This window comes from Sulfitobacter dubius, assembly GCF_027214245.1.
Lineage (GTDB): Bacteria > Pseudomonadota > Alphaproteobacteria > Rhodobacterales > Rhodobacteraceae > Sulfitobacter > Sulfitobacter dubius_A.
On sequence record NZ_JAPWHM010000003.1, the window covers coordinates 337,531 to 393,535 of the forward strand.

Consider the following 56,005-nt stretch of genomic DNA (forward strand, 5'->3'; position numbering starts at 1 on the left):
GCTGTTTTAATCTGATGTATGGAGCGCCGAACGGCAGAGCTGTCGAACCGGGCATTTCTTGCCCCGCAAAAGGCCAATGGCAGTGCCTGTCGCTTGTCTATCATATCGTCTCTCCCTCCGTTCACACGCGCCCCGCTGGCTGAAATCCAGATCGGGCGACACGCATCCTTGCGCCAACGAAGGGGACGAGCCTGAACAAGGCCCACACCCGAGAAAAACCCCTCCCCGGTATGTTGTGTTTACGGTCGCAAATTTTGCGGCGTACCCACATTTCCCGCATCCTTGATGCGCTTAATGCGGCCGCCCCCGTGACCTACAGACTTCTATGCCCCCCAGTTGGGCACCTATAGGAATAGCCCTCCTATACGAATGGACAAAGAGAAAAATGTTTGAAAATTGCCGGAACCAAATGAAGTTTTGCCGCAATTCAGGTGGTTTAGCCGATCTCACGGCGACGATTGTTTCCCCGGCATTCCGCGGCGAAATTGAAATTCGGCATATGATTAAGGAAAATTAACGCCAAAACGCGACCGCGCCCCTTGAACCCCGGTCAAGACTGTTTCGCGGTGAGAGACAATGGCGCCGCAAATGCGCCGCATCTGTGCCGCCTTGTTTTCGTCATTCTTTTTGATTTCTTGTTCTCAAGCTGGAACCAATGGCCCAAAACCTGCGGAACTGGTGACAAAGCCACTGGTAGAGCGCCTTATTCCCGCCGAATCAATCTTGCCCCAGCAGGGGTCGTCAGCGGGCTCATGCGAGGCGTTTCGCCGAAAGCACATCGAAACCGCAACCGGCGCGGCGAGGTGGGCCTACACGGAGCGGCCTGCCGCCTGTTTGCGGCAGACTTCATGGCCCAAAGGCGACTGCTAGTCGCGAACGTATATCTCACCAGCCTCTCACATTCCCACGAATATCCGAGCCAAAATGCGCCAAATCCGACCCTCAAAACGACATTTCAAAGCCCACAAACGACACCGCGCCGACAAGGCGCAAACCCCAGCCATAGTGCACTCTGCGCGCCGCCCCTGCGGCAGGGTGTCGCACCCCCATTTCGCCCTATTGCAATGGCCGCTCGGGTAGACCAAATGCGCCGCATGTTGATGTATGCCGTTCATAAGAGGCGCCCGCGCAAACCGGGCACGCTGCTGAACCGCCGGTAACCCCGGTCGGACAGGCCGATCCGCCTGTTCGGACCATTGGGGTTCCAACTGACTTTCCGGATCACACTCGGGATGAGACCCACACAACCGACCCGGCCCGGCCTTTTGGCACTGACCGTCGTCTTTTGCGGATCCTTCCTTTTACGACCTTTCTGATATGGAGCATGCCATGCATTTCCGCCTGCTGAAGAACACCAACCAGATCGCCGGGATGCCCGGAACCGCCTTTAACGGCACCATCGGTCAAGTCGCCAACGCCGAGGGTCTGGCCCTTGTCGCCATGCTGCGGCGTGCCCTGCGCGACACCGCGCGCCGTTGGGAGCGCAACCGCACGCTGTCGACGCTGAACGCGATGGATGACCGTCTGCTGCAGGATATTGGCCTGAACCGCAAAGACATCCCCCAGCATATCCGCGACATGGAAAAATTTTCCCGCCGCTGAACAGCTCCACCCGCGCCCCGCTTGAAGGGTCGCGGCGGCCCTTAATTATATGGCGTCCAGCATGGGGGCGCCGATCATAACCACACCGCGCCAAACCCGGCGCGGTGCCCGAACTTGCGTCATCCTCTCGGCAATCGTGTTGCACAGGGGCGCGCGATTTGTTTTCTTATCTCCAGCAAACCCGACCATCGAAAGCTGCCGCGCCCTATCGCGCGACCGGCTTCTTCTTGATGCAAAGGGACAAAGATCAGCGGTGCGCGCCTGCGCGGAACTGCGGATACACTAGAGGAGATATCACTATGAAACGCTATTTGCTTGGCACGGCCTTTGCCGTTGCAACCCCGATGGCCGCCGCCGCTCAGGACTGCGGCGAAGTCTCGATCGCGGAAATGAACTGGGCGTCGGCACAGATCGTCACCGCCGTGACCGAATTCCTGCTGGTTCAGGGCTATTCCTGCGACGTGACCGTGGTCCCGTCGGACACCACCCCCGCCGTGACATCGCTGTCGGAAAACAACGAGCCGGACATCGTGCCCGAACTGTGGCCGAACTCCGCCGGCGACGCTTACAAAAAGCTGAAAGCGGACGGCAAGATTGTTGAGCTGACTTCCGTGCTTGATCCCGGTGGTGTCGAAGGCTGGTGGGTGCCGACCTATCTTGTGGAAGAGCATCCCGAGCTTGCTACCATCGAAGGCATTCTGGAAAACCCCGAACTGGTCGGCGGCATGTTCAACAACTGTCCCGATGGCTGGGGCTGCCGCATCGTGAGCGACAACCTCGCCCGCGCCTATGACCTCGAAGGCAACGGCATCGAAGTCTTTGACCACGGCTCGGGTGAGACGATGGTGACCTCGATGGCGTCGGCCTATGAAAGCAAAGAGCCATGGTTTGGCTACTATTGGGCCCCAACCACGCCGCTGGGCAAATACGACATGACCAGCGTCGATCTGGGCGAATTTGACGAGGCCGCGCACAGCGCCAACCAGAACGCCGACAACCCAGAGCCCAAGCCTTCGGCATTCCCGACGGCACCGGTTCTGACCGTGATGACCAAGGATTTCCACGACAACAATCCTGAAATCGCGGAATTCATCGGCAACGTCTCCTTCAAGACCGAAGAGATGAGCAAGCTGCTGGCATGGCAGGGCGAAAGCAACGCTTCGAATGAAGAAGCGGCTGTTTACTACCTGCAGAACAACAAGGACGTCTGGGCCGAATGGCTGAGCGACGACGCCCGTGGTAACCTGTCGAAGCTGCTCGACCAGTAAGACAGACTGACAAAACGGCGGGCGGGGAACTCATCTGGGTTTCCCGCCCGTTTGTTTCAGGATCGGCGGCAAGACTTACGTCTTTTCACACCGACTGCGCCGCGGCCCCCGGCCTATTGCGCAGTTTCTTTGCAAGGACATAGGTTTGATTTGCCGCCTCTGTATGGGGCAGCCGACACCGCGCAGACCGTGCGGCGCACCGGCCCCCTCCCCAAAAGTAGACGGTCTGATGCAGACCGGGAAAGCGACAGATGGCGACTTACGATAACTTCTTTGACCAGCTCGGCCTGCGCGGCTGGTGCGGCGATGACCAAGGCGGTGGGCTTAGCTCCATGGCCGATCTCATGGGGCAAGCGGGCGGTGATACCGACACGACGCTCTGGGACACGCCCTTCCCTTCGCTGGATGCGCTGCACGACAGTTGCGATGCCATCCCGCAGTCGCGCGACCTGACCCAAGGGTTGGAGCAAGGCTTCCTCGCCATCAAGGACAATCTTAAAGTTGTTGTCGACCCATTGACCCAACCGCTAAGTTGGGCACTGGAAAATGCGCTTTGGCTTATGCAGTCGGTGCCGTGGTTCGTGATGATCCCGCTTTTGATGGCGATCACCTATGCCGTGGGCCGCTCGCTGAAATTGGTCGGTCTGGTCGCGCTGGTCTTTGGCTTCCTCGCCTTTATCGACTTTTACGAACACACCATGCAGACGCTGGCGATCATCTTTGTCTGTGCCTTTATATGTGTGCTTTTGGGCGTGCCCATTGGCATCGCCATGTCGCGCAGTGACCGGGTGCAGCGCACGATGATCCCGATCTTGGACATGCTGCAAACCCTGCCGCCCTTCGTCTACCTGATCCCGCTGATCTTCCTCTTCTCAGTCACAGAGCCCAAGCTCTACGGCATCGCGATCATCCTTTACGCCATCGTGCCGGTGGTGCGTCTGACCGACCTTGGCATCCGTCTGGTCGATCAGGACGTGATCGAGGCCGCAGACGCCTTTGGCATGACCAACCGCCAAAAGCTTTACAAGGTGCAGATCCCGCTGGCGCTGCCCAACATTATGGCCGGTGTGAACCAAACCATTATGATGAGCCTTGCGATGGTCGTTATCGCCTCGCTCGTTTCGGCCCCCGGACTGGGTGTGCTGGTGCTGCGCGGTATCCGAAGCCTTGAGTTGGGTGTCGGTCTTCTGTCGGGTCTGGGGATCGTCCTTTTGGCGATCATCCTTGACCGGGTCACCAAAGCCGCGCTTGCGCGGATCAATGCATCGCAGAAGTGAGCCCAGCCATGACAGACGATATCAAAATCTGCGTTCGCAACCTCTACAAAATCTTTGGCGATGACCCACAGGGCGCGCTGGAGAAGGTGCGCGGCGGCATGAGCAAGGCCGATCTTCAGGCCGAGACCGGCCATGTGCTGGGCCTTAACAATATCAACGTGGACATGCCTGCGGGCAAGACCACGGTGATCATGGGGCTTTCAGGCTCGGGCAAATCGACCCTGATCCGGCACCTCAACCGCCTCATTGACCCCACCTCGGGCGAGGTGATCATGAACGGGGAGAACATCCTCGACTACAACGAGCGGCGCCTGCGTGAGATGCGCAAGCACGAGATGTCGATGGTGTTTCAGAAGTTCGCGCTGCTGCCGCATCGCACCGTGTTGGAGAACGCCGGGCTCAGCTGGGAGATCGAAGGCAAGAACCGTAGCAAATACGCGGCTGAGGCCACCAAATGGCTGAACCGCGTCGGGCTGGAAGGTCAAGGAGAGCAGTACCCCGCGCAGCTATCAGGCGGGATGCAGCAGCGTGTCGGCATCGCCCGTGCGCTCACGTCGAACTCTGACGTGATGCTGATGGACGAGGCGTTCTCCGCGCTCGACCCGCTGATCCGCACCGACATGCAGGATCTGCTGATCGAGTTGCAAGAAGAGCTGCATAAGACCGTGATCTTCATCACCCACGATCTGGACGAGGCGCTGAAACTGGCGGACCATCTGGTGATCCTCAAAGACGGGTTCATCGTCCAACAGGGCGAGCCGCAGCATATCCTGCTGAACCCCAATGATCCCTATATCGAAGCCTTCGTCAGCGATATCAACCGCGCGCGGGTGCTGCGGGTACGGTCGGTCATGGAGAAGACTGACGTACCGCCCGCGGATGTGGCCGGTGAGGTTGATTTCGACGACACGCTGGAAAGCATCATCGCGGTTTCCGGTGGGGATACGACCAACAACTACCGCGTCATGCGCGAAGGCAAACAGGTCGGCGTGCTTCATATGCGTGATCTGGTTCGGGCGCTGGTCCCGCGGCATCCCGGCGAGGCGGCGTAAGCCGCCTCCCCCGACTAAGAGACAGTCATCGCCTGCCTGCGGGTGGGCGATGCGACGGGGGCTTTCCCTTTAGGGTTGAGCCCTAGGGCCTATTCACGCGGGTCTTAGCCCTCCAATCCCCCCCTTTCAAACTCATAGGCGATAACCCAAGGTCGATGGCCTGCCCCACCCCCGCCGCGGCAGGCAAAAAGCGGTCATAGTCAATCACATGACGCGCACCCGATGGCGCATTGCCGCCGATCAAAATCCCTGCGTCCTATTGACACTTGGCCCCACGATTGGCCTATGGGAGATGAAATAAACACTGGGGTTCAAGATGCCGCAATCTGCTACGGCCAATATTCTGACTGTTCTCGACACCGATTTCAAAGGTATCATTGAGGAGTGGCTGGGAACGCAGGTCAAAGAAGGCGTAAAGCGTTCTGACCTGTTCTCTGATGCGGAGAGCCGGAACCAGAACCGCGAATTGCTTAAAGCCTTTTCCAAAGGTGTGCGCGATGGCGTCACCGGCGAAGATTTTGACTTTGACGACAACCAATGGGACGACCTGCGCGCCGTTCTGGCCGATGTGAGCCGTGAGCGGGTCAACCGCGGCGTGACCCCAACCGAGATGGCAACCTTTGTGCTGGCGTTGAAAGCGCCGCTGTTCAAACGGCTCGAAGCGATGCAAGACAGCGAACACGGCGTCTTGATCCGCGACGTGATGCTGGTCACCCGTCTGGTCGATGCCTTTGCCATCTACACCAACGAGATTTTCATTCTTGAGCGTGAGCAGATCATCGATCGTCAACGCCAAGAAATGCTGGAACTGTCGACCCCCGTGGTCGAGCTTTGGGACCGCGTCCTAACCCTGCCGCTGATCGGCACGCTGGATTCCGCCCGCGCCCAAGAGGTTATGGAGAATCTGCTTCAGACCATTCTGGAGCGTCAGGCCGAAGTGGTCATCATGGACATCACCGGCGTTGGCACCGTCGATACGCAGGTGGCGCAGCACTTGCTACGCGCCGCCGCTGCCGTGCGTCTGATGGGGGCCGAGTGCATCATCAGCGGCATCAGCCCGATGATCGCGCAGACAATGGTGCAGCTTGGCATTGATGTCGGCACCGTTTCCACCCGGTCGAGCATCCGCACCGCCCTGTCGGACGCGCTGCTGACCGTGGGCTATGTGATCAAGAAGACCGAGGGCCAATAAGGTGGCCGGTGTCACGTCGATTAATCTGGTCGAACATGCGCTCCTCGTTTCGATACAGGATGACATCACGGACACCGAGATCTTGGAGCTTCAAGACCGGTTGTCGACCAAAATATCCGAGAACCGCGTCGATGGCGTGATCCTTGATATCTCAGCGCTTGAGATCGTGGATACCTTCGTGGGCCGTGTGATCGCCCAGTTGGCGGGGATATCCCGCCTGCTGGCGGCGGATACCTATGTTGTCGGCATGCGCCCCACGGTGGCGGTCACGCTGGTCGAGCTTGGCATGTACCTGCCAGAAATCCGCACCGCATTAAGCCTGACCCATGCCCTTGCCCAGCTACGCCGCGTTTGACGAAAAGGACCTAGGGGCGCAGGTTCTTCTCTCTCAGTTCAAGCTAAATACCAGCGGTGACGCGGTGACGGTGCGCCAAGCCGTGGCGCGCTACATGAAAGAACACGGCGCCTCGGCGCTGAATGTCACACGGTTCGCCACCGCCGTCAGCGAAATCGCCCGCAATGCGATCGTTCACGCTGGCGGAGGTGAATTTTCCATCTATGTCGATCCGAAGGCCAAGCAGCTTAGCGTGGTTTGTTGGGACAAGGGACCGGGGATCGAGGACGTGGAACTGGCCCTGACGGACGGCTATACTTCGGGCGGCGGCCTTGGCCGTGGTTTGGGCGGTGCACAGCGGCTGGCCAAGAAATTTGAAATCCGCACCGCCGTCGGCGGGGGCACCAGCGTGATGATGAGTGTGAACCTATGAAACAGTGGGTCGAAGTTCAGGACCAAAGCGCCATCGCCGTGGTCCGCCGCGCCGCACGGCGTCTGGCCGCCCAGCACGATTGGCCGAAACACCGGACTGACGAATTGGCCATCGTCGCCACCGAAGCCACGACCAACATTCTGCGCTACGCCGAGAAAGGCCGCGCCCTGATCAATGCCCCGGCCGAAGGCAAGGGCGACAAGATCGTCATGATCTTTACCGACCGGGGCCCCGGCATCAGCGATATGGATCACATGTTCCAAGACGGCATGAGCAGTGGCGATTCCGCCGGGCTGGGCCTTGGCGCGATCCGCCGTCTGTCGGATGAATTCGACATCTTCAGCGGGTCCGAGGTGGGCACCACCATCGTTTGCAGCTTTGCCAAAGACAGCCCCCCCTGCGCGACCCATGGGGTCGAGGCCGTGGGCCTGCGGGTCTGTCACCCGAACGAAGAGGAATGCGGCGACGACTATCTGCTGCGGCAAACGCCGAAAGCCACTGATATTCTGGTTTGCGATGGCCTGGGCCATGGCCCCGAGGCCGCAGCCGCATCGCTGGAGGTGACAGAGGCCGTCACCGCCACCCGTAGCTTCAACAGCGAGCCGGGTGCCGTGATGCGTGAGGTGACCGAGCAATTGATCGGCAAGCGCGGCGCGGTGGCGGCCCTTGTGCATATCGCACAGCCACAGATGGTGCTGCGCTATGCGGCCTTGGGCAACATCGCCACGCTGCGGGTGCGCGACGGCGATATCAAACGCCTGCCCGTCCGCGACGGCCGGATTGGCGCACGCGCCACGCGGGGCTATGAAGAGACCTTTGACCTTGAACCAGGGGATCTGATGATCCTGCACAGTGACGGGTTGAAAACCCTGCGCGACAGCTATCTTCCACAGGGTCTATTGTGGAGATCCCCGCTCTTGATCGCTGGCTTCCTACTCGACCGGGCATTTCGCGGGCGGGATGATGCCTCCATCGTGGTCATACGCATTGCACGGGGCGCGGACTGATGAAAGCTACGAACCTCACCTCGGTGAACCTTGAAAAGGGCGGCGATATCGCAGCCCTGCGCCAGATCGCCCTGACCCTGACCGAGGCGATGCACTTCACCGCATTCGAGCGGACGCGCACCGTCACTGCCGCTGTGGAACTGGGCCGCAATGCGATCGAGCATGGCCAGAAAGGCCGCGCGCGGTTTTCGCTGACGGATGTGAACGGCAAGCCAGCCTTAGGCCTGACGGTGATCGATCAGGGGCGCGGCATCGAGAAAGAGAAGCTGGACCCCGCGCGCGACATCGTATCCGAGACCGGCATGGGGCTGGGCCTGCGCGGCGTGCAACGTATCGCGGCCCGCTTTGATGTGGACACTGGCCAAGAGGGCACGCGGGTCCATGCGGAGTTTCTGCTGCCCGAACCGCAATGCGCTGTTGAACAGATCAAGGCTGACGCCCTCGCGGCGCTGGAGGCCTATAACGCCAAAGACCCGACCGCTGCGCTGACCGAACAGAACCGCGAGTTGAGCGAAGGCATCGCCGACCGTGACCTCTTGATGCAGGAATTGCACCACCGCACGGGCAACAACCTTGCCCTGATCGTGGCGCTGATCCGGATGAGCAAGACCCAAGCCAAAGAGGACGAGACCCGCCAAGTGTTGCGCGAGTTGGAAACCCGCGTGGGTTCGCTCTCCAAGGCGCATGAGTTGATGCAACGCTCAACCGACAGCACCGACCTTGATCTGGCGGATATGCTGGATGAAGTCGCGAAAAACGCCGAACGCGCCTTTACCGGGGATCGTCAAAGCATCGCGATCAAGCTGATTTGCCCCAGCCTCAAGATGGACAACAAACTGGCTGTCGACATCGGGCTGATCGTGGGCGAGTTGATCACCAACGCCTATAAACACGCTTTCAAAGGGCGCGACAAAGGGGTGATCACCATTGAGGTCACCCAAGAGGACGACGAAGGTCTGACGCTCAAGGTCTATGACGACGGGGTTGGCCTGCCTGAGGACGCCAAACGGCCCGAGCGGTCGGATTCACTCGGCTGGCGAATGATCCGCACGCTGACGTTCCAGCATGAAGCGACGCTGAAGGTCGAAGGACAAGACGGGCTTTGCGTCGAGATCCGTTTCCCGGCGCAGGATTAATCTCCCCCCGCCCCCCGTGGTTTTCCGCCGCCGCACCAGTCTTTTTGATCAAAAATCACCTCTGAACTTTTCCGCCCCGTAAATTTGTCCTAGGCATATCGGGAGCCGGCGATTCCCGGACACTTCTAAGCGGCAGCCAAGACGCCCGCTTGGCCAATAACGGAGACAGAGCATGATCGAAAAACGTGATTTCTATATCGACGGTAAATGGGTCGCCCCGCTTGAGGGCAGTGAACATAAAGTCATCAACCCGTCGACCGAAGAACCCTGCACCGTGATCTCGCTCGGCGGGCCGAAGGATGTGGATGCTGCCGTTGCTGCCGCCAAGGCAGCCCTGCCCGGCTGGATGGCAACCGCCCCCGAAGAGCGTATCGCGCTGATGGAGAAACTGGCCGAGGTCTATAAGTCCCGGACCGAGGACATGGCCCAAGCGATCAGCACCGAGATGGGCGCGCCCATCGAAATGGCGCGCAGCTCGCAATGGGGGGCGGGTTATAGCCACCTGAAGAACTTCATCAAAGCGGCGAAAGACTTCAAATTCGTGAAGCCCTTGGGCGATCACGCGCCGAACGACCGGATCATCCATGAGGCGGTTGGCGTTGTGGCGATGATCACGCCGTGGAACTGGCCGATGAACCAAGTGATGCTGAAAGTGGGCGCCGCGGTCGCCGCGGGCTGCACCATGGTGCTGAAACCCTCCGAGGAAAGCCCGCTGAGCGCGGTGATCTTTGCCGAGATGATGGATGAGGCAGGCTTTCCCGCCGGTGTCTTTAACCTTGTGAACGGCGACGGCGCGACCGTGGGCACCGCCCTGACCGGCCATGAGGACGTGGATATGGTCAGCTTCACCGGCTCCACCCGCGCCGGTATCGCGATTTCCAAGAACGCGGCGGATACGCTGAAAAAGGTCCATCTGGAGCTTGGCGGCAAAGGCGCGAACCTTGTTTTCGCCGATGCCGACGACAAGGCCGTGAAACGCGGCGTGTTGCATATGATGAACAACACCGGCCAAAGCTGTAACGCACCAAGCCGGATGATCGTCGAAGCCAGCGCCTATGACCAAGCGGTCGAGACGGCCGCCGAAGTCGCCAATAAGGTCGAAGTCGGCCCCGCCAGCGAAGAGGGTCGCCACATCGGCCCTGTCGTGAACGAGGCGCAATGGGGCAAGATCCAAGACCTGATCCAGAAAGGCATCGACGAAGGCGCACGGTTGGTTGCCGGTGGCACCGGACGGCCAGAGCATCTGAACCGCGGTTTCTACGTCAAACCCACGGTTTTTGCTGATGTGACGTCCGACATGACCATCGCCCGCGAGGAAATCTTTGGCCCCGTCTTGGCGATCATGAAGTTCGAGGATGAAGATCAAGCCGTCGAGATGGCCAATGACACGGTCTACGGCCTCACCAACTATGTCCAGTCCAGCGATGGCGCGCGGCGCAACCGTCTGGCGGCCAAGCTGCGGTCGGGCATGGTTGAGATGAACGGCGAAAGCCGTGGTGCCGGATCGCCCTTTGGCGGCATGAAACGCTCGGGCAACGGGCGCGAAGGCGGCGTTTGGGGGATCGAGGACTTCTGCGAAGTCAAAGCCGTTTCGGGCTGGTCCAACGACTGATCGCTTTTCAGCGTAGCAAGATGCGGCAGGGCCAAGATTGGCCCTGCCGTTTGCGTTTTGGCGGTCAGATCGCCTTTTGGTTCACCCGTTTGGAAAGCTCCGCAGCGCTTTCTTTTCGTTCGCTATAGCGGTCGAGCAGATAGTCCTTGTTATCGCGGGTCAGCAGGGTGAACTTCACCAGTTCCTCCATCACATCGACTACCCGGTCATAGAAGGGCGAGGGTTTCATCCGCTCATCCTCGTCAAACTCCAAAAAGGCTTTGGGGGTTGAGGATTGGTTGGGAATGGTCAGCAACCGCATCCAACGGCCCAAGATGCGCAACTGGTTCACCGCGTTGAAACTCTGCGAGCCGCCGCTGACCTGCATCACGGCCAAAGTCTTGCCTTGGGTCGGGCGCACCCCGCCGAGCGACAGGGGGATCCAGTCAACTTGGGTTTTCATAACGCCCGTCATCGCCCCGTGACGTTCGGGCGAACACCAGACCATACCTTCGGACCATTGCACCAGATCGCGCAGTTCCTGCACCTTGGGGTGCTCCGGTGCGGCATCGTCGGGCAGCGGCAGCCCCGTGGGGTTAAATGTCCGCGTCTCGGCCCCGAGGCGGATAAGAATGCGGGCGGCTTCTTCGGTCATCAGGCGGCTGAAGGACCGCGGGCGGAGCGAGCCGTAGAGCAGCAGAATGCGCGGGCCGTGGGTGGCGCGCTCGGGCGACAGCAGGCGGGCATCGTCGACGGGGTTGAAGTGGTCTTCTTCGATGTTCGGCGTATCGGTCACGGGAATTTCCTTAGGCGGCAGTGGGTTATCGGGTGAGGTTCACTTAGAGGCGGGAAACCAATGCTGCGTGCGGTTGGCAAAGGCCACGAGCGACAGCATAACCGGCACTTCGACCAAGACGCCCACAACGGTGGCCAAGGCAGCACCCGACCCCAGCCCAAAAAGGCTGATCGCCACGGCGACGGCCAGTTCAAAGAAATTCGAGGTGCCGATCAACGCGCAGGGTGCGGCGACATTATAGGGAATACCCCAAGCCCGCGCCGCGCCATAGGCGATGAAGAAGATGCCGTAGGATTGCAGCAACAGTGGCACGGCGATCAGCGCGATGACGAGCGGACGGTCAAGGATCACCTCGCCCTGAAAGCCAAAGAGCAGCACCACGGTCAGTAAAAGACCCATGATCGCAAAGGGTTGCACGCGGTCCTTAAAGGCGTCGACCGCCGCTTCGCCGCCTTTGGCCACCAACCGCTCACGGGTGAAATAGCCCACCAACAGTGGCAGCATGACATAGAGCCCGACCGAGATCAGCAGCGTGTCCCAAGGCACGGTGATGTCGGTAACACCTAAAAGGAATGCTACGATCGGCGCGAAGGCGAAGACCATGATCACATCATTCACGCTGACCTGCACCAGCGTATAGGTCGCATCACCACGGGTGAGGTTGGACCAGACAAAAACCATCGCGGTACAGGGCGCGGCCCCCAACAGGATCACCCCCGCCAGATAGGCCTGCGCATCATCCGGTGGGATCAACCCGGCGAAGACGTAGTTGAAGAACAGCACCCCAAGGGCGGCCATGGTGAAGGGCTTGATCAGCCAATTGACCACCAGCGTCACCACCAGCCCTTTGGGCTTGTCCCCCACCTGCCGCAGCGCCCCGAAATCGACGCCAACCATCATCGGAAAGACCATGGCCCAGATCAGCACCGCCACCGGCAGGTTGACCGAGGCGACCTCAAGCGCGGCCAGTGCGCCAAAGGGGTTGGGAAAGAGATTGCCCAGCAGCAGCCCCGCGCCGATGGCCAGTGCCACCCAAAGCGAGAGCCAGCGTTCAAAGGTTCCAAGGCCAGCGGCGGCAGGTTGTGCAGTATCGGTCATGGCAGTCTTTCGTTCGTGGTTTTCGGGGGTTAGCAGCAGGTCAGTTCGTCCAGCAGCGGTTGGCAAAGTTCTGGCTGCCCGCCGCAGCAGTCCTCCAAAAGGAACCCCAGCAGAGCGCGCAACCCGTTCATATCGGCGAAATATCGGATGCTGCGCCCTTCTCGGTTGCTGCGGATCAAGCCCGCACGGGCAAGCACCGACAGATTGGCAGACATTGTGTTTTGCCGCACGTTCAGCACGGTGCCGATCTCTCCGGCGGACATCCCCTCGCCCCCCGCTTTGATCAGCAGGCGAAAGACATCCAGTCGGGTCGGTTGGCCCAAGGCCGCAAAGGCTAGGAGAGCGTTTTCATTATCCATATATCGTGAATTATTGATATAACGGCGGCAGGTCAAGCGCCGCGTCAATCCCTGTGCAACGAAGCGCCGCCCCGCGCGTTGGTCTGGCGACCCCGGCAGCACTCGTAAGGAAGACAAAGGATGCTTGATTGGATTGCAGAGAATTCCGGCACGTTGCAAGTGGCGGTCAGCCTTTTTACGGCGGTAGTCTGGCTGGCCTATCTGCATATCCTATGGCTGAATTTTCGGCGGCAGAGACAGGCGGTGATCCTGATCAACCGCTCTATCGCGCGAGACGAAAACGCCCATTGTTTCGTGACCAATATGGGGGCCGAGCCGATTTACTTGCTCGAAGTTATGGCGCGGGTGGTGACGGAGGATAAGACCTATCACGTCAAGGTCACCGAACGCGAAGAAGTGGCGCTGAACGATGTGGAAAACCCCCTGACCCGCACCAATCAAGGGCCGATCAAAAGCGGTGAATTCATCGACATCGGCAGTTTTCTCGATCTGTTGCGCCGCGCCGAGGCGCGCATCGGGACCGAGGGCCTGTTCGATAAGGTCCGTCAGATGGACCTCACTGTCGCGGCTGCGGATGGCCATACCACCAGACTGATCGCCGCGCGGCATGAATTTCGAGCGGAATGGAAGGACGGCAAGCCCTATTTCGTACCGGAACGGATCATGGCGCATCAGATCCGCAATATCTTTCAACGGCGCAAGATCACCGCCATGTTGGAAGAACAGATCGAATAGCGCCGCCCCAGATTACAGCCGTTCCAGCCCTTCCGCGATTTCGCGAGCGATGGCATGGGCGTCGATACCCTCCCGCTCGGCCGAGACGCGCAGGCCCAGCAGATCGCTTTGATAGCGCCGGGCCAGTGACTTTGGATCATGTTCCGCCGCAATCTCTCCGTCCCGCTGCATCTGGGCAAAAAGTGCTGCGAACTGTTCCTCCATCCCCATGAGATGCGCGCTGGCCCGTTTCGCCAACGGGTGCCCATGCGCCTGTAGCTCCAACAAAGTCTTGGACAGCATACAGGCTTTTGCCGGGGCCTCCTGACGGCAAATCGCCAATTCGGGATAGCGTTTCAGGGCTGCCATCGGGCCGTGGGCTTCGACCAATTCGGCCAAGCGCCCGGCCCCATCCTCAGCGTATTTGTCCAAGGCGAGCTCAAACAGCGCCTCTTTCGACCCGAAGGCCGCGTAGAAACTGCCGGGCTTCATTTTCAGGACCGCTTCAAGATCTTTCAGCGATGTGCCCGCCCAGCCCTGCCGCCAGAACAGATCGCGGGCGCGGTCGATCAGCTCGGCTCGGTCGTGGTTCGGTTTGCGGGGCATGAGATCACCATATGTTGAACGATCACTCAAATATATACTTGAGTGATCGCTCAAGAAAGCCTAAATGACGGATATCGACGATTTACAAAGGTAGAAATCATGACATTCCCGTCCCACGACCAAGACTCCGCCCCCGAAGCCTCCAAGCCACTGCTGGCGGAATCGCAAAAGGCCTTTGGCCGCCTGCCGGGTCTGCACAAGGTGCTGGCCGAAAGCCCGCAAGCATATGAAGGCTATCAGGTCCTGCACAAACTTTTCACCGAGACGGATTTCGACGCCGAAGAGCTGACTGTGGTTTGGCAGTCGATCAACGTCGAGAACGAGTGCCACTACTGCGTGCCCGCCCATACCGGCATCGCCAAGATGATGAAGGTCTCGGACGAGATCAGCGACGCGCTGCGCAGTGAAACCGCACTGCCGACGCCGAAGCTGGAAGCGTTGCGGACCTTCACCGTTCAGATGGTGCGCAACCGGGGCTTTGTCTCCGACGCGCAGATGCAGACGTTCTTTGACGCAGGTTACAGCCACCGTGCGGTGCTGGACGTGATCCTTGGCATGGCGCAGAAGACCATTTCGAACTACGTCAACCACGTGGCCGAAACCCCGGTCGACGAAGTTTTCCAGCCGCTGGCATGGAAGCGCGGCGACAACAAGCTCGACGTTTAAATTGAAAGGCGCGCCCATAGTGGCGCGCCTTTTTCTATCCGCTTTGGCCCCTCGGTCCGGCGCTTTCCCCTACCTCCACTGACAAAGCATAGCGCCCGCGCCATCCGGCTGCGGCCGCGCCGATGTGCTGTCCTTTTGCAAGAGACTTTGCTTATGCCCCTCAAACAAACCGTCCCCACGCTCCTGCTGGCCGGGCTCGCGGGCGAGATCGCCTTCGAGCTTTATGCTTGGTTGGTCTCTCCCCTCCTCTTTGGCGTCGCACTCGCCCCGGCGAACCTTGTGGTTGCGCTTGGCAAGATCGCCCTTGGGATCACCCTGCCCTATTGGCTTGGCTTCGCGCTGCATATCGCGCTTGGAATCGTCGGCTTCTCGGTCTTTGTTTGGCTGGTGCACTGCCTGACGCGGCTTGGGCTGGCCCTGTCGGGGGCGCTGTCGGGGCTTGTGCTGTGGTTCGTCGCCCAAGGGCTGCTGGCCCCGGTGGTGGGGCGCAGCTTTATGATGGATTTCGGGGCCTACACGCAGTCGTCTTTTGTGGGGCACGTCGGCATGGCCATGGTGATCGGCTATACAATTGCCCTGCTGCAACGCCGCGCAGCCTGAAGAAGCGGTGGCAGCTGGATTGCCCCGCTGCCGCCTTTTATCCGGCGGTTTTCCATCGGTCGAGCGTGAGCGTCACCAGCGCCTCGTCAAGGTTCACCGTCACCTCGCCGTCTTGGATCATCACCTGAAGCTTCATCGCGCGGCTGGCCATCTCCGCCAGCGCCTTGGTGTCACTCTCGGCCAGGTTCACTACGTCGAGGGTGTCAAATCGGGTGGTGCCGTTCTTGACCTTGTCCCACCAGATCTCAGCCGATTTGCCGCCATAGGGATAGACCACGACCTTGGCAGCCTTGTTGCAGGACTGGCGCAGGACTTTCTCACTGGGCAGCCCCAGCGTGATCCAAACGTCCAACTCTCCGCTCAGGCTTTTTTGCCAGATGTCCGGCTCATCATCCGTCGATAGCCCCTTGGTCATTTCCAGATGCTCATGCGCGTTGAGGGCAAAGGCGACGAGCCGCACCATCAACCGCTCATCGGTTTCCGAAGGGTGTTTGGCGATGGTCAGCTTGTGGGTCTCATAATAGTGGCGGTCCATGTCGGAGACCGAAAGCTCGACTTTGTAGATGGTGGCATTCTGCGCCATGATATGTCTCGTTTTCCAAGGTAGGGGCTGCCTACGCGGTTGAGCCGACCGGGGAAAGGGAATAGTCCTTGGACGCTGCGCGCGTTGGTATGCGCGACTGCAATCGTTCAGCGGTTTCGCGAGATTGCTTTTGGTCGGCGCCTGCCACCATCAGAATTACAGGCCCGAATTGCAGGTCCCCGAATAAAGCCCCCGAAATACAGCCCCCCGAAGGCCCCGCCTGTCACCTACGATGCCGTTGTGCGGCGGGGGAAGTCATCCTACCTTGCCCCTATGATTAAGCGTCGCACGTTTCTTTGGGCCCTCGGCTCTACCGCGCTCACCGCGACGGGAGCGTTTCCCCAAAGCAGCAGGGACGAGGTTCTGCGCGGGTTCAACCTTATCGAGACAACGAGTGCCCCCTTCGGAAGCCAAGCCGCTGCGCTAAGCATCGCTCAACTGCGAAAGACGGGCGCGACGGCGGCAACGGTGATCCCGTTTCTATGGCAACCCGCGCCCACCTCCAGCGCCATCGTCATGGGGGACGCGCTGCCCCATGACAGGATCGCCGCCGGGATCGCGCAGTTGCACGCAGCCGGGCTGGCCGCCATCGTCAAACCGCATGTCTGGGTGCCCGAAAGCTGGGCGGGCGCCATCGCCCCCGCGGCGGGCACCGAAAACGATTGGCACGCGGCCTATGAACATTCCCTGCGCGCCATCGCGGTCACCGCAGAGCAAAGCCGCGCCGAGGTGCTGGTCCTCGGCACCGAATTGCGCGGCGTATCGGGGGCAGCGACTTGGACGCGCACCATCGCCCGGCTGCGCGAAGTGTTCAGCGGTAAAATCACTTATGTCGCCCATGGCGCTGACGAGGCCGAGAAGGTTACGTTCTGGCCGCTACTGGATGCCGTGGCGGTGTCGCTCTACCCCGTCTTGGGCGCAGCCGGAGCGACCGCCGACTGGGATCGCGCCATCGCCAAAGAATTGGACCGGGTCGAGGCCGTCGCGCGGAAACATGCCAAGCCGATTTGGATCGCCGAAATCGGCATCCGCTCTGCCGAAGGGGCGACCGAGCGCCCGTGGGAAAGCGCCGAAGAACGCGCAGCCCCCGCCGACATGGCACTTCAGGTCGACGTCTTGCGCCGCTGGCTCCGCGCCCTTGAGGCACGGGGCATCCCGGACCTATGGGTCTGGCGCTGGTTCACCGACCCTGAGAGCGGCGGCGCGGAAGACACTGATTTCACCGTACAAAACAAGCTGGCGGAGGAGGTTATCGCGGATTTCTGGGGCAAGGGGTGAGCCAAAAGTCCCGGCGATGCTCTCAGGCTCCACGGGGCAGGCTCGGCCCACCTAAATGCCGAACAAAAGCACAAAGGCGAGGGCCGCGCCGAGCAGGAAAACGGTTTCGACCACCAGAATGATGCTGTAGCTGGGTTTGACCTTCACGACCTTCGCCAGACTGGTTTTCACCCCCAAGGCCGCGATGGCGTTGACCAGGCACCACCGGGATAGCTCGTTCAGCAGAACGAGGACTGCTAAGCGCGGCGCGGCGTCAGGCTGTCTGCTGTTTCAACCGAAGCTCGGCAGAACGGGCATGGCCTTCCATCCCCTCCATCCGGCTGATCCGCGCGGTGCGCAAGGCCAGCTCATGCGAGGCATCGGCATCGCAGCGTTGCCATGTCACGGTCTTGGTAAACTTGTGCACGGAGAGCCCCCCGGTATAGCGCGCAGCCCCACTGGTGGGCAGCACATGGTTCGGCCCCGAGGTTTTGTCGCCGAAAGCGACCGTGGTCTCCTCTCCCAAAAACAGCGAGCCATAGGCAGAGAGGCGGTTGAGCCACCACTCGAGGTCTTCGGCCTGCACCTGAAGATGCTCCGGCGCGTAGCGGTCGGCCACTTGGGCGGCCTCCTCGCGGGTGTCGCACAAGACCACCTCGGCCCGTTCGGCCCAAGCCACCCGCGCGGCGCTGGCGTTCGGTTCGGGCAGACTGTCGATCATTTCGGGCGCGCGCTGCAACACGGTTTCCGCCAGTCTGCGGTCGGTCGCGACCAGCCAAACCGGGCTGTCGGCCCCGTGCTCCGCCTGACTGACCAGATCCCATGCCACCGTTTCAGGGTCCGCGCTGTGATCGGCGATCACCAGTGAATCGGTGGGTCCGGCGAACATGTCGATCCCCACCGCGCCAAACAGCATGCGCTTGGCCTCTGCCACATAGCTGTTGCCGGGACCGACGAGGATATCGGCAGGCACACCGCCAAACAGCCCCATCGACATGGCAGCGACCCCCTGCACCCCCCCGAGGTTCAGGATCAGGTCCGCGCCGCAAAGGTCCATCGCAAAGATGATCGGATCGGGAATGCCGATGCCGGGGCGCGTGGGCGAGCAAGCGGTGATATGCGGCACGCCCGCAACCTTGGCGGTGGTGATCGTCATCAGAGCGCTGGCGATATGGCTGTAGCGTCCGCCGGGCACATAGCAGCCCGCGCTTGAGACGGGGATTTGCTTTTGGCCTGCAATTAGCCCCGGCATGATCTCGATTTCGCAATCACCCATCGTCGCCTTTTGCGCTTCGGCGAAGCGGCGGATGTTGGCATGGGCAAAGCGGATATCGTCCTTGAGCTCTTGCGGCACCCGCGCAGAGGCAGCGGCCCGTTCCGCGGCAGAGACCACGATATCCCCGTCCCAGCCGTCAAGGTCGCGCGCATAGTCCCGCACGGCAGCCTCACCGCCCTCTTCGATCTTAGCGAGCATCTGAGCAACCACACCGCGGATGTCTTTGCCCTCAACCGCCGGGCGGGTCTCGACTTGCTTCAGATACGTGATCGCCATGGGCTTACCTCAGTTAGAATTGGGAATGTCGATAGATCGCCTCGGCCAGCACGTCGATCGTGTCGAGGATCGGCACGGGGGCGGTCAAAGCGGGGGCCAGCAACGAAAACTCTGAGCAGGCGATGAACAAAAGTTCGGCCCCCTGCGCGGTCAATTCGGTCGCCGCCTCTGTAAGCGTCTGCTGCGCCTGTGGGATGATCCCCTGCGCCTTGATCAGCCGGATCGCGGCCAACATGCCCTCGGCATCGGCGGGCCAGAGCGCCGTCAGCCCGGTCCGGTCCAGGGCTGCGTCAAACACCCCGACCATGCGCACGGCAGGAGAGGCGAGAATCCCGACGGAGGCGCCTGAGGGAAGCTGCCCCGCCGCGCGGTCGACCGATAGGGTCACCATGTTCAGGAAGGGGATCGAAACCGCCGCCTCAATCGCCGGGGCGTAGTAATGTGCCGTGTTGCAGGGCATGGCGAGGGCCGTGGCCCCTGCCCGTTCCAGCCGCTGTGCCATCGCGGCCAGCACCGGGGCGGGGTCCTTCCCTGTTCCCTCGATCAGATGGGCGATGCGGGAGGGCACTTGGGGGTTCATGTCGATCAGCAGCGGCAGGTGATCGGCGTCGTCTTGGGCATTGATGGTGCCAAGCACACGCTGCTGCAGCAGGATCGTCGCTTCGGGCCCCATGCCGCCCAATACGCCGACGACCGGGCGGCTCATGATGCCACCTCATCCACCGCGTCGCAGATCAATTCAGCGATCAGCGCGCAGTCGTCTTGGGAAAAACTCAGCGGCAAGCGCATGTCGAAGAGCGTCGCCATGATGCGGTCTGTCTTGGGCATGTCCTGCGCTGGAACATAGCGCCAAGATGGATGCGCCGAGGTGAAGCCAGCAGGCTCTTTCGCGCCGAACCATTTGAGTTCCACGCCCCGTGTGGCTGCGGCATCGAGCAAGGCGCGGCACTGTGCGGCGGTGAAATCCGGCAGGCGGAACTGGATTGAGGAACCCACATGCGTTTCGGCGAAGGGTAGCTTGATGGTTGTAACGCCGTCCTGCGCTTTCAGCCTCTCCTCAACCTGCGCATAGCGGGCGTTCCAGCGGGCGATATTGCTGTCGAGGTCGGCAAGCTGCGGACGCAGGATCGCGGCGCGCAGCGCGTCCATCCGGGCCGAGCAATTGGGCATGTCGTAGCGGGCATCGGCATAAGCCTCAGGATCCGGCCCGGCCCCGTGGCGTTCATAGAGCATGTAGCTGCCCGACAGGATCGTGGCGCGGGCGGCGATTGCGGCGTCGTCGGTGGTCAGAAACCCGCCTTCGCCGGAGTTCATGTGTTTGTAAGTCTGGGTCGAGAAACAGGCCACTTTGCCGAAATTGCCGGACCGAATGCCGTTCCACTGCGCGCCCATCGTGTGCGCGCAATCCTCGATCACCGTAACCTCTGCCGCGTCACAGATCGCCATCAGACGGTCCATGTCACACAGATGCCCGCGCATATGCGACAACAGCAGCACCCGCGCGCCCGAACTTGCGATTTTGGCGCCTAGGTCATCAAGGTCGAGCCTCAGGTTCTCGTCGATCTCGACCAGCACAGCATCAGCGCCCACCGCCCGGATCGCGCCGGGCACCGGGGCCAGCGTATAGGCGTTGGTCAGCACCTTGTCCCCCGATGCCACGTCGCAGGCGCGCAGGGCGATTTGTAACGCCTGCCCGCCCGAGGTGACGGCAAGGCAGTAGCCGCTGCCCTGCCAATCACGGTATTCGGCCTCAAGCTGGGCCACTTCCCCAGCCTCCCCCGGCGCGAGGTTATACCGGTGCAAGCGGCCTGACTGTAGCACCGCGACCGCCGCCGCGATGGCCTCTTGGGAAAGCCCCTCTTGCTGGGTGAAACTGCCAGTAAACTTGCGCGCCACTTAAGCTGCCTTTCTTACAGGTTGACCCAGCGGTTGGCGGTGTCAAAGGCGAAGTCATAGCCGCTCAGAGCCGCCGCGCCGCCGGTGTGGAGGAAGACCACACGTTCGTCCTTAAACGTGCCTTTGCGGGCGAGATCAATGAGACCCGCCGCCCCTTTGGCAGAGTAGCATGGATCAAGCAGGATGCCTTCAAGCTCGGCAAACATCTGGATCGCCTCAATGCCGCTGTCGGTTGGGATGCCGTAGCCTTCGCCGACGTAATCGGTGTTAGCCATCACATCCTCGCGCTTAACCACGCCCGCGCAACCCAGCTTTTCAGCGGTTCTGCAGGCGAGGTCATAGACCATCTGCTCTTGCTTAGGCTGTGGCGCGCGGGTGCCGATGCCAAGCACAGGGATCTGGGCATTCATCGCGCACATCCCGGTGACCAGCCCCGCCTGCGTGCCGGATGAGCCGGTGCCGTGCACAAGCCGGTCGATCTTCATGCCGGAGGTATTCACTTGGCTCAGCAGTTCAAACGCGCAGTTCACATAGCCCAAAGCCCCCGTGGGGTTCGAGCCGCCGCCGGGGATGATATAGACCTTGTGGCCCTCAGCGCGCTTCTTTTCAGCCGCCTTTTCCATCTCGCCAGGCATATCGTGGCCCCCGGGGAATTTCTCGGTTGTGGCACCATGCAGGTGGTCCAGCAGCACATTGCCGTTGGTGTTGTAGTTGGTATCGTCATAGCCGGTGCGGTCTTCCAGCAGAATATGGCAGGCAAGGCCTAGCTTGGCGGCAGCCGCGGCGGTCTGGCGGCCATGGTTGGTCTGGGTCGCACCTTGGGTCATCACCATGTCCGCGCCCTGTTCGATGGCCTCGGCCATCAGGAATTCCAGCTTGCGGGTCTTGTTGCCGCCCGTGGAAAGGCCGGTGCAATCGTCACGTTTGATCCAGATTTCCGTGCCAAGCTCTTTTGACAGGCGTTTCATATGCTCAAGCGGGGTTGGCAGATGAGCAAGGTGGACGCGGGGAAAACGAGAGAGGTGCATGGATAATCCTTGTCGTAGCTATGGGTGTGCAGCGGGGTGCATTGCCGCTGGTTGACCTTGGTGCGAGACGGGGGCCAGCGTTGCACCGGCCCCTGCCCATCATGTTATCCGCGCATTAGCGCATAGGAAGGATCATATGGCGAGGGATCGATCACTTCGGTGCCAACGATTTCCCCATAGAGATCAAGCGGGATTTGCGTGCCGGGCGAGGCCAGCGCCGGATCGACAAAAGCATAGGCGAGGTTCATGCCCACCCGGTGCCCCCAATCGCCTGAGGTTACGGTGCCGACGACCCTCCCGTCTTGCATGAGTGAGGCACCGCCATGGGCCGGGGCATGGGTCGCGTCGACCTTGAGCGTTACCAGTTTTTTGCGCGGCCCTTCTTCCATGCGCTTGCGAAGCGCCTCCTTCCCAATGAAATCGGCGTGCTTTTCGGGTTTTACGAAACGGTCCAGCGCGGTCTCAAACGGGTCGAACTCGGTCAGCAGGTCAGCTTTCCAGTGCATAAAGCCTTTCTCCATCCGCATCGATTCCACCGCGCGGGCGCCGAAGAGCTTAAGGCCATGCGTCTTGCCAGCCTCGCGCAGGGCCAGATAGGCGGCATAAAGCGCGTTGTTTGGCACGTGGATTTCATAGGCTAACTCGCCCGAGAAACTGACGCCTAGCACCGTGGCAGGGGCAAAGCCGATGAAACATTCGCGCAGGCTGAGCCATGGAAACGCCTCTTTCGACCAGTCGCCGCGCGCACAGGCGCTGAGCACATCGCGGGCCTTTGGCCCGGCGAGCACGAGGATCGTTTGGTCATTGGTGAGGCTGCGGATTTGCACATCTTCGTCGTCGCGCAGATGCAATTTGAGCCAGTCCATGTCGTGATATTCGCTGGCGGCTGCCGAACCGTACCAGACCCGCTGCGGGCCGCGGTCCGAGGCGGGCAAGTTGGCGACTGTGGCCTCGCCTTTGACCATGCCGTGGTGGTTCAGCAGGTAGCCCAAGCCCACACGCCCATCGCGCTTGGTCACGGCGCCGCAGAACATCCGGTCCAGAAACCTGTGGCGGTCGCTGCCGGTGATCTCAAACCGGTTGAAGCCGTTGACCTCGCAGAGGCCGACATTCTCGGCCACGTTCCTCACTTCAGCTGCGACCACGTCGAATGCCTCGTCGAAGTCAAAGCTCAAGGTTGGGTGAAAGTCCGGCGACGGCTTGATGTAATCGACCCGCTCCCAACCGTTGACCACGGTGAACTCGGCCCCTTCGGCGGCCATCACCGGGGTCAGCGGCGTGGTCTTGGCGGGTCGCGCAGCGGGGCGATGCTCATGCGGGAAGTGGAAGCGGAATTCGTTCTGGTAATCTTCGATGGCCTTGAGCGCCGTCAGTTCCACATTGGCGTGCCCGGTGAAACGGCGCGGATCGATGACCCAAGTGTCATACTGCGCCTCGCCATGGACGATCTGCTGGGCCAGCAGCCACCCGTGGCCGCCGCCCTCGCCCAGTCCTGCACGCAGGCCGATGATGCAAAAGGCGTTGCGCTTGCCGGGGATCGGACCGACCAGCGGCGCGCCGTCGATGGTATAGGTGATCGGTCCGTTGACGATGGAGCGGATGCCGGTTTCGGCCAGTGCGGGCATGCGCTCAAAGGCGCCATCGAGCACGTCCATGACCCGCTCAAGATCATCCGGGCACAGGGCATTGACGAAATTGGGGTCGATCCCGTCCATTCCCCATGTCTTGCATTCCTGCTCATAAAAGCCGACCAGCAGGCCGTTCTTTTCTTGGCGGCTGTAATAGTCCGAGATCGGACAGCGCAGCAGCGGCATCCGGTGACCGGCCTCGGCGATGGCGGGAATGTCTTCGGTCAGAAAATACTGGTGCTCCATCGAGGCGACGGGGTGATGCACTCCCATCATGCTGCCGACCTCATTCACCCGGTAGCCGCAGGCGTTGACCACGATATCGCAGTCGATGTCGCCATGTTTGGTGTGGACCGTCCAAGTGTCATCTTTGTGCTGCGTCAGGGCGGTGACCGGCGTGTTGCGATAGACCTCAGCCCCGGCCTTGCGCGCGTGAAAAGCCAAAGCCTGACAGAGCTGGGCCGGATCAATGTCACCGTCGAGCGGATCCCAAAGCCCGCCCAACAGGTTCTCGGTTGAGATCAGCGGGTGACGTCGGGCGCATTCTTCGGCGTCGATGACTTCCAAATCCACATCCATGCCCCGCGCCATTGATGAGAAATGGCGATAGCCCTGCATCTGCGCTTCGGTATTGGCCAGTCGAATGCCGCCGTCGGCGTGGTGGTAGTTGATCGGATACTCCGGGTCTTCGGATAAGCGCTTGTAAAGATTTATCGAATGGGTTTTCAGCCCAACCATCGTCTGATTGGCCCCAAAATTCGTGACCTGCGCCGCAGAATGCCAAGTTGTGCCCGACGTAAGCTCATCACGCTCGACCAAGACGGCATCTGTCCAGCCTTCTTGTGTGAGATGATAAAGCGTCGAGCAACCGGCAATACCGCCGCCGATGACAACCACTTTGGCCCGCGATTTCATGGGGTGCGCCTCCGATAGATACTGAGGTCAGAGGGCCAGAGAGAGGGTAAAACCACAAACGCTAATGCGGGTGTTGGAAAAAATCGAAAGATAGTTTCGATAGCTTGATTAGACCTTGAAGCGGCAATGGCCCTGCCCTCTACTCTATCAGTTGGAAACTCTCTGCCAACCAAGGCGTGGTGGCGTGCAGGGGCTCGATCACATGCTGACGAATGAGGTCGCGCATCTCAGCATCAACCAGTTCGACGACAGAACGCGAACAATCCGGCGTGGTCATCAAGGCTAATGTCCGGGCAAAAGCCTTGCCCGGAAAGCGGTGCATGCGCAGATCGCCATGAAACCGCGCGGCGCGGGAAAACAACAGCGGGGTTGTGATCGTCCAGCCCGCATTTGTCGCCACCATCGCCATCAGGGTCTGGTTGTTGCTGCATTCGAACCGATGCGGCGACGAGACCCCCAAACGCCGCAAGTGGGTGTCAATCTGCCGGGCGATCATCAGGTTGCCGGAAAACCGCAAAAAGGGCAGCTTTGCCCTGCCCTCCATAATCTGTGAGAGGGTTTCCGACGCGAGACGAGGCAGAACGATGATAAAAGGGTCACGCAGAAGCGGGCGCTCTTGCAGGTCGTTGATCGTTTCTCCCGGCGCGGTGCATATGCCGAGATCAAGCTGGCGGTTGCGCAGCATACCGATCAGATCGTGGCTGACCCCGGTATGATAGCTGAAATCGCAGCTGGGCATCGTCTTGGTCAGGGAGACTGCCAAATACGGCACGATATCGCTCTCCAAATCTTCGATCGCACCGATCCTAAGGAAGCTCGCGTCGGCGACGCTGCCGGCGGAGACCTCGGCCTTGGCCTTGCGGATCGTGCGCAGCGCCTCGTCGATTTTGCGCGCAAAGACCTGCCCTTTGGGCGTCAAGACCATCGGACGCCGGGCATGGTTGAAGAGCTCAACACCCAAGTGGTCCTCTAAACTGCGTAGGTGATGCGACACGGTGCTCACCGTCAATCCTGCATCCCGCGCAGCGGCTTGCAGCGACCCTTCCTTGGCACAGACTTGAAACAGTTCGAGCGACTTCAGGCTGATATCTCTGGCGGCTTTGGTCCGAGCCATGGCGGCGTCCTATTCCTGATGACCCTGCGCTAAGGTGTAGCATTGTTTGAGATGATAAATATCAAAACTTCACAGGGCACAGAGGTTCTTCTGAGGTTGCCCGAGCTGTAAAAGTCTCAGGCCCTACGAAAACTACGAACCAGCGCAGCCCAGAAATGACCGATGTCTAGAACAAGAACGTGGAAGCAGATAGCATGACCAACGCGGAAAACGACGATTTGATAGAGCTACGATTTTCACGGAAACCTTGCTGAAACAAGGTGGTACCCAAGGCCGGACTCGAACCGGCACGCCTCGCGGCGGGGGATTTTGAATCCCCTGCGTCTACCATTCCGCCACTTGGGCACGTGGGGCGATGTAGCCTGCAAAAGCGCGTGGGGCAAGTGGATTTTCATCCTGTTTCTGCACAGCGTTGCGCTTGACCTTGGTCGCGCGACATGGTGAGGCATATAAAACAGCCGGAGCCCCCGAATGATCCGCCGCCTTTATGACTGGACCCTGGGCTTGGCCCAACATCGCCATGCCCTCTGGGCGCTTGCCGTTGTCGCTTTTGTCGAAAGTTCTTTCTTTCCAATCCCCCCTGATATCCTGATGATTCCGATGATCATCGCGCGGCCCAACCGCGCGTGGCTGATCGCGGGGGTGGCGCTGCTGGCCTCCGTTCTGGGCGGGCTTTTGGGCTATGCCATTGGCGGGCTGGCTTTTGAGAGCCTTGGACAGCCGATCCTTGCGAGCTTGGGTAAGGCGGATGCCATGGCGGAATTCTCGACCCGATTTAACGATATGGGCTTCTGGGCGGTGTTGGTCGCGGGGGTCACGCCCTTCCCCTACAAGGTCATCACGATCATGTCGGGCTGGACCGGGATGCCGCTGGGCACCTTTATCATGACCTCAATCCTTGCCCGTGGGCTGCGGTTCTTCGTGGTGGCGGGGCTGCTGTGGCGCTTTGGCGCACCGATCCGGGATTTCATTGAACGGCGCTTGGGTTTGATGTTCACATTGGCCGTCGCCCTGCTGATTGGCGGCTTCATGGTGGTAAAGGTTCTATGACAGGTAAGACTTTGACTTCGCTGGCAACACTCGGCTCAGCCGCGCTGTTGCTGGGTGCTTTTGGTTTCCAGCATCTGGGCGGCTACGCGCCTTGTCAGATGTGCCTTTGGCAGCGGTGGCCCCATGCGGCGGCAGTGCTGATTGGGGCGATCGTGCTCTTTGGCGGGCCGCGCGTGCTGGCATGGCTGGGGGCCTTGGCGGCGGCGGTGACGGCGCTGATCGGCGTTTACCACGCGGGCGTCGAATGGGGATGGTGGCCGGGGCCGAGTTCCTGCACCGGCGGTGGCATGGACTTGGGCAGCCTTGACGGCGGGTCGCTGCTTTCCACCGAAGGCCCGAGCGGTCTAGTCATGTGCGATGAGATTGTCTGGCAGTTTCTGGGCTTTTCGATGGCGGGTTGGAACGCGATCTTCTCTTTCGTCTTGGTCGGTCTTTGGGTCGCCGCGGCGCGCAAAGCGGCCTAACCAGCAAAGAACTGACAAACTGGAAGAACTTTCTTTCAGTTTGTTAAAAACGCCCCCGAAACGGTCAGTTTGACGGCTTGCCGTTAGACAGATGCGCGGATTATCTGAGTTCAAACAGCTCAGGAGTCCCCCATGTCGAACCCACAAAACTGTATCTTGCTGGGCGTTCCGCTGGACAGCGGCAAGCGCCGTCGCGGCTGCCTGATGGGGCCGGATGCCTATCGCACCGCGGGGCTCGAACGCGCCCTGCGCGATCTTGGCCACAGCGTCACCGATCGCGGCAATGTCGCCCCCGCACCCTTCCAAGCGAAAGAGCACGAAAAACTGCACGCGCTGGAAGAGACCATCGCATGGACAGAGAGTCTCGCCGCTGCTGCAGATGCGGCGATGGACGACGGTTTGCCGATCTTCATGGGCGGCGACCACGCGCTGGCGCTTGGCACTGTCTTGGGCGCAATGCGTCATGCCGAAAAGGCAGGCCGCCCGCTTTTCGTGCTCTGGCTTGACGCGCATACGGATTTCCACACGCCGCAGACCAGCGACAGCGGCAACCTGCACGGCACGCCCTTGGGCTATGTCACCGGGCGGGAGGGGTTCGACGGCTTTCCAAAGATCGACGCGCCTCTGCCCCACGACAATATCGCCATGATCGGGCTGCGCTCTGTCGATGCCCTCGAACGCGCGGCTTTGCAGGAGACGACCGTGACTTACGTCGACATGCGCGAGATCGACGAGAGCGGCATCGCCAAACCCTTACAGCGCTTCCTTGATAAGGTCGAAGCGGCGGGCGGCATGCTGCATGTTTCGCTGGATGTCGATTTCCTCGACCCCTCCGTCGCCCCTGCCGTGGGCACCACAGTGCCGGGCGGTGCCACTGTGCGCGAGGGCCATCTGGTAATGGAGATGCTGTCGGACAGCGGCTTGATGACCTCGCTCGATCTGGTTGAGCTGAACCCCTTCCTCGATGAACGGGGCCGCACCGCGCAGCTGATGGTGGACCTCACCGCATCGGCCTTTGGCCGTCGCGTGTTTGACCGCCCAACACGCGCTTATTGATAGAAAGACCTAAATATGACCAATCTGAACCCCTCCGATAAGGCGCTGGTGCCCTTCGTTTCCGTCGATCAGATGATGAAACTGATCCACCATATCGGCGTCGAAGACATGCTGCGCGGGCTGGCCGACTATATCGAAGCCGACTTCAAACGCTGGGAGCTTTTCGACAAGACCCCCCGCGTGGCGAGCCATTCCGAGAAGGGCGTGATCGAACTGATGCCCACCTCGGACGGCGATGTCTACGGCTTCAAATACGTCAACGGCCACCCCGACAACACCAAAGACGGCTTTCAGACCGTGACCGCCTTTGGCCTGCTGGCCAATGTGGCCAACGGTTACCCGGTGTTGTTGACCGAGATGACGATCCTGACGGCATTGCGCACGGCGGCCACTTCTGCCGTGGTGGCCCGGTTGCTGGCGCCCAAGGGCAGCCATGTTATGGCGATGATCGGCAATGGCGCTCAGTCCGAATTCCAGAGCCTTGCGATGAAGGCGATCTGCGGCGTGGACGAGGTGCGGCTTTATGACATCGACCGCGCGGCGACCGCGAAATGCGCAGGCAATCTGGCGGGCCATGGCATCAAGGTGGTGGAATGCGACACCGCCGAAGAGGCAATTATGGGCGCGCAGATCATCACCACCTGCACGGCGGACAAGCAATATGCCACGATCCTGACCGACAATATGGTCGGCTCTGGCGTGCACATCAATGCGATCGGCGGCGACTGTCCGGGGAAGACAGAACTCGCGCCCGCGATCCTGCACCGTTCGGGCATCTTCGTGGAATACCCCGAGCAGACCCGCATTGAGGGTGAGATCCAGCAGCTTGAGGCCGACCACCCGGTGACCGAGATCTGGCAAGTGCTGACCGGTCAGGCCGAAGGCCGCCGCGATGCGCAGCAGATCACGCTGTTCGACTCCGTGGGCTTCGCGATCGAGGATTTCTCGGCCCTGCGCTATGTCCGTGATCAAATCGCCGAGACGGGGCTGTTCCAACCGCTTGATCTGCTGGCCGATCCGGACGACCCGCGAGACCTTTTCGGGATGCTGCAACGGGCAGGCTGACCAATTGGGCCACCGGCTTAGCTCGGTGGCCTTTACGCTTTGGTAACGTCATGGGCGTAGAGCCAATCAAACGCGCCCAGCATCGCGCCGGGTGCCAGTTTTGAGGCGACGCGCAGCCCGGTATGGGCTGCAAACCGGACCGGGCCAGACCGCAGGTGATAGCGTGCCGCGTTGCCTTCCGAGGCTTTGACTATGCGCCGCGCGCGGTCGATGCGGGCGGCTTGATAAGCGCCAAGTGCTGCGTCGCGGGGGTGGCGGGTCAGGCAGTCTGCCAAGACCCAAGCATCCTCTAGCGCCATATTTGCCCCCTGGGCCAGAAAGGGCAGCGTTGGATGGGCCGCATCGCCCAACAGCGCCACGCCTTCTGCCTGCCAATTGGCGGCGACGGGATGGTAGTGCAGCCCCCAGAGGGTCACCTCCTGCACCGCGCCCAGCATCTGCGCCGCCTCTCCGCCGAAACCTGCGAAGGCCCGGCGCAGATTGGCGGGATCGTCACGGTGATGCCAGCCTTCGGCGGCCCAATCGGCGCGTTCTTCCACGGCGACGAGGTTGACCAATCGCCCCTCGCGCAGCGGATAGCTGACCAGATGCCGTCCCGGCCCCATGGTGACCCGCGCCTCTGGGCCGTGGTCTATGTCGTTGGGGATCAGCGCGCGCCATGCCACCTGCCCCGAGAACTGCGCCTTATCCGCCCCGTTCAACTGCACCCGCCCGACCGAGTGGATGCCATCGGCGGCCACGACCAACTCCGCCCGCCGCCGTCCGCCACGGGCCATCTGCACCTGCGGCAAGGCGCCGGGATGGATCGAGGCGACCTGCGCGTCGGTCTCAAAACTCACGTTTGCGCGCTGCGCGGCCTCCCGCAGCAGATCAATTAGGTCGGCACGGTGGAGGAAATAGTAACGCTGATCATTGGCCAAGCGGGTCAGATCAAGTCGGGCCACCTGCGCACCTTTCGCGTAGTCGCAAAGGCGCACCGCATGCCCCCGCACGGCACCTCGGGCTTTCAGCCCATGTTCCAACCCAAGCGCGCGCAGCACGGCAAGACCGTTGGGGCTGATCTGTAGCCCCGCGCCAATCTCGGAAAACCGCGTGGCCTGTTCAAGCAGGGTCACGGCCACGCCCTTGCGGGCCAGTGCCGTGGCCAAGGCCAGCCCGCCGATCCCGCCGCCCACGACAATCGCATTGGAAGGTTTCATTCACGCCCCAGATTGCAGGCCCCAGATCGTAGGCAAGCTGGTAGACCCCAGCTCACAAGCTTCGGATCGTGCTGGCCCCGCGCCCAAATCACAAACGCCGAAGCATGAGCCTCGGCGTGTGATGTTTCAGGTGATGTCAGTCGTCGCGGTGGACTTTCTCGCGCCGCTCGTGACGCTCTTGCGCCTCCAGCGTCATCGTGGCGATGGGCCGTGCGTCCAGCCGCTTGAGCGAGATCGGATCGCCGGTGACCATGCAGTAACCGAACTCTCCCTCGTCGATCCGCCGCAGCGCCGCGTCGATCTTGCCGACCAATTTGCGGGCCCGGTCACGGGTCCGCAGTTCCAGCGCGCGGTCGGTCTCTTCCGAGGCGCGGTCGGTCACATCCGGAATGTTCCGGGTGCCGTCTTGCAGTGCTTCGATGGTGTCACGGCTGCCTGCCAACAGTTCCGATTTCCAGTGGATCAGCTTGCGACGAAAGTACTCAAGCTGACGGTCATTCATGAATGGTTCGTCCTCGGCCGGACGATAGTCGTCCGGCAGGAAAACTTCCTGCTTCATTTGTTTTTCCCCGGCGGTTTTCAACTCAGACATTAAAAAGGCCTGTCTCCCGACATCTTCCCTGCCGCAGCGTCTATCTGAGCGGGTAACAATTGTCACTACACAATCCCTTTGATTTTTGGTTAAAGGCCAAGGATCAAGCGCCCGTCACACGAGGTTGAAAACAAGATGAAATTTCAAGGCACCAAAGACTACGTCGCCACCGATGACCTGAAAATCGCCGTCAATGCGGCGGTTACCTTGGAGCGGCCGCTTCTTGTGAAAGGCGAGCCCGGCACCGGCAAAACCGAATTGGCGCGGCAGGTCAGCGATGCCTTGGGCCTGCGCATGATCGAATGGAACATCAAATCGACCACACGCGCGCAACAGGGGCTTTACGAATACGACGCCGTGAACCGGTTGCGCGACAGCCAATTGGGCGACGAGCGGGTGCATGACGTCAAGAACTACATCCGCAAGGGCAAGCTTTGGCAGGCGTTCGATGCCGATGAAAAGGTCGTGCTGCTGATCGACGAGATCGACAAAGCGGATATCGAATTCCCCAATGATCTGTTGCAGGAACTCGATAAGATGGAGTTCTTCGTCTACGAGACGGGTGAGACGATCCGCGCGCGTCAGCGCCCCATCGTCATCATCACTTCCAACAATGAAAAAGAACTGCCCGACGCTTTCCTGCGCCGCTGCTTCTTCCACTACATCCGCTTTCCCGAGATGGAGACGCTCAAGCAGATTGTCGAAGTGCACCATCCGGGCATCAAACAACAGTTGCTGACCACCGCGCTGACGCAGTTCTATGAGATCCGCGAGCAGCAGGGGCTGAAGAAAAAACCCTCGACCTCCGAGGTGCTGGACTGGCTGAAACTGCTGCTGGCCGAGGATATGGACGCCGAGGATCTGGCCAAGGATGGCCCCAACGCCCTGCCCAAATTGCATGGCGCGCTGCTGAAAAACGAGCAGGACGTGCATCTGTTCGAGCGGCTGGCCTTTATGGCGCGCCGCCAGCGGTAGCGCGGCAACACCCATGCGACTTTACGTCAAAAGCGGGTATTTTCCTCGCTTTTGAATTTTCGCCTGCCTAGGCTGAGGTCAATCACGGGCACCAAGACCCGGGTTTAAACGACCGATGGGGCAGGCAAATGCAAGGACAGACAGCGGCAGCGCCATGCGCAGTTTGCGATAGATCACAGCGGAATAGGCCGCGCAAAGGTCCAAGCGCATGAGGCGCGGGGTAAAGGCGCGGCTGATCCTGCCGCTGATGATGTTGCTGAACGCCTGCGTGCCGGCCTCTCACTCCGAGGTCGCGACCCGCGCGGTGATCGCCGACAGCACCCTGCCCCCGATGAAGCAGTTCGCCCAAGCCCGCCCGACTGCGCCACATGTGTCGAACGTCGCCTTGGCCGAAGATTTCCTTGATCTGTCTTTCCGGATGGAAAGTGGCCGCGCCCTGCCCGTTCTGACCCGTTTTGAGGGGCCGATCACCCTGCGCGTTCTGGGGCAACCGCCCGCGACCTTGGGGCCGGACCTTGCGCGACTGCTGGCACGCCTGCGCCGGGAAGCCGGGATGGAACTGCGTGAGGTTACGGGTGGAGAGGCGAGCATCACCATTCAAGCGGTGAACCGCAGCCAGATCCGGCGGCTCCTGCCGCAGGCGGCCTGTTTCGTGGTGCCAAATGTCAGCACGCTTGAGGAATACCGCCGCATGAGGCGCTCCGCCGCGACCGATTGGACCCGCCTGACCGAGCGGCGCAAGCTGGCGATTTTCCTGCCCAATGACGTAAGCCCGCAAGAAAGCCGCGACTGCCTGCATGAGGAATTGGCCCAAGCGCTTGGACCGCTGAACGATCTCTACCGCTTGCCGGACTCGGTCTTTAACGACGACAACGTGCATACGGTGCTGACCGGTTTCGACATGCTGGTGCTGCGTATCTACAATGACCCGGCGCTGCGCTCTGGCATGACCCGCGACGAGGTCGCCGCGCGCCTGCCGGGCATTTTGGCCCGGCTGAACCCCGGCGGCGGCACTGTTACCCCCCGCCCCGCGCGCGCCACGCCGCAGGTCTGGAGCCGCGCCATTCAGACGGCCCTTGGCCGCGACGTGGGCCGCAACGCCCGGATGTCTGCCGCCCAAGACGCGCTGCGCATCGCCCAAGCGCAGGGTTGGCAGGACAACCGCCATGCATTTTCGCACTACGCCATGGGCCGCGTCACGCAGATGACCGATCCTGCCGCCGCGCAGACGCATTACCAGATGGCAGACGCCCTCTATGCCCGCACCCCCGGCACCACGCTTCACCGCGCCTATGTCGCCACACAGCGGGCAGGCTATGCGGTGACCATTGGCGACGGCGCAGGCGCGCTCGCCCTGATCGAGCCGCATCTACCCATCGCCGAGGCGAGCGAAAACGCCGCACTGCTGGCCACGCTCATGCTGCTCAAGGCCGAAGCGCTGGAGATCGAAGGCCGCGGCAGTGAGGCGCGCCGCGTCAGGCTGGACAGCATCGGCTGGGCGCGATACGGCTTTGGCCCTGACTGGGCCGTGCGGGCCAAGCTGCGCGAGATCGCGTCCCTGAACCCGCGCAATGGATAGGCCCGCAAAATAGACGGGCAATAGGTTATGATAGCACTCGGATTGGCATTGATCGGCGCGATAATCGGTGGGCTGACGGCCCGCAAACGTGGCGGCAACCGCAAAGACATCGCGCAATATGCAACGGGCTACGGCTTTGCCTTCCTGATCGTCGGCATGATCGCCACGGTTCTTCTGGACCGTGCACTGAGCCTCTGATGTTTCTGCCGTTCTTCGATCAACTCCGCCGCCACGGTGTTCCGGTCTCGCTGCGCGAGTTTCTGGCCTTCCTCGAAGGCATGAAGGCGGGGCTGGCCACCTATGACGCGGAGGCGTTTTACTACCTCGCCCGCGTGTCGATGGTCAAAGACGAGCGCAACATCGACAAGTTCGACCGCGCCTTTGCCGCGGCCTTTAAGGGGTTAGAGAACATCAGCCTTGATGACGTGCTCGACGCCGTAGACCTGCCCGAAGACTGGCTGCGCAAGATGGCTGAAAAGCACTTGAGCGAAGAAGAAAAGGCCGAGATCGAAGCCATGGGCGGTTTCGACAAGCTGATGGAGACGCTCAAAAAGCGGCTCGAAGAGCAAAAAGGTCGGCATCAGGGCGGCTCGAAATGGGTCGGCACGGCGGGCACTTCGCCTTTCGGCGCTTACGGCTACAACCCCGAAGGTGTGCGGATCGGCCAAAAGGAAAGCCGCCACCAGCGCGCGGTCAAGGTCTGGGACAAGCGCGAGTTCCGCAATCTGGATGACAACGTCGAGATCGGCACACGCAACATCAAGCTTGCGCTGAAGCGCCTGCGCCGTTGGGCGCGTGACGGGGCGGCGGAAGAGTTCGACCTCAATGGCACCATCCGCGCCACGGCGGAGCATGGCTATCTCGATGTGAAAACGCGGCCAGAGCGGCGCAATGCCGTGAAAGTGCTGCTGTTTCTCGATATCGGCGGCTCCATGGATCCGCATGTGAAGGTCGTCGAAGAATTGTTCAGCGCCGCGCGGGGCGAGTTCAAACATCTTGAGCATTTCTATTTCCACAACTGCCTCTACGAAGGCGTCTGGCGCGACAACCGCCGCCGCTGGGATGCGCAGATCCCCACCCATGAGGTGCTGCGCAGCTATGGCTCTGACTACAAATGCATTTTTGTCGGTGACGCGTCGATGTCGCCCTATGAGATCGCCTATCCCGGCGGCGCGAATGAGCATTGGAACGCGGAGTCGGGTGCCACATGGCTCGCCCGCGTGCGAGATCACTGGCCAAACCATCTGTGGATCAACCCGGTGCCGGAACGGCAGTGGGGCTACACCCAGTCGATCGCGATGATCCAAGAGATTTTCGGCCCCGAGGCCATGGTGCCGATGACCCTCGAAGGGCTAAGCCGGGGCATCAAAACGATGACGCGATCTTGAACGCTCGGCCTTGAAACCTTTCGATCTCGCGCCAGTTGAGGGGACGAACGCAAGCTCAGTGAAAGGATATTCCAATGGCTTCGATCGTAAAAACCGGCAGCGCAAAATGGGAAGGCTCGCTCAAAGAGGGCAAGGGCCATGTCTCAACCCAAAGCGGTGTGCTGTCTGACCAGCCCTATGGCTTCAACACCCGTTTCGAAGGCAAGGAAGGCACCAACCCAGAAGAGCTGATCGGTGCGGCCCATGCGTCTTGTTTCTCCATGGCGCTGTCGATGATCCTTGGGCAAAGCGACCTGACGCCCGACAGCATCGAGACCAAGGCCGAGGTCCATCTTGAGCAGAAAGACGGCGGTTTCCACGTGCCCAAAGTGCATCTGACGGTAGAAGCCAGCATCCCCGGCGCGAGCCAAGAGGACTTTGACAAGGCCGCAAAGACCGCCAAGGAGAACTGTCCGATCTCCAAGCTTCTGACCGCCGAGATCACGATGGACGCGAAACTCGTCTGATCGCATGACATGAAACCGGGGGCGCGGCCTTGTGCCGCTTGCCCCCGGCCCTCGGCCTGCCCATATTGCGGGCATGATCCGCTTTCTCCCCATTCTGCTTGCCATCCTTTACGCGCTGGCCATGTATCGTTTCTCCGCTTGGCGCACGGCGCGCGAGTTGGACGCGAAATCGACCCCCTTGGTGGACCCCAAACTTAACGACATGAGCGCCAAGATGGCCAAGGCGTTGGACCTGCCGCGCATCAAGGTGCATCTTTATGAAATCGAACCGGTCAACGGGCTGGCAGCCCCCGATGGGCGCATTTTCATCACCCGTGGGTTTTACAACAAGTTCCGTCAAGGCGCTGTAACGGCTGAGGAATTGGCGAGCGTCATCGCGCATGAGTTGGGCCATGTGGCGCTTGGCCATTCGCGGCGGCGGATGATTGATTTCTCGGGTCAAAACGCCCTGCGCACGGCGCTGGCGATGGTGCTGGGGCGGATCATTCCAGGGATCGGTGTGCTGATCGCAAACGGACTGACCAGCCTGCTGGCTGCCCGCCTCTCACGCGGGGATGAGTATGAGGCCGACGCCTATGCCGCCGCCTTGCTAACCAAAGCGGGCATCGGCATCGGCCCACAGATTTCCCTGTTCGAGAAGTTGGACGCGCTCAGCCAAAACGGCGCTGGACGCCCGCCCGCTTGGCTGTTGAGCCATCCCAAGACCGAGGAACGTGTTGCCGCGTTGCGCAAGCTGCAACTGCGGTGGGAGGGCTAGGCCAGAGCCTTTGCCAGCCGCGGCAGCCGTGCCTTTTTCAGCAGCGCCCGCAGTTCCCAATCTTCGCCCGACAGCCGCCGCGCTTCTTTCAGCACAGCGTTGGCCACGGGGGCGACCAATTCCGGCGACGCTTGCCATATGCCGTGCAAATAGCTGTCAGGATCGGCCCGGCTTAACCCCTCTTCCGCGAGGATTTGGCGCGGAAAGTCTTTGGCATTGAGCGTGAGGATCATGTCAGCACTGCTGGCTACGGCGACGGCAAGCACATGGATATCATCCGCATCCGGCAGCCACAGCCGCGCCTGTAGGCTGGGGGAGGCCGCGCGTTCGGCCCCCGGCCAGTTGCCGCGCAGCAGTGCGATCTCGGCCCGCGCTTGGGCTTCGCCCGCGGGGCCAAGCTTGACCGCCGCGCGGGCCCATTCTTCTAAGATACGCGCCGACCAAATCGGCTCGAACGCGCCCGTCCGGGCCACGCCCAACACCATTTCGCGCATCACCGTGGGGTAAAGCACGCAGGTGTCGATCAGCACACGCGGACGGTTTTGCATTACAGGCGGAAGAACAGTGACTTAAGATAGCCGCTTTCCGCAAGTTGCGGCAGTTGCGGGTGGTCCGCCCCGGCAAAGCCGGTGTGCAGCAGCATGGCGCGACGCCCGGCCCGACCGATGCCGCGCACGGAGGCGGTGCGGAACTGGTTCAGATCGGCGGCATGCGAGCAGGAACAAAGACCCAGAATACCGTTTTCTGCCACCAGTTGCGCCGAGAGGCGCGCGACACGCTCATAGGCGCGCAAGCCTGCCTCGACCGCTTGGCGCGAGGGGGCAAAGGCGGGCGGGTCGCAGATCACCACGTCAAAGGTCTCGCCCTCATCGCGCAGGGCGGTCAGCACGTCGAATGCATCACCTTGCCGGGTCGCGAAACGGTCTTGCATGTTCATCGCGGCGGCCCCGGCCTCGGCCAGCTCCAACGCGGGGGCGGAGCCGTCGACGGCCAGCGCCGAAGACGCGCCGTTTGCGAGGGCCGCGAGGGAGAAGCCGCCGACATGGGCAAATACATCCAGCACCCGTGCCCCATTGCGCGCGAGATTGGCGGCAAAGGCGTGGTTCGGGCGTTGGTCATAGAACAGGCCGGTTTTCTGCCCGCCGGTAAGGTCGGCCATATAGGTCGCGCCGTTCATCGGCACCGGCAGCGGGCCTTCGGGGGTCTCCCCCACCAGCGTGGACGAAGCATCGTCGAGCCCTTCAAGCTTGCGCGTGCGGCCAGAGGCGTTTTTCAACACGTTGGTCACGCCGGTCACCGATTGCAGAGCAGCCACCAGCGGTGTCAGCAGCGTATCGGCCCAAGCGGCGTTGGGCTGGATCACGCAGGTATCGCCAAAACGGTCAATGATGACGCCCGGCAGACCATCGGCCTCGGCGTGGATCAGACGGTAATAGGGCTGATCGTAAAGCTGGCTGCGCAGGGCAAGGGCGCGATTGAGGCGGGCCTCGAACCATGCTTGATCCACCTGCGCCTCGGCGTCTTGGTCGATCATCCGGGCGATGATTTTGGAATTCGGATTGACCGCGACCAGCCCCATGGGCTTGCGGTCGGCGTCTTCCAGCAGCGCCAACGTGCCGGGGGCAAGCCCCCGCGTGCGGCGGTCGGTGACCAGTTCATTGGCATAGACCCAAGGAAAGCCGTGGCGGATGGCGCGGGCATTGGCCTTGGGCAAAAGGCGCACCACGGGAAGCGTGGCAGGCTGCGGGGCGGAGGGGGTTTGGGGCGTTGTCATAGCGCCCCTCGTACTGCGTTCGCGCGGCTGGGGAAAGAGGTTTCGCAGGCCCTGATCGGCGGTCAGTTGCGCGCTCTGCCCCGCCAGCCGCCCCGGCGGCGCGGGGTGGTGAGCGTGGTCTGCCCCTCGCGCAGCACTTGGGTCATCGGGTGACCCGCAGCGGCCGCACCGTAGCGTTCCAGCAAACGGGTGACGGCGACCGCGTTGTCGTGGCCTTCCGGCAGGCTCAAAGCCCAGTCGAGAAAGATGCTGCGGCATTCGGCGGGGCCAATCGCCTCCATCCGGTAGGATTCGCGGATCAAACCCTTTGGGTCATCTGGATCGCTCATGCCCCCTCCTGCCCCGGCTCGGGCAGCGCCGCGTCGATGATCTGAGCCGCGGTGGCGTAATCGCCCTGCATCTTGGCCTCCAATGCCGCCAGATCGTCACAAGCTAACACACGACAGAGAAAGCTCGCCCCCGCCTGCCCCATCGTCCGCGCATCAATGGGATTGGCCGACAGCAAACGCGCGGCGCAATTCAGGGTCCATGCGTTGGTATAGGCCAACGAAAGCGCGGCTTCCGCTTGCGCATCAATCACGTTTTCGCCGCGCGCGGCGGCAAGGCCCGCGTCGATCTCACGCGCGCCGGTGCCGCCGATAAGCGCGCCTGCCTGCGCGAACAGTTCGATATCCTGCAAGCGGCCCGCGCCGGTCTTGGCATCCAGCGGTCCACTTGGACTGCGGGCGGCGGCGATGCGCTGACGCATCTTCGCGACCTCGCCCAGCACCTTGTCGCGCGGGGCGACGCGGCTCAGGATTTCAGCCCGAAGCGCTTCGACATCGCGGCCCAGATCCTCTGCCCCCGCGATCACCCGTGCGCGGGTCAGGGCCAGATGCTCCCACACCCATGCCTGCTCTTTCTGGTAGCTCTCAAAGCTGGCGAGACTGGTCGCCACTGGCCCCTGATTGCCCGAAGGCCGCAGGCGCATGTCAATGTCGTAAAGCTTGCCTTGGGCCATCGGCGCGGTCATCGCGGTGATCATCGCTTGGGTCAGGCGCGCGTAATAGCTGCGCGTGGCGAGGGGTTTGGGGCCGTCGGAACTGTCCACCCCATCGGCATCATAAATCACCAGCATATCGAGGTCGGAGGTCGGCGTTAGCCGCCCAGCCCCAAGCGAGCCCATGCCAAGGATCACCGCCCCGCGCCCCGGCGGCGGGCCATGCCGGGTGGCGAATTGATCGACGACCACGGGCCAGAGCGCCTGCAAGACCGCTTGGGCCAACTCGGCATATTGGCGCCCGGCGGTGGCCGCGTCGATCAGCCCGCGCAGCAGATGCACGCCGATCCGAAAATGCCATTCGCGCGCCCAACGGCGGGTGCCATCAAGACGCAACTCGTAATCGGCCTCTGCCGCGAGATGCTGTTGCAACATTTCGGTCAGCTTTGTCTGCCCCGGCCAGTCCGAAAAGAAATCCCCCCCGATCACCGCATCGAAGACGCCCGAGTTGCGCGACAGATGCGCGGCCAGCGCAGGCGATGTGGCGACGATATCCACCAAAAGATCGCCCAGTTGCGGATTGGCCCGCAGAAGCGAGAAAAGCTGCACCCCGGCGGGCAGGCCAGCGAGGAACCCGTCAAAGGCCAAAAGCCCTTCGTCCGGTTTGGCAGATTGCGCCAAACGGTCCAGCAGCAGTGGCTTCAGCCGCCCGAAAATATCCGCCCCCCGTTCCGAGCGCAGCGCGGGATAGCTGGGCCAGCGGTCCAGCACAGAGGTGTCGAATTGATGCGCCGGGCGGGCCGCTTCGGGCTCCTCCCGCGTGGCGGCGAAAAAGCTTTCGATCAGGTCGTGCACGGCTTGCAGCCGTTCGTGAAGATCGGCGCGCAAGTCTTTGACATCCATGTCCATCATGGCGGCCAGACGTTCAAAATCGGCATCATTGCGGGGCAGCGTGTGGGTCTGCGCGTCCTGCACCATTTGCAAGCGGTGCTCTACCGTGCGGTGCGCGCGGTAATGATCGCCAAGCGTTTCGGCGACCTCTTTTGGCACCCAGTTCTTCTCGGCCAGCACCTGCAACCCTGCCAGTGTCCCACGGGGCCGCAACTCCGCATCGCGGCCTCCGGCGATGAGCTGTCGGGTCTGGGTGAAAAACTCAATCTCGCGGATGCCGCCCCGCCCCAGTTTCATGTCATGCCCCGGAAGGGTGATCGGGCCACCCAAGCCCTTGTGCTCGCGGATCGCCAGCCGCATGTCATGCGCATCTTGGATGGCGGCGAAATCCAGATGGCGGCGCCAGACGAAGGGGCGCAATGATTGCAAAAACGCCTTTCCCGCCGCGATGTCCCCCACCGCCGGACGGGCCTTGATATAGGCCGCGCGCTCCCACGTGCGGCCAAGGCTTTCGTAGTAGCGCTCGGCTGCCTCCATCGCGATGCAAACGGGGGTGACCGCCGGGTCGGGACGCAGGCGCAGATCGGTGCGAAAAACGTAGCCCTGCGCAGTGATGTCGTTCAATGTGCCCGACATCGCTCGCGTCGCCTTGACGAAGGCGCTGCGGGCGGCGTGGAAATCATCAGGCGCGAAGCGGCTTTCGTCAAAGACGCAAATGAGGTCGATGTCTGAGGAATAATTCAGTTCCCGCGCGCCCATTTTGCCCATGGCAAAGACAACCATACCCGCGCAATCAGCCAGATCGTCCATCGTCATGCCCGGCAGTTTGCCGCGTTTGATCTGTGCCGCCAGCCCCGCACGCAGGGCCGCGCCGCAGGCGGCATCGGCGTAATCGGTCAGCGCGCCGGTCACCTCTTCCAACGACCATGCCCCGCCCAGATCGGCCAACGCGGTCAGAAGCGCCATGCGCCGCTTGCCCTGCCGCAGCCCATCGGCCAGCCGGTCGGGCGCAAATTCCGCCGCCGCGGCGCAATTGGCGGCCAGAGCGGTCTCGGGGTTTTCCACGGCCTCGCCAAGCCAAGCCGCTTCCTTTTCCAAAAGCGCCATCAGATAGGGCGCGGTAGACGCGGCAGCCGAGATCATCTCGCGCAGGTCCGGCGCAAGATCGGGCAAGAGCGCCACCGCATCCTGCGCGCGTTCGCGGTGATAGATGCGGGGAGAGCGGGTGATCCGAGCGGCAAGCGATGGGTCTGTCATGGGGCCAGCTTTGCGGGCTGATGTAAGCGGCGTCAATGGGGGTTGCGGCACGGCGCGGCCTTGCTACGACTTTGGCGCGCGCCCCAAGGTGGCGCCATGCAGCAAGGGGCAGAGAATGAGCAAGAGTTTGAAACGGGTCCGCGCCACGCTTGAGGCCACCGGGGTGACGCCAGAGTTACGCGAGACGGCCCTAGCACGCACGGCGGTCGATGCGGCCACCGCACTTGGCTGTGCGGTCGACCAGATTGCCAAATCCATCGTCCTGCGCGGCGAAAACAGCGGTGCGGCGCTACTTTTCATCACCGCGGGCGCGCAGCAGGTCGATCTGGACCGCGCAGCAGCTTTGGCCGGAGAACCACTGGGCAAGGCCGATGCCGCGCTGATCCGGGCGCAGACCGGCTTTGCCATCGGCGGCGTGGCACCGCTCGGCCATACCACGCCACCCCGTGCTTGGTTTGACCGAAATCTGCTGCAATTCCCGCTGGTCTGGGCAGCTGCGGGCACACCGCACCATGTTTTCTGCCTTGAGCCGCAGAAAATGGCGCAGCTTTCCGGCGCGCAGGTTACTGATTTTACAGTCGTTTCCTAAGTAATGTAAAAAACATTCACATAGACCCTTGCGAAAGGGCCCCGGCGTGCCGATCTATTCAATGTGAAAGACATTCACATCATCCGAAACGCCCGGGCCGGCGACAGGCCCGTCACGACTGAAAGGCTCAACAATGACGACAGTGACCACCGACCCGACCTATGCCCCCCGCAGCAGCTGGCTGGCGCGGGCCGAAAGCTGGATGGACGCACGCGGCAAAGGCGCTTGGATCGCCGCCATGGTGCTCGGATTCATCTTCTTCTGGCCCCTTGGCCTTGCCCTTCTTGCCTATATGACTTGGAGCAAACGCATGTTCTCTTCGAAATCCTACAGCCGCAAATCCAGCCGTGCGATGATGTCGCGCAACACCGGCAACAGCGCCTTTGACGCCTATAAGGCAGACACGCTGCGCCGTTTGGAAGAGGAACAGGGCAATTTTGAGGCTTTCCTTGAGCGTCTGCGCGAAGCCAAGGACAAGGCCGAGTTCGACCAGTTCATGGACGAGCGCGCCAAACGGGACGAGACGCCCACAAGCGCCTGATCCCACCCTAACCCCCGCCTCCCGGCCCGCGCGCCGGGGGGCCATTCGCAGGAAGCGACATGACCCAGACCCCCGACCCCGATCTGCACCCGCAATTCTATGACGGCATCGCTGGCAAACGGCTGCTGGCTTGGATCGTCGATGTAACCCTTGTGATCGTCTTTTGCCTGCTGATCCTGCCCTTCACGGCCTTTACCGGGCTGTTCTTTTTCCCCTTTCTCACGCTGGTGGTGGGCTTTGCCTACCGGGTGGCTACGCTGACAAGTGGCTCGGCCACATGGGGGATGCGCCTGATGGCGATGGAACTGCGCGACCACCGCGACCGGCCCTTTGATTTCATGACCGCGCTTTTGCACACCATCGGCTATTCGCTGTCGATGACGGTCACGATCATTCAGGTCGTCTCGGCCGTGTTGATCTGCACCACGGCCCGCCGTCAAAGCCTGACGGACATGGCACTCGGCACGGTGCCGGTGAACCGCCGCCTCAGCCGTTAAGACATCACGCAAATTTGCCCTTGGCGCAGCGGGGGGGGGTTGATAGCATCCCCCGATAAATGCTGGAAACCCATGCGACATACACTGCCTTTGACACCGCAATTCTATGTCACAGCGCCGCAGCCCTGCCCCTATCTGGAGGGCCGGATGGAGCGCAAGCTGTTCACCGCCCTTCAGGGCGACAATGCCGCACGCCTGAATGACAGCCTATCAAGCCAAGGTTTCCGCCGCTCGCAAAATGTTCTGTACCGCCCGTCTTGCGCCGATTGCGCCGCCTGCCTGTCGGCGCGGATCGACGTGGCGGCCTTTCGCCCGAGCAAAAGCCAGCGCCGCATTCTGAACCGCAACGCGGGGCTAGAGCGGCGCGCGACTTCTCCTTGGGCCACGGAAGAGCAATATGACCTGTTCCGCAGCTACCTCGATAGCCGCCATGCGGATGGCGGCATGGCGGATATGGATGTCTTTGAATTCGCCGCAATGATCGAGGAAACCCCGATCCGCAGTCGGGTCATTGAATATACCGACCCCGAGGCCGATAACGCGCTGGTCGGCGTCTGCTTGACGGATGTCTTAGGCGACGGGGTGAGCATGGTCTATTCCTTCTACACCCCCGACCGGCCCCGCAACGGGCTGGGCAATTACATCATCCTCGACCACATCGAAATCGCCCGCGCGGCGGGTTTGCCCTATGTCTACCTTGGCTACTGGGTGCCGGGCAGTCAAAAGATGGGGTACAAGGCCAAGTTCTCGGGTCTTGAGGTTTATATGGGCGGGCAGTGGCAAAAGATGCGTGACCCTGAAGGTTTCGTGCCCGACCAGCATCCTTTGAGCAATGATCCCATTGCCGAGCAGGTGGCCAATATTACCCTGCCGGATGTCAGCCCGCGCTAAGGCGCTGAGCAAGCCTATAGATTTTGCGCGTAACCGGGGCGGGCCGTTGGGCTGCCCGATTGAATCGTGCGCATCAACGCGCCCCCGCAATTCAATAAAATTCGCCAAAGGGCCGATTTCTTTGCGAAAAGAACCCAAAATGAGGCCTTGGCGAAATAAAGCAGCAATTAATCCCCACCCAAGTGCAAGATTTTCGCCATTTCGCTGTTGACGCCCCTCTTTCCCCCTCATAATCTCACGCCACGCTAAGAGGACCCCTGAGATGATCGACCTAGTCATTATTGTAGGACACACGCGCATGGGCCGGTAACGGTTAACCATAATCCTTCCCATGCGCCCCCGTCAGACCGGGGGTTTTTTTATGCCAAACGCCAATAACCTGCCTTACGGAGCACCCAAGATGAAACGCCAGATGACCGGAGCGAAAATGATCGTCCAAGCCCTGATTGACCAGGGTGTGGACACCGTCTTTGGATATCCCGGTGGCGCGGTGCTACCGATCTACGACGAGGTCTTTCAACAGAACTCGATCAAACACGTTCTGGTGCGCCACGAGCAGGGTGCGGTGCATGCCGCCGAAGGCTATGCCCGCTCGACCGGCAAACCCGGCGTTGTGCTGGTCACCTCCGGCCCCGGCGCGACCAACGCGGTCACCGGCCTGACGGATGCGCTTCTCGACTCGATCCCGCTGGTGGTGCTGACCGGTCAGGTGCCGACCTTTATGATCGGCTCTGATGCGTTTCAGGAGGCCGACACCGTGGGCATCACCCGTCCCTGCACCAAGCACAACTGGCTGGTGAAAGAGACCGACACCCTTGGTGCCACGCTGCACGAAGCCTTCCATGTCGCCACCCACGGCCGCCCCGGCCCGGTACTGATCGACATTCCCAAAGACGTGCAATTTGCCACGGGCCATTACGAGTCCCCCAAACCCTCCACCTCGCGCTATCAACCGCAGGTCAAGGGCGATATGGCCGAGATCACCGAACTGGTGGCGGCGATGGAGACGGCCAAGCGCCCGATCTTCTACACCGGCGGCGGCGTCATCAACTCCGGCCCGGCGGCAAGCCAGCTGCTGCGCGAATTGGTCGATGCCACGGGTTTCCCGATCACATCGACGTTGATGGGTCTCGGCGCCTACCCGGCGTCGGGTGACAAATGGCTGGGCATGTTGGGGATGCACGGGCTGTACGAAGCCAATATGGCGATGCATGATTGCGATCTGATGATCAACATCGGCGCGCGGTTCGACGACCGGATCACCGGCGTCATCGACAGTTTCAGCCCCAAATCCACCAAGGCGCATATCGACATCGACCCGTCATCGATCAACAAGGTGATCCGCATCGACATTCCAATCGTCGGTGACGTGGGCCATGTGCTTGAAGACTTGCTCAAGGTCTGGAAATCGCGCGGCCGCAAGACCAATAGCGAGGGGCTCGCCAAATGGTGGTCCAAGATCGAAGAATGGCGCGCGAAGGATTGTCTGAAGTTCACCCAATCCGGCAAGGTGATCAAACCTCAGCACGCGCTGTCGCGGCTCGAAGCACTGACCAAGGGTCATGACCGCTATATCACCACCGAAGTGGGCCAGCACCAGATGTGGGCTGCGCAATACCTTGGCTTTGAAGAGCCGAACCGCTGGATGACGAGCGGTGGCCTCGGGACCATGGGCTATGGTTTCCCGGCCTCCATCGGGGTGCAGATGGCCCATCCCGACGCCCTTGTGATCAATGTGGCGGGCGAAGCATCTTGGCTGATGAACATGCAAGAGATGGGCACGGCGATGCAATTCGGCCTGCCGGTGAAACAGTTCATCCTCAACAATGAGCGCCTTGGCATGGTCCGCCAGTGGCAAGAACTGCTGCACGGCGAGCGCTATTCGCAAAGCTGGTCCGAAGCCCTGCCCGATTTCGTCAAGCTGGCCGAAGCCTTTGGCGCCAAGGGAATTATCTGCCACGACCCCGATGATCTTGATGACGCGATCATGGAGATGATCAACTACGATGGGCCGGTGATCTTTGACTGTCTGGTCGAGAAGCATGAGAACTGCTTCCCGATGATCCCTTCCGGCAAGGCGCATAATGAGATGCTGCTGCCGGGTGATCATGAGACCCAAGGTGTGATCGACGCAAAAGGCTCAGTGCTGGTGTGACCCGTTTTCTTTCAAAGAAAACGACCGGGAATTTTTGAAAATTCCCGCGGCTAGATAGAAGGACAAAGACATGGCTGCCCTAAAAATCAAGAAAGGTGCGACCTCGCATTCCGCCTATAACCTACGGCCCAATTTCTCGGATGTGGTCGAAAAACACACGCTTGCAGTGCTGGTCGAGAACGAACCCGGCGCGCTGGCGCGGGTGATCGGCTTGTTCTCAGGCCGGGGCTATAACATCGACAGCCTCACCGTGGCAGAGGTCGATCACACCGGGCATCTGTCGCGCATCACCATCGTCACCAGCGGCACCCCGCAGGTGATCGAACAGATCAAGGCGCAGGTGGGTCGGATCGTGCCGGTGCACGAGGTGCATGACCTCACCGTCGAAGGCCCGAGCGTTGAGCGTGAATTGGCGATCTTCAAGGTTGTCGGCAAGGGCGACCACCGGGTCGAAGCGCTGCGGCTTGCGGATATCTTCCGCGCCAATGTGGTCGACAGCACGCTGGAAAGCTTTGTTTTCGAAATCACCGGCGCGCCGGACAAAATTGACGCTTTTGCCGAATTGATGCGCCCGCTCGGGCTGGCCGATGTTGCCCGCACGGGCGTTGCCGCTCTCGCCCGCGGGGTCTGATCGGGCTGAATTTCAGGCTTTAAGCTGGGCCGCGCCGCTTCGGCGCGGTCCGGGCTTGGTCGTAAAGGGTATGATCTGAGCGCCCCCGCGCGGTTTTGCCGCCTGCGGCTCTTGCACCGCGGGACTGTCGTGGCGCAGGGCGTCGGGCAGATGTGAGGCCGCATCTTCCAGAACCACCCGAGGGTTGTCGGCGATACGGAGTTTGCGATGCACTGTGATGCCGAACTGTACCATGTCGCCCGGGTCGAACCCCGAACCGTGCCCCATACAGATCGCAGGCTCTTCGTAATAGGCAAGATCGCCTTGATCTTCGCACCAAAACACTGCTTTGCCAGCGGTATTATCGCTCCACAGAACTACACCAATCATAGTACCCCCCCCGCTTCTGATAATTGACCTTCATTCTGCGACAATCCAAAAAGGTGTAACATAGGTTAAAATGCAACGCCCGCTTGCATTTTGTGTCGGTTCCAGTAGGGTCAACCACAAATCAGCGTCACCTCTGATGCGCCTTCGCGTCAGCAGGTTGATCCTCTGGCCATAACAGCCCGTATTCTTCGGCTGCGTCGCAAATCAGAACGAGGCCGCATGTCCGCTTCCAATCGCTCCCCCTCTGAACTTCGCAGCATGTTCGGTGCCAATCTGCGCCAGTTGGCGTCGGATTATACGTCGATCTCCGATCTTGCCCGGCAACTTGGGATCAACCGAACGCAGTTCAACCGCTACCTGTCGGGCGAAAGCTTCCCCCGGCCCGACGTGCTGGCCCGGATCTGCCGCTTCTTTGAGATTGATGCGCGGGTGTTGTTGGAGCCGGTCACCGAGATTTCGCTCAACCAAGATCCGATCAACAACAGTTTCCTGCGGGATTTCCTTGGGACCGGGGTTCAGAACGTGCCCGAGGCGGATTTTCCCAGCGGCTTTTACCGCTTCGCACGGCGGTCGTTTCTGGATCACGACAGGTTCGTGACTGGGGTCGTCTACATCAAGCGCGACGGCAGCAGCACCTTCCTGCGGGGCTATGAGAGCGCGCATTCCCTGCGCCAGCAAGGGCTGCCCACTAGCCCCACGGCGCGCGAATATCGCGGCATCGTCTCGCAGCAAGAGAATGGCGTTTCCATCGTCGTATCGCGGCGTCGCACGCTGACCGGGTCGTTCAACTACCTCAACCGTGTCGCCTCTTTCGAGAATAACTTTTGGGTGGGATATGTCACCCGCACCGCGCCCGAAAGTGCCGCGGGCGCGCGGGTGACGCGGCTGACCTACGAATACATTGGCAAGGATCCCAAAACGGTGCTGCCCGCGGCACGGCAGGCGGGATTTATCGACATCGACGCCCTGATGCCCTATCACCGCCGCCTGCTTCAGCCCGACGCGCCGTTCAACTGAGGCCCGCTACAGCCGGGGTGACTGCGCCTGCGGATAGCCTGTCGCCTGATGCCAGCCCTGCGCCAGTCGCAACAAGCGCGCGTCGCTGCCGCGTTTGCCGATCAGTTGCAGCCCCAAAGGCAGGCCGCGGCTGTCGAAACCTGCAGGAATATTCACCACCGGCAGACCGATCAAGCTTGCAGGTACCACAACCTGCATCCAACGGTGATAGCTGTCCATCGGCTGGCCATTGATTTCGGTCGGGTGCACCATTTCGACGTCGAAAGGCCAGACCTGCGCGGAGGGCAGCACCAGAACGTCGACCTCTTCAAACAGAGCATGTGCCGCGCGGAACCAGTCGGAGCGGATGCCGCTGGCGCGCTGGATATCAGAGGCAGAGAACCCCTGCCCGCGCGCGACCTCCCATTGCGCAGCGGGTTTCAACCCGTCCCGCCGCGCCGGATCGTCGTAGATCGCCCCCAATGAGGCCGCCACGGCAAAGGACCGCAACGTGATCCAGCTTTCCCACATCGCATCTGCATCAAAGGGCGCGGCGATGGGTGTGATCTCATGCCCCAGCCCGGCCAAACGGCTCAAGGCGGCTTCGCTCAGGTCAATGATCCCCGGCTCGCATGGGAAGGCACCGCCCCAATCGCCCAGCCAGCCCACACGCTGCGCGGGCAGGCCCGCGTCAATATCCGGGGCCGTATCCGGGCCGGAGCGGGTCAGAGGCTGGCGCGGGTCGGCGCCACTCATCACATCAAGAAGGGCGGCGAGGTCTCGGGGGCTGCGCGCCATCGGACCCAAGGTCGAAAGCTGGTGCAGAAACAGATCGCCGCCATCGTCCGACGGCACCCTGCCCCATGTCGGCCGCATCCCGTAGACGTTGTTCCAGCCCGCCGGATTGCGCAGGGATCCCATCATGTCGGACCCATCGGCAACGGCGACCATCCGCGCCGCCAGCGCCGCCGCCGCCCCGCCTGAGGAACCGCCAGCCGAGCGGCCTAGGTCATAAGGGTTGCACGTCGCGCCATGAACCGGATTGAACGTATGACTGCCGAGGCCAAACTCCGGCGTGTTGGTTTTGCCGATGATGATTGCCCCTGCGGCGCGAAGCCGCGCAACAGCGGGATGATCCCGCACGGCCAGCTGGGCACCGAAAAGCGGGGACCCTTGAGACGTTGGCAGCCCCTCTGCGTCAGCCAAATCCTTGATCGCCATGGGGATACCGTGTAGCCAACCCTTGCGCGGGCTGGCGTCGGACGCCTCTGCCTCGGCCAGCAAAGTGTCACGGTCGCGAAGGGAGACGACGGCATTCACCTTGCCATTCACCGCCTCGATCTGCGCAAGTGTCGCCCGCATCAGTTCGACCGCAGAAATCCTGCGCGCGACCAGCGCCCCAGACAGGTCCGAAGCGTCCCAATCTAACAAATCCATCATGTCCCCCTATTGCTACATATTATTCCATGAAGGGGGACGGCACCGGCTCAGTCGCCCTGCGCCTCTGCCCGGCTTTTGCCCGAGACCGCCAGTGCCAGCGTTGCCCCCATCAGCCCATCCAGGTCACCGTCGAGCACGCCCTTGGTGTCCGAAGTCTCGTAATTGGTGCGCAGGTCTTTCACCATTTGATAAGGCTGCAAGACATAGGACCGGATCTGGTTACCCCAGCCCGCGTCGCCCGCGTTCTCATGCGCTTCGTTGACCAGCGCCGAACGCTTGTCCAACTCCATCTGATAAAGCCGCGATTTCAGCGCTTTCATGGCGATGTCGCGGTTCTGGTGTTGCGACTTTTCAGAAGATGTCACGACGATGCCCGTGGGGTGGTGGGTGATCCGCACCGCCGAGTCGGTAGTGTTGACGTGCTGACCGCCCGCGCCGGACGACCGGTAGGTGTCGATGCGGATGTCCGAAGGGTTCACTTCGATCTCGATATTGTCGTCGACCACGGGGTAAACTTTTACGGAAGTGAAAGAGGTGTGCCGCTTGGCCGCCGAGTCGAAGGGCGAAATGCGCACCAAGCGGTGCACGCCGCTTTCGGACTTCAGCCAGCCGTAGGCGTTGTGCCCTTCAATCTTATAGGTCGCGGATTTGATGCCCGCCTCGTCGCCCGCGCTTTCGGCCTGAAGATCGACTTTATAGCCTTTCTTCTCGGCCCAACGGACATACATCCGCGCCAACATGCTGGCCCAGTCGCAGCTTTCCGTGCCGCCCGCGCCTGCGTTGATCTCTAGGAAGGTGTCGTTGCTGTCGGCCTCACCATTCAGCAGCGCTTCGAGTTCCTTTTGAGCGGCCTTTTCGGCCAGCGCCTTCAGCGCCTTCTCCGCGTCGGAGATGACCTCTTCGTCCTCTTCCATCTCGCCCAACTCGATCAGTTCGACGTTGTCTGCCAGCTCCTGTTTGATGCCCTCATAGGTGTCGATGGCATCCACCAGCGACTGCCGTTCGCGCATCAGCTTTTGCGCAGCATCGGGGTTATCCCAAAGGTTCGGATCTTCGACGCGGGCGTTGAATTCTTCCAGCCGGTAGGGCGCGGTCTCCACATCCAGTCGCTGGGCCAGCAATTCCAGCGATTTGCTGATCTGGTCCGCGGTATTCTGTGCCTCTGCGCGCATGTGTGCCTGCCTTTGATAAGTAATGCGGCCCCGAAAACCGGAGCCGCACGAGAGATAGACCAGCCCGCCAGCGGCGGCAAGTGGGGGGAGGCAAAGCGCGCCTTCGCCCCGCCGACCTAATTAGTAAAGGCCGCCCGAGCTCAGCGTGCCAAAGCTTGCCTTGGGGCCGACGGTGGCCTTTTTGCCCGTCGATGTGGTGACCTGACGCGAAGACGATGCAGCCGAGCCGCCCAGTTCCTCGACCAATGGCAGGTCCGACCCCATGGCAAAGCCGCCATCGAAGGAGATGCCAAACAGCGGCTCTTCGCCATCGCGGAAACATTCCGACACCACATTACCACCCGAGGCGTTATCGCTCAGCCGCGCACCGCTGAAACGGTCGATCTTGATAAAGCGGCACTGTTCGGGGACCGCAAAGTCACCGCCGCCGTATTTCTTGATCGCCTCAGACATGAAGCGCTGGAAGACCGGCGCGCAAAGCCGCCCGCCGCCCGCGCCCCGGCCCATCGGGCGCGGCGTGTCGAAACCGATGTAGCAGCCTGCCACCACGTTGGACGAAAAGCCGACGAACCATGCGTCTTTCTCATCGTTGGTGGTGCCGGTCTTGCCAGCGATTGGCACTGGCAGATTGATGGCATTGCGGGCCGTGCCGCGTTCTACCACGCCGCGCATCATTGAGGTCAGCTGATAGGCCGTCACCGGGTCCATCACCCGCTCGCGGTTCGAGATGATCCGCGGCGCTTCGCCGGGGGCGAGGTTGATCTGCTCGCAGTCGTAGCATTTACGCTCGTCATGTTTGTAGACGGTGCGGCCATAGCGGTCTTGCACCCGGTCAACCAACGTGGGCTGCACCCGCTCCCCGCCATTGGCGAACATCGCATAGGCCGACACCATTTGATAAAGCGTGGTTTCCTGACTGCCGAGCGCGTTTGACAGCAGCGGCGCCAGATCGTCATAAACGCCGAACCGCTCGGCATAGCTGCCGACCACATCCATCCCGACTTCTTGCGCAAGACGGATGGTCATCAGGTTGCGCGACTGTTCGATCCCAGTGCGCAGGGGCGTGGGACCATAGAATTTATGCGAGGCGTTCTGGGGCCGCCAGACGCCCTGCGGCGTGTTGATCTCAATAGGTGCGTCCACCACGATGGTCGCGGGGCTATAGCCACTGTCGAGCGCGGAGGCGTAGACGAAGGGCTTAAAGCTCGACCCCGGCTGCCGTTTGGCTTGGGTCGCGCGGTTGAACACGCTCGCCTGATAAGAAAACCCGCCCTGCATCGCAATCACCCGGCCCGTGTGCACGTCCATCGCGACGAAACCGCCCTGCACTTCGGGCACCTGCCGCAGCGTCCAGCGGATAAAGGAACCGTCACTATCGGAGGTCATGCGGCGCACCAACACCACTTCGCCAACCTCAAGCAGATCACCGGCCACCTGAGCCTTTGAGGCCAGTTTGCCGTCGTCCAAGCGCTTGCGCGCCCATTGCACATCATCGGCAGGGATCCAGTGACCATCTTCGTCTTCGTCGACCCCTTCGATGCCGATCCGCGCATCGCGATTGCCGACCTCCAGCACCACGGCAGGATACCACTGGTTCTCCAGATCAATGTCGCGCGGCACCCGCAGGTCCGCGAGGGCGGCGCGCCATTTCTCTTCGCTGTTCAACTGATCAGCGGGGATCTCGAACCGCGTGCCGCGCCAGATGCCCTGCCCGCGGTCATATTGCTCCAACTGACGGCGCAGCGCATTGGCGGCGATGGGCTGCATTTCGTTGTCGATGGTCGCGCGCACGGTCAAACCGCCGGTAAAGAACTCACCCTCGCCGAAGTTCTCACTGAGTTGACGGCGAATTTCATCGGTGAAGTAATCACGCGGCGGCAGTTCGGCCTTGAAGCTTTCGAAATCACCGTTCTGGACCGAGCGCAGCGGCAGCGCCACTTCCGTCTCGTAGGCCGCTTCCGAGATATAGCCGTTCTCTTTCATCTCGCGCAGCACGAAGTTCCGACGGGCCAGCAAGCGGTCCTTGCGGCGCACCGGGTGGTAATCCGACGGCGCCTTGGGCAGCGATGCGAGGAAGGCGGCCTCATGCGGGGCCAGTTCGCTCAACGTTTTGTTGAAATAGGTCTGGCTGGCCGCGGCCACGCCATAGGAGTTCTGCCCGAGGAAAATCTCGTTCAGGTAAAGCTCTAGGATCTTCTCTTTGCTCAGCGTCTCTTCGATCCGGGTGGCGAGGATGATTTCTTTGATCTTGCGCTCGGCCCGGCGGTCACCTGACAGCAGGAAGTTCTTCATCACCTGCTGGGTGATGGTCGAGGCCCCGCGCACATCGCGGCCACGGGATTTGACCGCATCCACCGCCGCCGCACCGATGCCGCGCAGGTCATAGCCTTCGTGGGTGTAAAAGTTCTTGTCTTCCGCCGAGATGAACGCCTGTTTCACCAGATCCGGGATGGTGTTGGCGGGCGCAAAAAGCCGGCGCTCTTTGGCGAATTCATCGATCAAACGGCCTTGGCCCGAGTAAATCCGGCTGATCGTCGGCGGCGTGTATTGCGCCAGCGACTCGTGGCTGGGCAAATCTCGGCCATACATCCAGAACACCGCCCCGATGGTCAAAGCCACCATGCCGACGCTCAGGGTCAGGGTGGTAAAAATCCCCCCGAAAAAGGACAGAACAAATCGAAACACGCGCGCGGACCACCATTGGCTAGGGACAGTTCCGAGCCTATACAGGATGCACTGGCTCGGGTCAAAACACATGGCCGCCAGCGAGGGCGAATGTTCGCCCATCGCCAAAGCGGCCATATCATTCTATTTTACTTTCTGATCAAGGGCTTGAGCGCCGCATCCTGATCACGCCACGCAACGATCGCATCCGCCATGGCACTCACCATCGACGCGCGCCACACCGGATCGCGCAGATTGGTCAGATCCCGTTTCGAACTGAGGAACCCCACTTCGACCAGAACCGATGGAATATCCGCGGATTTCAAGACCGAAAACCCGGCCCGCCGCAGCGGTCGGCTGTTCATCGGCCCGCCCGCCGCACGCATGCCTTCGACCAAAGTCGCGGCCAAAGCATCCGAACGCGGCTCGGTCTCTTGGCGGGCAAGATCAAGCAAGATACCCGCCACTTGATCATCCGAGCCGGTCAAATCCGCACCCGCGATGATGTCGGACCGGTCATGCCGCGCGGCAAGATGTTCGGTCGCCACGTCGCTGGCATCATCCGAAAGCGTATAGACCGTGGCCCCGCTCGCCCCGCCCTGCGACAAGCTGTCGGCATGGAGTGAAATGAAAAGGTCCGCCTCGGCCTGATGTGCGATGGCCACCCGGTGCTCCAGCGCTACAAAGATATCATCGTCACGGGTCAGCAGCACATCCACGCCCTTGCGCCGCAGCGCATCGCGCAGATCGCGGGCGAAATTCAGCATCAAGTCTTTTTCATCCAGCCCCTCGCGCTGCGCGCCGGGATCGATGCCGCCGTGACCGGGGTCCAACACGATGGTAAAGCTGTCCTTATCCACCGCCGCGGGCTTTGGCGGGGCGGTGAGCGCGGTGGTCCAATCGGGATCCACAGGCACGCCCGCGGCCTTGGCAAAGACCTCCGCCGCGACGGTTTCCAACGTAATCTCAAGCCGCGCCTTACCGCTGCTTGCATCCACCGGCATGCCGATTTCTGCAGGGATCATCGGTTCGGCCAAATCCGCCACCAACCGCGACCACCCCGGCTGAAACGCGCCGAAGCGCAGGGCAGAGATGCGGCCCGGTTTCTTCAGCAGGTCGCCGCGCGCCACCTCAGACCAATCGGCCTCACGGAAATCGACGATCAGCCGGGCGGGGTCATCCAGCAAGAAAACACGGAAAGGCACCCCTTGGCTCAGCGCCACGGTTAGGTCGGTCTTGCCGAACCACCCGTCTTTTACCGTGCTCTCCATCGGATCGACCCGCGCCAATGCGGTCAACTCCTGCGCCGCCCCGGCCACCGGCACTGCACAGGCCAGCGCCATTGCCAGACCCTTTAGAACTGCCCGCATGTTTGATCACCCTGCTCGTTTTGGCTCTTCTACCATTTGCCGCGCGGGCAAACCAGCGTTCAGCGTGCAGCCATGAAAGCTTTGAGCCGGGCGATGCCCTCTTCCATATCCGCCGTGCTGCGCGCGTAGGAAAAGCGCAGCGTCTTATGCCCCCGCGCCGGATCGAAGTCGAGACCGGGGGTCACGGCCACCCCTGCTTTGTCGAGAATTTCCGCCGCAAAGGCACGGCTGTCATCGGTGAAACGCGAAACATCCGCATAGACGTAAAACGCCCCATCGGGCGGGGCGATATCGGTGAAACCGGCGTCCTTCAGCCCGTCGATCATCAGATCCCGATTGCGGCGATAGACCGCAAGATTGGCCTGCAATTCGTCGTCGCAGTCCATCGCCGCCAGCGCCGCGATCTGGCTGGCATGGGGGGCGCAGATGAACATGTTCTGCGCGATCCGCTCAACCACGCGCACCTGATCTTCGGGCACCACCATCCAACCCACGCGCCACCCGGTCATGGAGAAATACTTGGAGAATGAGTTGATGACATAGCAATCATCGGTGACCTCCAGCGCGGTCACGGCCTTCTTGTCGTATTCGATGCCATGGTAAATCTCATCCGAGATGAAGGACATGTCATTGCCCACACAGGCATCCGTCAGCGCCGACAACGCGGGCCGATCCAGCATCGTGCCCGAGGGGTTTGCAGGCGAGGCCACCAGCAACCCGCGCAGGTCTTCGCCCGCGAAATCCGCCGCCACAGGTTGGTAGCGGTTTTTCGGTGCGGCGGGCAGATCGACCGGCTGCATGCCTAAGGCCCGCAGGATTTGGCGGTAACTGGGATAGCCCGGCGCGCCGATGCCGACGCGATCACCGGAATCAAACAACGCGGTGAAGGCCAGCAAAAAACCGCCCGAGGATCCGGGGGTGATCACCACCCGCGCCGGATCAAGATCAACGTTGTACCACTCGCCATACATCTGCGCGATCCGTGCGCGCAACGCAGGCAAACCAAGCGCCACAGTATAGCCCAAAGCCCCTTCCCCCATAGCTTTTGTCAACGCCTCGGCCGCCCCTTTGGGCGCGCCTGTGCCGGGCTGGCCGACCTCCATATGAATGATGTGACGGCCCGCCTCTTCGGCGGCGCTGGCGGCCTGCATCACGTCCATCACGATAAAGGGATCAACGGCGGACCTAGTTGAATTGCGCATGGGCTTGCTCCTACTCTCGGCATATGCTTTCACCGCGCCTGATGCCGGGCGTCAACCCTTGGCCCCTATTTCGCAGACCTACCGAAAGGACCGCCCATGTTCGCCCGCCTCGTCGCCCCTGCCTTTGCCAGCGCACTGGCCCTCGCCGCCCCCGCCGGGGCCATGGACCTGACAGAGCTGACCGACGCCGAGCGCGCACAGTTCCGCGCCGAAGTCCGCGCCTATCTGATGGAAAACCCCGAGGTGATCCTG

The 56,005-nt window shown here is 61.5% G+C and carries 55 protein-coding genes and 1 tRNA gene (1 of these 56 cut by a window edge); 32 read left to right on the plus strand and 24 right to left on the minus strand.

Annotation, left to right across the window (positions count from 1 at the left end; translation table 11 throughout):
* The first annotated feature begins 1,329 nt into the window (after positions 1 to 1,329).
* From O4H31_RS08705 to O4H31_RS08750, 10 genes are all read left to right on the plus strand, one after another.
* Positions 1,330 to 1,602, plus strand: coding sequence for a DUF1127 domain-containing protein (locus O4H31_RS08705; protein ID WP_269344869.1), 273 nt, complete (start codon positions 1,330 to 1,332; stop codon positions 1,600 to 1,602).
* Between the two features lie 299 nt (positions 1,603 to 1,901).
* Positions 1,902 to 2,870, plus strand: a complete 969-nt coding sequence (locus O4H31_RS08710) for an ABC transporter substrate-binding protein (RefSeq protein ID WP_269344870.1) — start codon at positions 1,902 to 1,904, stop codon at positions 2,868 to 2,870.
* 251 nt (positions 2,871 to 3,121) lie between these two features.
* Positions 3,122 to 4,147 carry an ABC transporter permease gene (locus tag O4H31_RS08715; protein ID WP_269344871.1) on the plus strand — a complete coding sequence of 342 codons (1,026 nt, stop codon included), beginning with the start codon at positions 3,122 to 3,124 and terminating at the stop codon, positions 4,145 to 4,147.
* 8 nt (positions 4,148 to 4,155) lie between these two features.
* On the plus strand, positions 4,156 to 5,199 hold the full coding sequence (locus O4H31_RS08720; RefSeq protein ID WP_269344872.1) for a quaternary amine ABC transporter ATP-binding protein: 1,044 nt from the start codon (positions 4,156 to 4,158) through the stop codon (positions 5,197 to 5,199).
* Between the two features lie 316 nt (positions 5,200 to 5,515).
* Entirely contained in the window at positions 5,516 to 6,391 is an 876-nt protein-coding gene (locus O4H31_RS08725; protein ID WP_269344874.1) for an STAS domain-containing protein, read from the plus strand.
* 1 nt (position 6,392) lies between these two features.
* The gene (locus O4H31_RS08730; RefSeq protein WP_093926425.1) at positions 6,393 to 6,746 is read left to right on the plus strand and encodes an STAS domain-containing protein; all 354 of its coding nucleotides are present in this window, start codon (positions 6,393 to 6,395) and stop codon (positions 6,744 to 6,746) included.
* Positions 6,718 to 7,158: an ATP-binding protein gene (locus tag O4H31_RS08735; RefSeq protein ID WP_269344876.1), complete on the plus strand. Its 441-nt coding sequence runs from the start codon at positions 6,718 to 6,720 to the stop codon at positions 7,156 to 7,158. Before O4H31_RS08730 ends, O4H31_RS08735 begins: the two co-directional genes overlap by 29 nt.
* The gene (locus tag O4H31_RS08740) at positions 7,155 to 8,165 is read left to right on the plus strand and encodes an ATP-binding protein (protein WP_269344877.1); all 1,011 of its coding nucleotides are present in this window, start codon (positions 7,155 to 7,157) and stop codon (positions 8,163 to 8,165) included. The genes O4H31_RS08735 and O4H31_RS08740 overlap by 4 nt, the downstream gene beginning before the upstream one ends.
* The gene (locus tag O4H31_RS08745; protein WP_269344879.1) at positions 8,165 to 9,301 is read left to right on the plus strand and encodes a sensor histidine kinase; all 1,137 of its coding nucleotides are present in this window, start codon (positions 8,165 to 8,167) and stop codon (positions 9,299 to 9,301) included. Before O4H31_RS08740 ends, O4H31_RS08745 begins: the two co-directional genes overlap by 1 nt.
* Positions 9,302 to 9,473: 172 nt before the next feature.
* A complete protein-coding gene (locus O4H31_RS08750) occupies positions 9,474 to 10,913 on the plus strand; it encodes an aldehyde dehydrogenase family protein (RefSeq protein WP_269344881.1) in 1,440 nt (479 codons plus the stop codon).
* A gap of 64 nt (positions 10,914 to 10,977) precedes the next feature.
* Here the strand turns inward: O4H31_RS08750 and arsH are convergent, their stop codons facing one another.
* From arsH to O4H31_RS08765, 3 genes are read right to left on the minus strand one after another with little or no spacing between them, the layout of a single operon-like run.
* Positions 10,978 to 11,688, minus strand: a complete 711-nt coding sequence (gene arsH, locus O4H31_RS08755; protein WP_269344883.1) for an arsenical resistance protein ArsH — start codon at positions 11,686 to 11,688, stop codon at positions 10,978 to 10,980.
* A gap of 39 nt (positions 11,689 to 11,727) precedes the next feature.
* Positions 11,728 to 12,786 (minus strand): ACR3 family arsenite efflux transporter, encoded by a 1,059-nt coding sequence (arsB, locus tag O4H31_RS08760; protein WP_269344886.1) that lies wholly within the window; start codon positions 12,784 to 12,786, stop codon positions 11,728 to 11,730.
* Positions 12,787 to 12,815: 29 nt separating this feature from the next.
* A complete protein-coding gene (locus tag O4H31_RS08765) occupies positions 12,816 to 13,145 on the minus strand; it encodes an ArsR/SmtB family transcription factor (RefSeq protein WP_269344888.1) in 330 nt (109 codons plus the stop codon).
* A gap of 120 nt (positions 13,146 to 13,265) precedes the next feature.
* Between O4H31_RS08765 and O4H31_RS08770 the strand changes: the two genes are divergently transcribed.
* Entirely contained in the window at positions 13,266 to 13,880 is a 615-nt protein-coding gene (locus tag O4H31_RS08770) for a hypothetical protein (protein ID WP_269344890.1), read from the plus strand.
* Positions 13,881 to 13,892: 12 nt separating this feature from the next.
* Here the strand turns inward: O4H31_RS08770 and O4H31_RS08775 are convergent, their stop codons facing one another.
* Entirely contained in the window at positions 13,893 to 14,465 is a 573-nt protein-coding gene (locus tag O4H31_RS08775; protein ID WP_269344892.1) for a TetR/AcrR family transcriptional regulator, read from the minus strand.
* 99 nt (positions 14,466 to 14,564) lie between these two features.
* Between O4H31_RS08775 and O4H31_RS08780 the strand changes: the two genes are divergently transcribed.
* Entirely contained in the window at positions 14,565 to 15,131 is a 567-nt protein-coding gene (locus tag O4H31_RS08780; RefSeq protein ID WP_269344894.1) for a carboxymuconolactone decarboxylase family protein, read from the plus strand.
* 153 nt (positions 15,132 to 15,284) lie between these two features.
* Positions 15,285 to 15,731, plus strand: a complete 447-nt coding sequence (locus tag O4H31_RS08785; protein ID WP_269344896.1) for a hypothetical protein — start codon at positions 15,285 to 15,287, stop codon at positions 15,729 to 15,731.
* A 37-nt stretch (positions 15,732 to 15,768) separates the two neighbouring features.
* On the opposite strand, the gene O4H31_RS08790 is transcribed toward O4H31_RS08785, so the two are convergent.
* Positions 15,769 to 16,314 (minus strand): YaeQ family protein, encoded by a 546-nt coding sequence (locus O4H31_RS08790; protein ID WP_067627384.1) that lies wholly within the window; start codon positions 16,312 to 16,314, stop codon positions 15,769 to 15,771.
* A gap of 273 nt (positions 16,315 to 16,587) precedes the next feature.
* On the opposite strand from O4H31_RS08790, the gene O4H31_RS08795 reads away from it, so the two are divergent.
* Positions 16,588 to 17,592: a glycoside hydrolase family 113 gene (locus O4H31_RS08795; RefSeq protein WP_419723591.1), complete on the plus strand. Its 1,005-nt coding sequence runs from the start codon at positions 16,588 to 16,590 to the stop codon at positions 17,590 to 17,592.
* A gap of 253 nt (positions 17,593 to 17,845) precedes the next feature.
* Here the strand turns inward: O4H31_RS08795 and hisD are convergent, their stop codons facing one another.
* The 7 genes from hisD to O4H31_RS08830 all read right to left on the minus strand — a co-directional run bounded on the left by hisD (position 17,846) and on the right by O4H31_RS08830 (position 26,049).
* Positions 17,846 to 19,123, minus strand: a complete 1,278-nt coding sequence (gene hisD / locus O4H31_RS08800) for a histidinol dehydrogenase (protein WP_269344901.1) — start codon at positions 19,121 to 19,123, stop codon at positions 17,846 to 17,848.
* A 13-nt stretch (positions 19,124 to 19,136) separates the two neighbouring features.
* On the minus strand, positions 19,137 to 19,829 hold the full coding sequence (locus O4H31_RS08805; RefSeq protein WP_269344903.1) for an aspartate/glutamate racemase family protein: 693 nt from the start codon (positions 19,827 to 19,829) through the stop codon (positions 19,137 to 19,139).
* Entirely contained in the window at positions 19,826 to 21,019 is a 1,194-nt protein-coding gene (locus O4H31_RS08810) for a DegT/DnrJ/EryC1/StrS family aminotransferase (protein ID WP_269344906.1), read from the minus strand. The genes O4H31_RS08805 and O4H31_RS08810 overlap by 4 nt, the downstream gene beginning before the upstream one ends.
* Before the next feature lie 14 nt (positions 21,020 to 21,033).
* A complete protein-coding gene (locus tag O4H31_RS08815; protein WP_269344908.1) occupies positions 21,034 to 22,047 on the minus strand; it encodes a D-cysteine desulfhydrase in 1,014 nt (337 codons plus the stop codon).
* A gap of 104 nt (positions 22,048 to 22,151) precedes the next feature.
* A complete protein-coding gene (locus O4H31_RS08820) occupies positions 22,152 to 24,590 on the minus strand; it encodes a GcvT family protein (protein WP_269344909.1) in 2,439 nt (812 codons plus the stop codon).
* Positions 24,591 to 24,729: 139 nt separating this feature from the next.
* Positions 24,730 to 25,704, minus strand: coding sequence for a LysR family transcriptional regulator (locus O4H31_RS08825; RefSeq protein WP_269344911.1), 975 nt, complete (start codon positions 25,702 to 25,704; stop codon positions 24,730 to 24,732).
* A 261-nt stretch (positions 25,705 to 25,965) separates the two neighbouring features.
* Positions 25,966 to 26,049 (minus strand) — tRNA-Leu (locus tag O4H31_RS08830).
* A 126-nt stretch (positions 26,050 to 26,175) separates the two neighbouring features.
* Between O4H31_RS08830 and O4H31_RS08835 the strand changes: the two genes are divergently transcribed.
* The 4 genes from O4H31_RS08835 to O4H31_RS08850 all read left to right on the plus strand — a co-directional run bounded on the left by O4H31_RS08835 (position 26,176) and on the right by O4H31_RS08850 (position 29,339).
* On the plus strand, positions 26,176 to 26,754 hold the full coding sequence (locus O4H31_RS08835) for a YqaA family protein (protein ID WP_269344913.1): 579 nt from the start codon (positions 26,176 to 26,178) through the stop codon (positions 26,752 to 26,754).
* Positions 26,751 to 27,218, plus strand: coding sequence for a disulfide bond formation protein B (locus tag O4H31_RS08840; protein WP_269344916.1), 468 nt, complete (start codon positions 26,751 to 26,753; stop codon positions 27,216 to 27,218). Before O4H31_RS08835 ends, O4H31_RS08840 begins: the two co-directional genes overlap by 4 nt.
* Before the next feature lie 132 nt (positions 27,219 to 27,350).
* Positions 27,351 to 28,274, plus strand: a complete 924-nt coding sequence (rocF, locus tag O4H31_RS08845) for an arginase (protein WP_269344918.1) — start codon at positions 27,351 to 27,353, stop codon at positions 28,272 to 28,274.
* Positions 28,275 to 28,289: 15 nt separating this feature from the next.
* A complete protein-coding gene (locus O4H31_RS08850; RefSeq protein ID WP_269344919.1) occupies positions 28,290 to 29,339 on the plus strand; it encodes an ornithine cyclodeaminase in 1,050 nt (349 codons plus the stop codon).
* Between the two features lie 32 nt (positions 29,340 to 29,371).
* Here the strand turns inward: O4H31_RS08850 and O4H31_RS08855 are convergent, their stop codons facing one another.
* Positions 29,372 to 30,538: an FAD-dependent monooxygenase gene (locus tag O4H31_RS08855; RefSeq protein WP_269344920.1), complete on the minus strand. Its 1,167-nt coding sequence runs from the start codon at positions 30,536 to 30,538 to the stop codon at positions 29,372 to 29,374.
* 136 nt (positions 30,539 to 30,674) lie between these two features.
* Positions 30,675 to 31,097 carry an RNA polymerase-binding protein DksA gene (gene dksA / locus O4H31_RS08860; RefSeq protein ID WP_067941887.1) on the minus strand — a complete coding sequence of 141 codons (423 nt, stop codon included), beginning with the start codon at positions 31,095 to 31,097 and terminating at the stop codon, positions 30,675 to 30,677.
* 168 nt (positions 31,098 to 31,265) lie between these two features.
* On the opposite strand from dksA, the gene O4H31_RS08865 reads away from it, so the two are divergent.
* From O4H31_RS08865 to O4H31_RS08890, 6 genes are all read left to right on the plus strand, one after another.
* Positions 31,266 to 32,105: an AAA family ATPase gene (locus O4H31_RS08865; RefSeq protein WP_067630343.1), complete on the plus strand. Its 840-nt coding sequence runs from the start codon at positions 31,266 to 31,268 to the stop codon at positions 32,103 to 32,105.
* A gap of 208 nt (positions 32,106 to 32,313) precedes the next feature.
* Positions 32,314 to 33,684 (plus strand): DUF2927 domain-containing protein, encoded by a 1,371-nt coding sequence (locus tag O4H31_RS08870; protein ID WP_269344923.1) that lies wholly within the window; start codon positions 32,314 to 32,316, stop codon positions 33,682 to 33,684.
* Between the two features lie 27 nt (positions 33,685 to 33,711).
* A complete protein-coding gene (locus tag O4H31_RS08875; RefSeq protein ID WP_243267221.1) occupies positions 33,712 to 33,882 on the plus strand; it encodes an apolipoprotein acyltransferase in 171 nt (56 codons plus the stop codon).
* A complete protein-coding gene (locus O4H31_RS08880; RefSeq protein ID WP_269344928.1) occupies positions 33,882 to 35,072 on the plus strand; it encodes a vWA domain-containing protein in 1,191 nt (396 codons plus the stop codon). The genes O4H31_RS08875 and O4H31_RS08880 overlap by 1 nt, the downstream gene beginning before the upstream one ends.
* A gap of 74 nt (positions 35,073 to 35,146) precedes the next feature.
* Complete coding sequence (locus O4H31_RS08885; RefSeq protein WP_269344930.1) at positions 35,147 to 35,578, plus strand: OsmC family protein; 432 nt, start codon at positions 35,147 to 35,149, stop codon at positions 35,576 to 35,578.
* Between the two features lie 73 nt (positions 35,579 to 35,651).
* Positions 35,652 to 36,335 (plus strand): M48 family metalloprotease, encoded by a 684-nt coding sequence (locus O4H31_RS08890; RefSeq protein ID WP_269344932.1) that lies wholly within the window; start codon positions 35,652 to 35,654, stop codon positions 36,333 to 36,335.
* Here the strand turns inward: O4H31_RS08890 and O4H31_RS08895 are convergent.
* The 4 genes from O4H31_RS08895 to O4H31_RS08910 form a co-directional block, all read right to left on the minus strand.
* Positions 36,332 to 36,883 carry an RSP_2648 family PIN domain-containing protein gene (locus O4H31_RS08895; protein WP_269344935.1) on the minus strand — a complete coding sequence of 184 codons (552 nt, stop codon included), beginning with the start codon at positions 36,881 to 36,883 and terminating at the stop codon, positions 36,332 to 36,334. The two genes, O4H31_RS08890 and O4H31_RS08895, sit on opposite strands and share 4 nt — an antisense overlap.
* Positions 36,883 to 38,109 (minus strand): RSP_2647 family RNA methyltransferase, encoded by a 1,227-nt coding sequence (locus O4H31_RS08900; protein ID WP_269344937.1) that lies wholly within the window; start codon positions 38,107 to 38,109, stop codon positions 36,883 to 36,885. Before O4H31_RS08900 ends, O4H31_RS08895 begins: the two co-directional genes overlap by 1 nt.
* A 62-nt stretch (positions 38,110 to 38,171) precedes the next feature.
* Positions 38,172 to 38,438: a hypothetical protein gene (locus O4H31_RS08905; RefSeq protein ID WP_269344939.1), complete on the minus strand. Its 267-nt coding sequence runs from the start codon at positions 38,436 to 38,438 to the stop codon at positions 38,172 to 38,174.
* Positions 38,435 to 41,236 carry a glutamine-synthetase adenylyltransferase gene (locus O4H31_RS08910; RefSeq protein WP_269344941.1) on the minus strand — a complete coding sequence of 934 codons (2,802 nt, stop codon included), beginning with the start codon at positions 41,234 to 41,236 and terminating at the stop codon, positions 38,435 to 38,437. Before O4H31_RS08910 ends, O4H31_RS08905 begins: the two co-directional genes overlap by 4 nt.
* 115 nt (positions 41,237 to 41,351) lie before the next feature.
* Between O4H31_RS08910 and O4H31_RS08915 the strand changes: the two genes are divergently transcribed.
* The 6 genes from O4H31_RS08915 (at position 41,352) to ilvN (ending at position 46,540) form a co-directional block, all read left to right on the plus strand.
* Positions 41,352 to 41,825, plus strand: coding sequence for a YbaK/EbsC family protein (locus tag O4H31_RS08915; RefSeq protein ID WP_269344943.1), 474 nt, complete (start codon positions 41,352 to 41,354; stop codon positions 41,823 to 41,825).
* Positions 41,826 to 41,958: 133 nt separating this feature from the next.
* Positions 41,959 to 42,366 (plus strand): DUF2852 domain-containing protein, encoded by a 408-nt coding sequence (locus tag O4H31_RS08920; protein ID WP_269344946.1) that lies wholly within the window; start codon positions 41,959 to 41,961, stop codon positions 42,364 to 42,366.
* A 59-nt stretch (positions 42,367 to 42,425) separates the two neighbouring features.
* Entirely contained in the window at positions 42,426 to 42,863 is a 438-nt protein-coding gene (locus O4H31_RS08925) for an RDD family protein (protein ID WP_132444549.1), read from the plus strand.
* Between the two features lie 72 nt (positions 42,864 to 42,935).
* Positions 42,936 to 43,754 carry an arginyltransferase gene (locus O4H31_RS08930; protein WP_067626217.1) on the plus strand — a complete coding sequence of 273 codons (819 nt, stop codon included), beginning with the start codon at positions 42,936 to 42,938 and terminating at the stop codon, positions 43,752 to 43,754.
* Between the two features lie 400 nt (positions 43,755 to 44,154).
* Positions 44,155 to 45,909: an acetolactate synthase 3 large subunit gene (locus O4H31_RS08935; RefSeq protein ID WP_120352223.1), complete on the plus strand. Its 1,755-nt coding sequence runs from the start codon at positions 44,155 to 44,157 to the stop codon at positions 45,907 to 45,909.
* Between the two features lie 70 nt (positions 45,910 to 45,979).
* Entirely contained in the window at positions 45,980 to 46,540 is a 561-nt protein-coding gene (gene ilvN / locus O4H31_RS08940) for an acetolactate synthase small subunit (RefSeq protein ID WP_067626213.1), read from the plus strand.
* A gap of 12 nt (positions 46,541 to 46,552) precedes the next feature.
* On the opposite strand, the gene O4H31_RS08945 is transcribed toward ilvN, so the two are convergent.
* Positions 46,553 to 46,909 (minus strand): hypothetical protein, encoded by a 357-nt coding sequence (locus tag O4H31_RS08945; RefSeq protein WP_269344950.1) that lies wholly within the window; start codon positions 46,907 to 46,909, stop codon positions 46,553 to 46,555.
* A gap of 219 nt (positions 46,910 to 47,128) precedes the next feature.
* Here O4H31_RS08945 and O4H31_RS08950 point away from each other — a divergent pair, with 219 nt between their 5' ends.
* Positions 47,129 to 47,926, plus strand: a complete 798-nt coding sequence (locus O4H31_RS08950; protein WP_269344952.1) for a helix-turn-helix domain-containing protein — start codon at positions 47,129 to 47,131, stop codon at positions 47,924 to 47,926.
* A gap of 6 nt (positions 47,927 to 47,932) precedes the next feature.
* On the opposite strand, the gene O4H31_RS08955 is transcribed toward O4H31_RS08950, so the two are convergent.
* The 5 genes from O4H31_RS08955 to O4H31_RS08975 form a co-directional block, all read right to left on the minus strand.
* Positions 47,933 to 49,342, minus strand: coding sequence for an amidase (locus O4H31_RS08955; protein ID WP_269344954.1), 1,410 nt, complete (start codon positions 49,340 to 49,342; stop codon positions 47,933 to 47,935).
* 50 nt (positions 49,343 to 49,392) lie between these two features.
* On the minus strand, positions 49,393 to 50,517 hold the full coding sequence (gene prfB, locus O4H31_RS08960; protein WP_067626206.1) for a peptide chain release factor 2: 1,125 nt from the start codon (positions 50,515 to 50,517) through the stop codon (positions 49,393 to 49,395).
* Positions 50,518 to 50,637: 120 nt separating this feature from the next.
* Positions 50,638 to 53,202: a penicillin-binding protein 1A gene (locus O4H31_RS08965; protein WP_269344957.1), complete on the minus strand. Its 2,565-nt coding sequence runs from the start codon at positions 53,200 to 53,202 to the stop codon at positions 50,638 to 50,640.
* 128 nt (positions 53,203 to 53,330) lie between these two features.
* Positions 53,331 to 54,551, minus strand: coding sequence for an N-acetylmuramoyl-L-alanine amidase (locus O4H31_RS08970; RefSeq protein ID WP_269344959.1), 1,221 nt, complete (start codon positions 54,549 to 54,551; stop codon positions 53,331 to 53,333).
* 59 nt (positions 54,552 to 54,610) lie between these two features.
* Entirely contained in the window at positions 54,611 to 55,753 is a 1,143-nt protein-coding gene (locus O4H31_RS08975) for a pyridoxal phosphate-dependent aminotransferase (protein ID WP_269344960.1), read from the minus strand.
* Between the two features lie 96 nt (positions 55,754 to 55,849).
* Here O4H31_RS08975 and O4H31_RS08980 point away from each other — a divergent pair, with 96 nt between their 5' ends.
* Positions 55,850 to 56,005, plus strand: the beginning of a protein-coding gene (locus O4H31_RS08980; protein WP_269344961.1) for a DsbA family protein. It continues 594 nt past the right edge of the window; the window shows 156 of its 750 coding nt (coding positions 1-156); the start codon lies at positions 55,850 to 55,852; its stop codon lies off the right edge, out of view.

Excerpts from the sequence above, each read along its gene's own strand:
- O4H31_RS08705 (WP_269344869.1), top strand. The coding sequence starts at position 1,330 with ATGCATTTCCGCCTGCTGAAGAACACCAACCAGATCGCCGGGATGCCC.
- O4H31_RS08710 (WP_269344870.1), top strand. The coding sequence starts at position 1,902 with ATGAAACGCTATTTGCTTGGCACGGCCTTTGCCGTTGCAACCCCGATG.
- O4H31_RS08715 (WP_269344871.1), top strand. The coding sequence starts at position 3,122 with ATGGCGACTTACGATAACTTCTTTGACCAGCTCGGCCTGCGCGGCTGG.
- O4H31_RS08720 (WP_269344872.1), top strand. The coding sequence starts at position 4,156 with ATGACAGACGATATCAAAATCTGCGTTCGCAACCTCTACAAAATCTTT.
- O4H31_RS08725 (WP_269344874.1), top strand. The coding sequence starts at position 5,516 with ATGCCGCAATCTGCTACGGCCAATATTCTGACTGTTCTCGACACCGAT.
- O4H31_RS08735 (WP_269344876.1), top strand. The coding sequence starts at position 6,718 with ATGCCCTTGCCCAGCTACGCCGCGTTTGACGAAAAGGACCTAGGGGCG.
- O4H31_RS08740 (WP_269344877.1), top strand. The coding sequence starts at position 7,155 with ATGAAACAGTGGGTCGAAGTTCAGGACCAAAGCGCCATCGCCGTGGTC.
- O4H31_RS08745 (WP_269344879.1), top strand. The coding sequence starts at position 8,165 with ATGAAAGCTACGAACCTCACCTCGGTGAACCTTGAAAAGGGCGGCGAT.
- O4H31_RS08750 (WP_269344881.1), top strand. The coding sequence starts at position 9,474 with ATGATCGAAAAACGTGATTTCTATATCGACGGTAAATGGGTCGCCCCG.
- arsB (WP_269344886.1), bottom strand. The coding sequence starts at position 12,786 with ATGACCGATACTGCACAACCTGCCGCCGCTGGCCTTGGAACCTTTGAA.
- O4H31_RS08765 (WP_269344888.1), bottom strand. The coding sequence starts at position 13,145 with ATGGATAATGAAAACGCTCTCCTAGCCTTTGCGGCCTTGGGCCAACCG.
- O4H31_RS08770 (WP_269344890.1), top strand. The coding sequence starts at position 13,266 with ATGCTTGATTGGATTGCAGAGAATTCCGGCACGTTGCAAGTGGCGGTC.
- O4H31_RS08775 (WP_269344892.1), bottom strand. The coding sequence starts at position 14,465 with ATGCCCCGCAAACCGAACCACGACCGAGCCGAGCTGATCGACCGCGCC.
- O4H31_RS08780 (WP_269344894.1), top strand. The coding sequence starts at position 14,565 with ATGACATTCCCGTCCCACGACCAAGACTCCGCCCCCGAAGCCTCCAAG.
- O4H31_RS08785 (WP_269344896.1), top strand. The coding sequence starts at position 15,285 with ATGCCCCTCAAACAAACCGTCCCCACGCTCCTGCTGGCCGGGCTCGCG.
- O4H31_RS08790 (WP_067627384.1), bottom strand. The coding sequence starts at position 16,314 with ATGGCGCAGAATGCCACCATCTACAAAGTCGAGCTTTCGGTCTCCGAC.
- O4H31_RS08795 (WP_419723591.1), top strand. The coding sequence starts at position 16,588 with ATGATTAAGCGTCGCACGTTTCTTTGGGCCCTCGGCTCTACCGCGCTC.
- hisD (WP_269344901.1), bottom strand. The coding sequence starts at position 19,123 with ATGGCGATCACGTATCTGAAGCAAGTCGAGACCCGCCCGGCGGTTGAG.
- O4H31_RS08805 (WP_269344903.1), bottom strand. The coding sequence starts at position 19,829 with ATGAGCCGCCCGGTCGTCGGCGTATTGGGCGGCATGGGGCCCGAAGCG.
- O4H31_RS08815 (WP_269344908.1), bottom strand. The coding sequence starts at position 22,047 with ATGCACCTCTCTCGTTTTCCCCGCGTCCACCTTGCTCATCTGCCAACC.
- O4H31_RS08820 (WP_269344909.1), bottom strand. The coding sequence starts at position 24,590 with ATGAAATCGCGGGCCAAAGTGGTTGTCATCGGCGGCGGTATTGCCGGT.
- O4H31_RS08825 (WP_269344911.1), bottom strand. The coding sequence starts at position 25,704 with ATGGCTCGGACCAAAGCCGCCAGAGATATCAGCCTGAAGTCGCTCGAA.
- O4H31_RS08835 (WP_269344913.1), top strand. The coding sequence starts at position 26,176 with ATGATCCGCCGCCTTTATGACTGGACCCTGGGCTTGGCCCAACATCGC.
- O4H31_RS08840 (WP_269344916.1), top strand. The coding sequence starts at position 26,751 with ATGACAGGTAAGACTTTGACTTCGCTGGCAACACTCGGCTCAGCCGCG.
- rocF (WP_269344918.1), top strand. The coding sequence starts at position 27,351 with ATGTCGAACCCACAAAACTGTATCTTGCTGGGCGTTCCGCTGGACAGC.
- O4H31_RS08850 (WP_269344919.1), top strand. The coding sequence starts at position 28,290 with ATGACCAATCTGAACCCCTCCGATAAGGCGCTGGTGCCCTTCGTTTCC.
- O4H31_RS08855 (WP_269344920.1), bottom strand. The coding sequence starts at position 30,538 with ATGAAACCTTCCAATGCGATTGTCGTGGGCGGCGGGATCGGCGGGCTG.
- dksA (WP_067941887.1), bottom strand. The coding sequence starts at position 31,097 with ATGAAGCAGGAAGTTTTCCTGCCGGACGACTATCGTCCGGCCGAGGAC.
- O4H31_RS08865 (WP_067630343.1), top strand. The coding sequence starts at position 31,266 with ATGAAATTTCAAGGCACCAAAGACTACGTCGCCACCGATGACCTGAAA.
- O4H31_RS08870 (WP_269344923.1), top strand. The coding sequence starts at position 32,314 with ATGAGGCGCGGGGTAAAGGCGCGGCTGATCCTGCCGCTGATGATGTTG.
- O4H31_RS08875 (WP_243267221.1), top strand. The coding sequence starts at position 33,712 with ATGATAGCACTCGGATTGGCATTGATCGGCGCGATAATCGGTGGGCTG.
- O4H31_RS08880 (WP_269344928.1), top strand. The coding sequence starts at position 33,882 with ATGTTTCTGCCGTTCTTCGATCAACTCCGCCGCCACGGTGTTCCGGTC.
- O4H31_RS08885 (WP_269344930.1), top strand. The coding sequence starts at position 35,147 with ATGGCTTCGATCGTAAAAACCGGCAGCGCAAAATGGGAAGGCTCGCTC.
- O4H31_RS08890 (WP_269344932.1), top strand. The coding sequence starts at position 35,652 with ATGATCCGCTTTCTCCCCATTCTGCTTGCCATCCTTTACGCGCTGGCC.
- O4H31_RS08895 (WP_269344935.1), bottom strand. The coding sequence starts at position 36,883 with ATGCAAAACCGTCCGCGTGTGCTGATCGACACCTGCGTGCTTTACCCC.
- O4H31_RS08900 (WP_269344937.1), bottom strand. The coding sequence starts at position 38,109 with ATGACAACGCCCCAAACCCCCTCCGCCCCGCAGCCTGCCACGCTTCCC.
- O4H31_RS08905 (WP_269344939.1), bottom strand. The coding sequence starts at position 38,438 with ATGAGCGATCCAGATGACCCAAAGGGTTTGATCCGCGAATCCTACCGG.
- O4H31_RS08910 (WP_269344941.1), bottom strand. The coding sequence starts at position 41,236 with ATGACAGACCCATCGCTTGCCGCTCGGATCACCCGCTCTCCCCGCATC.
- O4H31_RS08915 (WP_269344943.1), top strand. The coding sequence starts at position 41,352 with ATGAGCAAGAGTTTGAAACGGGTCCGCGCCACGCTTGAGGCCACCGGG.
- O4H31_RS08920 (WP_269344946.1), top strand. The coding sequence starts at position 41,959 with ATGACGACAGTGACCACCGACCCGACCTATGCCCCCCGCAGCAGCTGG.
- O4H31_RS08925 (WP_132444549.1), top strand. The coding sequence starts at position 42,426 with ATGACCCAGACCCCCGACCCCGATCTGCACCCGCAATTCTATGACGGC.
- O4H31_RS08930 (WP_067626217.1), top strand. The coding sequence starts at position 42,936 with ATGCGACATACACTGCCTTTGACACCGCAATTCTATGTCACAGCGCCG.
- O4H31_RS08935 (WP_120352223.1), top strand. The coding sequence starts at position 44,155 with ATGAAACGCCAGATGACCGGAGCGAAAATGATCGTCCAAGCCCTGATT.
- ilvN (WP_067626213.1), top strand. The coding sequence starts at position 45,980 with ATGGCTGCCCTAAAAATCAAGAAAGGTGCGACCTCGCATTCCGCCTAT.
- O4H31_RS08945 (WP_269344950.1), bottom strand. The coding sequence starts at position 46,909 with ATGATTGGTGTAGTTCTGTGGAGCGATAATACCGCTGGCAAAGCAGTG.
- O4H31_RS08950 (WP_269344952.1), top strand. The coding sequence starts at position 47,129 with ATGTCCGCTTCCAATCGCTCCCCCTCTGAACTTCGCAGCATGTTCGGT.
- O4H31_RS08955 (WP_269344954.1), bottom strand. The coding sequence starts at position 49,342 with ATGGATTTGTTAGATTGGGACGCTTCGGACCTGTCTGGGGCGCTGGTC.
- prfB (WP_067626206.1), bottom strand. The coding sequence starts at position 50,517 with ATGCGCGCAGAGGCACAGAATACCGCGGACCAGATCAGCAAATCGCTG.
- O4H31_RS08970 (WP_269344959.1), bottom strand. The coding sequence starts at position 54,551 with ATGCGGGCAGTTCTAAAGGGTCTGGCAATGGCGCTGGCCTGTGCAGTG.
- O4H31_RS08975 (WP_269344960.1), bottom strand. The coding sequence starts at position 55,753 with ATGCGCAATTCAACTAGGTCCGCCGTTGATCCCTTTATCGTGATGGAC.